Here is a 55,240-nt window from a genome sequence, read left to right as displayed (position 1 = left end):
GCCGGCCCCCGCGCCGGGACATTGGGCGTCATCTGCGGGGTCCCGCTATAGGGTCTGGCGCTTTCCGCGTCGATGGTAGGGCCGCCTGCCGCGGGTCGGTACTCGCGGTAGCTGCCGATGAGCGTGAGTTCGGCACTCGGGCTGAGCGTGGCACTGGCGCCCTTGAAGCTTTCCGAAAAGAGCAGCAGCACGTAGCCGGCGAGCGCATCGAGCTTGGCGCGGTCGGTGGCGAGCGCATTTTCCTCGACCGCGTAGCCTTCGGTGAGGTAGGCAGTCAGCCCCATACCGGTCAGATCGCTGACTGGGAAGATCTCGACGCTGGTGGTGTCGAGATGGGGACTGTTCAGCAACTGGCGTGCAAGGTCCGGCTTTGGCATGGACGCCAGCTGATCCTTGATCTCATCGGGCGGCGCGTTGATCGCGAAGACGCGGATCACCCCGCGCTCGTTCGGAGGGATCTCGATGGTGGTACTCATGCGGGTTCGGCCCGCGTCAGCTTGAGGTTCTGGGCGAGCAGGTCCATCGCCGCCATACGCACGGCGACGCCCATCTCGACCTGGTCCTGAATGACGCTGCGGTTGATGTCATCGGCGAGCGTGCCGTCGATTTCCACGCCGCGATTCATAGGCCCGGGATGCATCACGATGGCATCGGGCTTGGCATGGGATAACTTCTCGGCATCTAAGCCAAACCGGTGGTAGTACTCGCGTTCGCTGGGGATAAACCCGCCGTCCATGCGTTCCTTTTGCAAGCGGAGCATCATCACCACGTCGACGTCTTTGAGCCCCTCGGCCATGTTCTCGAAGACCTCCACGCCGAATTCGGCGATGCCCGAGGGCAGGAGTGTCGGCGGGCCGATGAGGCGCAGGCGGTTCTCCATCTTGCCCAGTAGAAGGATGTTCGAGCGCGCCACGCGGCTGTGCGCGATATCCCCGCAAATCGCGATCGACAGCCGGTGCAGCCGCCCCTTGGCGCGCCGGATCGTCAACGCATCGAGCAGGGCTTGGGTGGGGTGTTCGTGCCGCCCGTCGCCCGCGTTCAGCACCGCGCAGTTCACCTTCTGGGCCAGCAGATCGACGGCGCCCGACTGCGGGTGGCGCACGACCAACAGATCGGGGTGCATGGCGTTGAGCGTGAGCGCCGTGTCGATCAGCGTCTCACCCTTTTTCACCGAGCTCGCCTGCATCGCCATGTTCATCACATCCGCCCCGAGCCGCTTGCCCGCGATCTCGAAGCTCGCCTGCGTGCGGGTGGAGTTCTCGAAGAACATGTTGATCTGGGTGAGCCCGGCGAGCGCATGGCCATGCTTGTCGGGCTGGCGGTTGAGGGCTGCGTAGCGGTCCGCCAGATCCAGCACCGATGCGATCTCCTCCGGGCGCAGGGCTTCGATCCCAAGCAGGTGGCGGTGCGGAAAACTCATGGGCTGCAGCTCATCGTGATTTCCTGCGTTATAGGCAGCGCATGGCGGACGGGCAAGCGGGTCGGATAGCGGTTCATCTCGGCCAGGCAACGTCGTAGGCTGCGGCCATGGAATCATCCGAATTTCATCACGCACTGGCGCTTCTGGAGTGGCAGGTCGAGTTGGGCGCGACCGAGGCGATCTGTGACGCGCCGGTCAATTGCTACGAACTGCCCGAGCGGCTGACGGCGCCGAAGCCGGCCGCACCGGCGCAGCCGCCAGCGGCTCCTGCGGTTGCGACACCAGTCGATCCCGTTGTGGAGGCCGAGGAGCTGGCCGCAGCTGCTGCGGATCTGGACGAGTTGCAGACGGCGCTGGCCGGTTTCGAGCATTGCGGGTTGAAACGCGGAGCGCGGACTCTGGTGTTCTCAGACGGCATCCCCGGTGCGCCCGTGATGATCGTCGGCGAGGCGCCCGGCCGCGACGAGGACCGTGAGGGGCGGCCGTTTGTGGGGCGTGCGGGTCAGCTTCTTGACCGGATGCTGGCGGCCATCGACATGGGCCGCGCCGATCAGGCCGCACCGGTCTACATCACCAACGTGCTGCCCTGGCGCCCGCCGCAGAATCGCGACCCGCAGCCCGAGGAGATCGCCATGATGCGGCCCTTCCTGCAGCGGCACATCGCGCTGGCACAGCCAAAGGTTCTCGTAATCATGGGCAACATCAGCGCGCAGGCGCTCCTGGGCAAGCGCGGCATCACGCGGCTGCGCGGGATATGGACGGACGCCTGCGGCCTGCCGGCGCTGCCGATGTTCCACCCGGCCTACCTGCTGCGCCAGCCGGCGGCCAAGCGCGAGGCATGGGCCGATCTCCTGAGCCTGAAGGCGCGGCTGTCCGATGGTTGATCCGATTGTCCTTGCAGCCTTCATCCCGGCCGCGCTTGCGCTGAACCTCACGCCGGGGGCGGACATGATGTTCTGCCTTGGGCAGGGCCTGCGGGCTGGCCCCAAGGCGGCCTGGCTGGCAAGCGCGGGGATCGCCACCGGCGGGATGATCCATGTGGCGATGGCGGGGCTGGGTCTGAGCGCGCTGGTGGCCTCGGTGCCCTGGGCCTTCGATGTGATCCGATGGATCGGAGTGGGCTATCTGCTCTGGCTCGCCTGGCAGGCACTGCGCGCCGCCCCGCCAGCCGATGCGCCGCCGAAAGGAGCGGCGCGAGATGCATTCCGGTCCGGTCTTCTGGTCAACCTGACGAACCCGAAGGTGATCCTCTTCGTGCTGGCCTTCGTGCCGCAGTTCGTGCGGCCCGAGGCGGGATCGGTGCTCGGACAATTCCTGGTGTTCGGGGCTGTGATTGGTATCGGTGGCTTCGTGATCAACGGGCTCGTCGGCGTCTTTGCGGGCTCCGCAGGCCAGCGGCTGGCCCGGGGCAGCCGGATACTGGACTATCTCACTGCAGGCATCTTCGCTGCCTTGGCCGCACGCCTCGCCGTCTTGGAGAAAGCCTGACATGAGCCGCATTGACGAGAGTATCGAGTTCATCCCTGTGCGCATCGCCGTTTTGACGGTCTCGGACAGCCGCAGCCTCGCCGAAGACCGCTCGGGTGATGTGCTGGTGCAGCGGCTGCTCGAGGCCGGGCACGAGCTGGCCGACCGGCGTATCCTGCCGGACGAGCGGACGCAGATTGCGGCGCAGCTGCGCGCCTGGTGCAAGGATTCAGGCGTTGACGTGGTGCTCTCGACCGGCGGCACGGGGCTGACCGGGCGCGACGTGACGGTCGAGGCGCATCGGGACGTCTACGAAAAGGAGATCGATGCCTTCGGGACCGTCTTCACCATGGTTTCGATGCAGAAGATCGGCACCAGTGCGGTTCAAAGCCGGGCAACGGGCGGGGTCGCCAATGGCACGTACCTCTTTGCGTTGCCGGGCAGCCCGGGTGCCTGCAAGGACGCGTGGGATGAGATTCTCGCCCGGCAGCTCGATTATCGGCACCGTCCGTGCAACTTTGTGGAGATTTTTCCGCGTCTGGATGAACATCGGCGACGGAAATAGCAAATTCGTCCGTAACGTTGCGGCGGATCGGTGTATTTCTCGGCGATCTTGGGGTATAAACGCCCAGGGGTTAAGGTATTAGGATTACGGCGGTATGCGGTTTCTGCGCCAGAGTATGATCGGGGTCTTCCTCGCGGCGGTCAGCCTGGGTTTGCTGGTTTATGCGGCCTATGTCGTGCAGAGCGCAGTGCAGGCGCGGCTGAGCGACGACGCACCGGCGCCACCCCCGCGCGAGCGGGTCTTTGCGGTCCATCTTGAGCGGGCCGAGGCCCGGACCATCACGCCGGTTATGGAGACCTTTGGCGAGATTTCATCACGCCGGACGCTGGAGTTGCGCGCGGCCGTCGCCGGGCGGGTGACGGCTCTGCACGAGAACTTCGAAGATGCCGGCCGTGTAACCCAGGGGGAGGTGCTGGTCCGGATTGATCCGTCCGAAATGCAGGCGGCGGTCGACCGGCTGTCTGCGGATCTGGCGGACGCTGAAGCAGAGATTCGCGATGCGCGACGTGCGCGGGACCTCGCCGGAGCCGAGCAGACAGCGGCCGAACACCAGGTGAGTCTGCGCGAGAAAGCCTACAATCGGCAGCTCGATCTGGCGGGGCGCGGGGTCGGATCGACGGCTGCCGTCGAAACCGCCGAGCTTCAGGCCGCGGCGGCCCGGGCCACCGTCTTGGCGCGGCGCCAGGACGTGGCCCGTGCGGAAGCACGGGTGGATCAGGCCGCAACGCGCCTACTGCGGCAACGGATTGCGCTCACCGAAGCCCGACGCACGCTCGCCGATACCGCCATCGAAGCACCCTTCAGCGGCACGTTGAGCGACACAAGCGTCGTCGAGGGGCGTCTGGTCTCGGCCAACGAGCGACTGGCCGATCTGATCGACCCCAACGATCTCGAAGTCTCCTTCCAGGTGTCCACAGCGCAATATGCGCGGCTGTTGAACCCCGAGGGCGGTCTGATCGACACACGCGTGCTGGCGCGCCTGGATGTGGCCGGCGTGGATGCACAGGCCACTGGCAGCCTCTCACGTGTCAGCGCCGGCGCCGGTGACGGGCAGACCGGACGCCGCGTCTTTGCGCGCCTCACCCATGCGTCCGGGTTCCGTCCGGGCGATTTTGTCACCCTGGAGATCGAGGAGCAGCCGCTACCGGATGTGATCAGCCTGCCGGCTTCTGCGTTGGGGTCTGACTCCACGGTGCTGGTTAACGGCGAGGATAACCGTCTGGAAGTGCTGGCGGTCACGCTCCTTCGGCGCCAGGGCGATCAGGTTCTGGTCCGCGGGGAGGGGCTTGAGGGGCGCGATGTCGTCACCACTCGGACCCCGCTCCTTGGACCAGGGGTCTCCATCCGGGTCTTGCGCCAGGAGGCAGTGGTTTCCGCTGGCGTGCCGGACATGTTGGAGCTCAGCGAAGAGCGGCGGGCGCGGCTCGTGGCTTTTGTGAAAGGCACGGAGCATATGCCGGCCGAAACCAAGGAACGTGTCCTGGCGCAGCTTGCTGAACGCGAGGTGCCTGCGCAGATGGTGGCGCGGATCGAAAGCCGCATGGGCGGCTAGATGCAATCGGGTCCGATATCTGACGCCGCAGGCGGCATCCTGTCCTATTTCACGCGGCACCGTACGGTGGCCAACCTCGTCTTCGTGGCGATGGTCGTCGCCGGTCTGTTCGCGTTTCCAAACATCAGGTCGCAGTTCTTCCCCGATGCAACCTTCGATCAGGTGACCGTGACCGTGACCTGGGATCAGGCCAGCGCCGACGATGTGGACAGCGCAATCATCCAGGTGCTGGAACCGGTGCTGATGCAGGTGGAGGGCGTCACCAAGAGCTGGGCGGTGGCGCGCCCCGACACCGGAACCGTGAGGCTCGAGTTCGAGCCGAACTGGGACATGTCGCGCGCCGCGACCGAGGTGCAGGACGCCGTCGATACCGTGACGGAGCTTCCCGAGGACGTCGAGGAGCCGCGCGTCCGCCGCGCGGCCCGGCGCGACCGGGTCACGGATGTGATCATCGCCGGGCCGGTCTCGCCCGAACAACTGGGGCTCTATGGCGACGAATTCGTCAAACGGCTGTTTGCGGCGGGCGTCACGCGCACGACCTTCCGCGGCTACGCCGCCCCGCAGATCACTGTCGAGGTGCCCTCGATCAAGCTGATATCCAACGATGTCACCATGGCCGAGATCGCCGAGGCCATCGCAGCGGAGGTCGACACCGACCCGGCAGGCAACGTCGCCGGCGCCAATACGCGGGTGCGGACCGGGACCGAAAAGCGCGTGCCCGAGAAGATTGCCGAGATCGTCCTGCGCTCCAACCCCGATGGATCAAAGCTGCGCGTCGGCGACATCGCGCAGGTCACCCAGGAAGGCCCGGATCGGGAGCGCGCCTATTTCGTAGGACCACACCCGGCGATTTCGATCCGCGTCGACCGGGCCGATGGTGGCGATTCCATCGGCGTGCAGCGCACGGTCGAACGGGTTGCTGCCGAGATGCGCGCGACCCTGCAGGACGGGATGAGCATCGAGCTGATCCGGACCCGCGCAGAGGCGATCACCTCACGGCTGAATACGCTGCTCAGCAACGGGCTGACCGGGTTGGGGCTGGTGGTGTGCCTGCTGTTTCTCTTCCTGAACGCGCGCACGGCCTTCTGGGTGGCCGCGGGCATTCCTGCCGCAATGCTGGCGGCCATTGGCCTGATGTATGCCGCCGGGCTGACGCTGAACATGATCTCGCTTTTCGGGCTGATCATCACGCTGGGGATCGTCGTCGATGACGCCATTGTGGTGGCCGAACACGCCGATCACCGCGCACGCCATTTCGGCGAGCCCCCCTTCGTGGCGGCCGAGCGCGCGGCGCGCCGCATGGCGCTGCCGGTCTTTGCGGCCACGATCACCACGGTGATCGCCTTCATGGGGCTGTTCCTGGTTGGCGGGTGGTTCGGTACGATCGTCAAGGACATCCCCTTCACCGTGATCGCGGTGCTGCTGGCGTCATTGGTGGAGTGCTTCCTCGTGCTGCCCAATCACATGGCCCATGCCCTGGCTGCCCAGGCCAAGGAGCGCTGGTATGACTGGCCCAGCCGACAGGTGAACCGCGGCTTTGTCTGGGTGCGGCACAGGCTCTTCAAGCCGATGATCGCAGGCGTCATCACCGCGCGCTATGCGGTGCTGTCGGGCCTCATTCTCATCCTGGCCCTCCAGGTCTCGTACTTCATCAGCGGCGAGGCACAGTGGCGCTTCTGGAACGCACCCGAACGCAGCTCGGTCACGGGCAACTTTGCCATGGCCGAAGGGGCACAGCGCGAGGATGCCCAGGCCATGATGCTGGAGCTGCAGCGGGCCACGGAGGCGCTGGCCGCCGACTATGAGGCGCGCTACGGCGTCAACCCGGTGCTGCATGCCATTGCCGAGGTCGGTGGCACGGCGGGGCGTGGGCTCTCCGGCAGTGAATTCAAGGATCCAGACCTGCTCGGATCCATTTCGATCACGCTGATCAGTCCAGATGATCGTCCCTATTCCAGCTTCGCCTTCACGGCCGATCTGCGTGACCTGGTGACGCAGCATCCGTTGACCGAGGTCCTGTCGTTCCACGGGCAGCGCGACGGGCAGGGCGGCGATGCGCTGAGCGTCGAGTTCTCGGGTCAGGACAGTGATACGCTGAAGGCGGCCAGTCTGGATCTGCAGGCAGCCCTGCTGCGCTATCCCGAGGTGCTCGCGGTTGAAGACAATCTCACCTATGACCGCGAGGAGCTGATCCTCGATCTGACACCCCGTGGTCAGGCGCTGGGATTCACCATAGACGGGCTTGGCCGGGTGCTGCGCCACCGCCTCGGCGGAATCGAGGCGGCGACCTTCCCGGATGGTCCGCGCAGTGCGACCATCGAGGTCCAGTTGCCCAAGGACGAGCTGACCGCCGATTTCCTCGACCGCACCCAAATGCGCACTCCGGATGGGGTCTACGTGCCGCTGTCCGATATCGTCACGGTGCAGAGCCGGATCGGCTTTCGCACCATCAGTCGGGTGAACGGGGTGCGGGTGATCTGGGTGAGGGGGGACATCTCCGCCGATGACCCGCAACGCGCGGCCGAGATCGAACGGGCGCTCGAACAAGACATTCTGCCCAGCATCGAGAGCGAGCATCAGGTGGACTGGAGGCTTTCGGGTCTTGCCGAAGAGGAAGACCGCTTCCTGAGCGAGGCGCTGAACGGTCTGATCCTGTGCCTCTTCGGCATCTACCTTGTGCTGGCCTGGGTCTTCGGCAGCTGGACGCGACCGCTGCTTGTGATGTCGGTCGTGCCTTTTGGTCTCGTGGGCGTCATCTACGGTCATATGGCCTGGGACATGCCGCTCAACATCTTCACGGTGGTCGGGCTGTTGGGCATGACGGGCATCATCATCAACGATTCCATCGTGCTGATCACGACGATTGACGAATACGCAGAGGAACGCGGCTTGATCCCGTCGATCATCGACGGCGCGGCAGACCGGCTCAGGCCGGTCATGCTGACAACGATGACCACCGTGCTGGGCATGTTGCCGATGCTGCAGGAGACCAGCCGTCAGGCCGCTTTCCTGAAACCGACGGTGATCACGCTGGTCTATGGATTGGGCTTCGGCATGGTCATCGTGCTGCTTCTGGTGCCCGCGCTGATCGCGATCAAGCACGACCTCTCGCGCCAGATCAAGGCGATGCGGCGCGGGCTGGTGGCCCCGGTCGCTGTGGTGCGCGCGGGCTTCACCGGGCTCTGGGGGCTGATCGCGCTCTGGGGCGGGGCGACATTGGGGTGGACACTCCTTCAGGGCGGCCTGTCTCCCGTCGTGCTCGGTTTCTTTCCGGAACTGGCGCGCTGGCCGGCGATGAGTGCCGCACTTCTGACCTTCATCGGCGGCGCTGCCGTGCTGGTCTTGGCCGGCTATGTGGTGGCCGCCATCGTATTGCTGCTTAGTCGGAAGCGAGGCGCGGCCTAGAGCAGAACCCCTTCAATCTCAATCAAGATCCAAGACCCCTCACCCCGCAAGGTGCTGGTCGAGCCGCGGATTTCGACATGCTTTGGTGGCACTCAGACCGACGTCGCTCTAACCGGCGCTGCAGCCCCGGACATCGACCGCGTGGTTGCTGCCCAGCACCGTGAGCCGGATGGCCGAACGATCCAGCGCAATCGGCCCACCGTTCACATGGATCATTTCGGAGACGGCGATCACCTCGTCGCCGCTGCGGCGCGTATCGGATTCGCTGACCCAGATATCCGGAAGTCCGGACTCGATCACCATCACCTCGGTGCCGCCGGTATGAGGCACGCCCACGCGCGCCTCGATGCGCAACCCTTCCGCCGTCGGCTCGATGGTGCAGCGCGCGGAGGTCACGCCTGCCTCGGCTGCCGAATAGGGCCCGTCGGCCAGCGCCGCGGCAATCGCTGGGGTCGGGCGCGTCTCGTCGGTCGCGATCACCTCGTCGAACTCGAGCCGGTGCGGAATGCAGATATCCGCACAGATGCCGATATCCATGCTCAACCGTACGTGCACGGGCGACCCTGCTTCTTTCGGCGTGATCGACAGCGGGATCACCAGCCTCTCCGAATATCCGATCGAACGCATGCCGTTTTCGTCAAAGACGTCCGGCCTCGGCCAGGAGATCGCGACGGAGTGCAGATTGCGCGAACCGCGCCAGTCGAAGCTCGGCGGGATGCCAGCATCGCCCGGCGCGCGCCAATAGGTCTTCCAGCCCGCTTCAAGATCCATGTGAACCGCGGCCATGCGACTGCCATCGGCCTGGACCCAGCCATGCAGGACCTGCGCGGTTACCGGCATCGCAAAGCGATCCTGCGCGGCAGCCGGCAGGGCAGCGAGGGCGGTGAGGGCGAAGGCGAGGCGCAGGTGTCTCATGATGTGGATATGCGCGAGCGAGAGTGAAATGCCAAGTCACGATACGGTTAGCCATGTTTCGCCATCTGTCCGGCTATTGCCCTTGCACCCGTCTCGGCCGCAGGTCATGCTGAGGGCATGGGCGAACCCGTTCACGAGACAGACACGCTTGATCTGACCGGCGCGCTTCTGATCGCGATGCCGTCCATGGGTGATCCGCGCTTCGAGCGTTCGGTGATACTGATGTGCGCTTATTCCGAGAAAGGAGCGATGGGGTTGATCCTGAACAAACCCAGCAGCGACGTGCGGATGAGCGACGTGCTGGATCAGCTGGAGATTGCCCCCTCGGAGGATGCGGCCCGGATGCCGGTCTATTTCGGCGGGCCGGTCGAGACCGGCCGAGGCTTCGTGCTGCATTCCGATGACTACGAGTCGAGCCTGCACACCCTGCGTGTTCAGGGTGGGTTCGGTATGACCGCGACGCTCGACATTCTCGAGGAGATTGCCCGCGACCGGGGCCCGGACCATGCGCTGATGATGCTGGGCTATGCGGGCTGGGGGCCCGGGCAGCTGGAGAGCGAGATTGCGCGCAACGGCTGGCTGACGGCAGGCGCGACGCAGCGGCTGGTCTTCGACGTCGCGGCTGAGGACAAATGGTCCGAGGCGCTGCTCAGCCTCGGGATCGACCCGCTCGGGCTGTCGTCCTCGGCGGGCCGGGCCTGACGGCGCCTTTCCGGACGGATCCCAAAGCAATTCTCCTTGAACCTGCATCCCCTATCGCGGCCTGACTTCGATGAAATCAACGCAATAGGTGACACATCCCGTCTCTGGTCAAAGGCGAAACGCTCTAGGCGCGCGGTGCAGCGGCGCGCGCCAGCCGGTCGTTGATGGCGCGGCCCAGCCCGTGATCGGGGATCGGAGCCACGGCGATGGGCTGCCCCTTGGCATCCAACCGGTGCAGCATCTCGAAGAGATTGGCCGCCGCCTCGTGCAGATCGCCGCGCGCCGAGAGGTTCAGGTCTGCTGCCATGGGGCCAAAACCGAGCAGCAGCTCGTCCGGACCGGCCTCCGTCACGTTCGTGCGCAGGGCGGCCTTTGGTGCGTAGTGCGAGGCCAACTGGCCGGGCGCGGTGATCGCCACGGGCGTCGTCGCATGCGGAAGTGGCGCGCCGAGGGCCGCCTCGAGGGCCTCCAGCGGCAAGCCGCCCGCGCGCAGAAGTGCGGGCACGCCATCGAGCCCGATGATCGTGCTTTCGAGCCCTACTGCACAGGGCCCATCGTCAAGCACCGCCGCAACCGTCTCGCCAAGGCCCGCGACCACATGCTGCGCCGTTGTTGGACTGATGCGGCCCGAGGGGTTGGCCGAGGGGGCGGCGACCGGCCCTGCGAAGGCACGCAGCAAGCGCTGTGCCGACGGCTGCGCCGGCACCCGCAGCGCCACCGTGGGTAGCCCCGCCGTGACCAGACCGGAGAGACCGTGATCCTTCCGAAGCGGCAGGACGAGTGTGAGCGGGCCGGGCCAGAAGGCCTGGGCCAGCCGATCTGCGGTGTCGGACCACTGCACGTAAGACTGTGCGGCTTTGGTCGAGGGCAGATGCACGATCAGCGGATTGAAGCTGGGACGGCCCTTGGCAGCGTAGATCGCGGCCACCGCTTCGCCGTTCCGCGCGTCTGCCCCGAGGCCGTAGACCGTTTCGGTCGGGAAGGCCACCAGCGCACCACGGGCGAGCAGTGCTGCCGCCTGGTCGATGCCCGTCGCATCGGGGCGCAGGAGAAGGGGAGGGGCTGAGGTCATCGGGCTCCGTGACGCCGCGTTTCGGTTGCCGCAGGCGGCATTGCGGCCCATGAATGGTAGCGCAAACCCTTATAGAGTCCCTTGCCTGTTGCCAAGACAGGCCGCTGCCAGCACCGGACCGGAGACGACACATGCCCTATCGCGCACCCGTGGATGACTATGCTTTTCTCTTCGACCATGTGGTGGGCTTTGACGAGGTGCAGGCGACCGAGCGGTTCGCCGAAGCGAGTGCGGATGTCACGCAAGCGATCCTGACCGAAGCGGCAAAGCTGTGCGACGAGGTGCTGGCCCCGTTGCAGCGCCCGGGCGATCTGTATCCGGCGCGGCTGGAAAACGGTGTGGTGCGCACCTCGCCCGGCTTTGCCGAGGGCTATCAGGCCATCGCCGAGGGCGGCTGGGTCGGTATGGCCGCCGACCCGGAGTACGGCGGGATGGGCCTGCCGATGACGCTGACCACGGCTGTGAACGAAATGATGAGTGCCGCCTGCCTGTCACTGCAGCTCGCGCCGCTGATGACCCAAGGCCAGATCGAGGCGCTGGAGCACCATGCCTCGGACGAGATCAAGGCGCTTTACCTGCCCAAACTCATCTCCGGCGAATGGACCGGGACCATGAACCTGACCGAGCCGCAGGCGGGCTCGGATGTGGGCGCGCTCAGCACCAAGGCCGAGGACAATGGCGACGGCACCCACAGCATCACCGGGCAGAAGATCTACATCTCCTGGGGCGACAACGACTTCACCGAAAACGTCTGCCACCTGGTGCTGGCGCGGCTGCCGGGCGCCCCGGCGGGCACCAAGGGCATCTCGCTGTTCCTCGTGCCGCGCAACCTGCCCGATGAGGATGGGAACGCGGGCGTGGCCAACAGCCTCAAGGTCGTGAGCCTCGAGCACAAGATGGGCCTGCACGGCTCGCCCACCTGCGTGATGCAATACGACGGTGCCACCGGCTGGCTTGTGGGCCCCGAGGGTGGCGGCATGGCGGCGATGTTCACGATGATGAACAACGCGCGCCTCGGCGTCGGTGGGCAGGGCGTAGGCGCGGCGGAAGGTGCCTATCAACACGCGCTGGCCTATGCGCTCGACCGCAAGCAGGGCCGCACCGAGGGTGAAACGGCGGCGATCATCGACCATGCCGACGTGCGGCGCATGCTCATGACCATGCGTGCCGACACCTTTGCGGCGCGCGGCATCGCGCTGCTCTGCGCCGCGGCCATCGACATGTCGACCGCGACGGGCGAGGATAGGTGGAAATCCCGGGCAGCCTTGCTCACACCGGTCGCCAAGGCGTTCGGCACCGACATCGGCAATGAGGTCGCTGCCATGGGCATCCAGGTGCACGGCGGCATGGGCTTTGTCGAGGAGACGGGGGCCGCGCAATACGCCCGCGACGTGCGTGTGACGACGATCTACGAGGGCACCAACGGGATCCAGGCAATGGATCTGGTGGCGCGCAAGATGATGGATGGCGGCGAGGCGGCCTATCAGCTCATGGACGAGATCGAGGCGGCGGCGGAGGCGGCGCGGGATGTGCTGCCGGAGCTGGCCGAGCCGGTCTGGCAGGCCAGCGAATCCCTGCGCGAGACGACCGAGTGGATGATCAGACAGGACCACCGTGTCCGCTTTGCGGGCGCCGTGCCCTACCTGCGCGCCTTTGCACGGGTGCTGGGCGGGCATATCCATCTCGCCTCGGCCCTGCAGGACCCGAAGGGCCCGCGCGCCAAGGTGGCGACATTCTATATCCAGCGCCTCCTACCCGATCACAACAGCCTGCTTGCGCAGGCGCAGGCAGGCGATTACGACGTCTATGCCCTGACACCGGAAGAGTTCGCCGCCTGATGAAAGATCAGCCCCACGAAGGTCTGCGCTATCCGTGGGAGGCGCCGCCCGCCGAGGGGGAGGCTGTGGAGGTGGCGACCGGCGTGCTGTGGATGCGCTTGCCGCTGCCAATGAAGCTCGACCATGTGAATGTCTATGCGCTGGACGACGGCGACGGCTGGACGGTGATCGACACCGGGTTTTCCTCGAAGCGCGGCACGGCTCTGTGGCAAGGCCAGATGGCCGGGCCGCTCAAGGGCAAACCGATCACCCGCGTGGTGGTCACGCACCATCACCCCGATCACATCGGGATGGCGGGGTGGTTCCAGAGCGCGCAGGGCGCCGAGCTCGTCACCACGCGCACCGCCTGGCTGACCGCGCGGATGTTGACCCTGGACGAGCAAGCGGTGCCAGCGCCCGAGACACTGGCGTTCTACCGCAGCGCCGGTATGGCCCCGGAGATCTACGCCCAACGGGCGCGCGAACGGCCCTTCAATTTTGCCGATGTCGTCGCCCCCCTGCCGCTGGGCTATACCCGCATCCGCCAGGGCGACACGCTCACCATGGGCGGGCGCACCTGGGATGTGCACATCGGCAACGGGCACGCCCCCGAGCACGCCACCTTCTGGAGCCGGGACGATGCGCTGGTGCTGGCGGGCGATCAGATCCTGCCGTCGATCAGTCCCAATATCGGTGTCTACGCGACCGAGCCCATGGCCGACCCGGTCTCGGACTGGCTGGAGGCGTGCAACCGATTGGCGGAGCTGGCACGGCCCGAGCATCTGGTGCTGGGCGGGCACAAGCTGCCCTTCACCGGGTTGCCCACGCGGATGCGGCAGCTGATCGAGAACCATCACGGGGCGCTGGACCGGCTGCTGGCGTTCATCGAGACGCCGAAGACGGCGGCCGAGTGTTTCGCGCCGCTCTTCAAGCGCAAGATCGGGGCGGGGGAGTATGGGCTGGCGCTGGTCGAATCCGTGGCACACCTCAGCCACCTCTATCAGCAGGGGCTTGCCACGCGGAACAGGCGCGCCGATGATGCCTGGGAGTATCAGCGCAAAGGGTGAGCCATGGGCGAGAAGATCGAGACCTCCGCCGAAGCCGTCGAAGCGGACGCGCTACCGCGGCGCCATGAGGTGCATTGCGATCCGGAGACGCCCGCGCCCGCGATGGATGTGCCAAAAGCAATCACGCGCACACCCGCGGCGCAGAAGTCGCCCGCGCAATGGGCCTATGAGCGGATTATCCTGTACCTCAAGAATTTCGAGGAGCAGCTCGACAACACCCAGGAGGTGGCCATGGGGTTCACAGGCGGCGATGCCGGCGTGCTGCGTATCGAAGGGATGGGCTACTTCGATCCCGATATCGTCACCTTCTACGGCTCGGACGGCGCAGGCGGGCGCACGCAGCTTGTGCAGCACGTCAGTCAGCTCAACGTGATGCTGCGCGCGCTGCCGAAACCTGCGGAAAAGACCGAAGCCCGCCGCATCGGCTTTCGCCTCGCGCAGGACATCGAAGACAACAGTTAGAGCGCATTTCGTCGCAACCCTGGGTGCGGAGAGGTGACATCGCATCCCGAATCCAGTAGGGCTGAATGCAACGACAACGGAAGGGCTGCGGCAATGGCAGAACACAAACACGGTGAGATGGATGTCGAAGTGCAGGAGAAGACCTTCGAGGGCTTCATGCAGTTCACCACCCGGACCGTCATCGTCATCCTGGCGATCATCATCCTGATGGCGATCTTCATCACCTGATCCCGGACCCTGTCGGAGCAGCCTGCGATGCGAATGCTTGCGATGCTGGCCGTCCTGGCCGTGCTGTCGGCCTGTGCCGTGTCATCGCCGTTCGAGGCGTCACCCGAAGAGATCGCGGCAAAGGCCTATGTGCCGGACGGCCCGCCCAAGCTGACGATCTTCACCATGGTCAACAACACGACCGGGGCAGGCGGGCACACGGCCCTGATGGTTTCGGGCTCGCAGCAGGTGATTTTCGACCCCGCGGGTTCCTTTCAGCATGATCTGGTCGCCGAGCGCGGCGATGTGCTCTACGGGATGTCCCCGGCCTGGGTGCAGGCCTACAAGAGTGCGCATGCGCGCAACTCGCATCACGTGGTCACGCAGGAAATCGTCGTGACGCCGGAGCAAGCGGAGATCGCCCTTCAACTGGTGCGCCAGAACGGCGCGGTGGCAGGCGCCTTCTGCACACGCTCGACCACCGACATCCTGCGGAAGGTGCCGGGGTTCGAGAGCATTGAGGCCACCTTCTACCCCGTGAAGCTGATGGATCAGATTGCCGCGCGCCCCGGTGTGGTCACGGACCGCTATTACGAGGATGACGAAGGCAATGTGCGTGACGGGATCACCCCCGTCGAAGGCTAAGGCAATGCGCCTTGAACTTGCACAACCTATCCTGCCTGATTTCAATGAAATCAACGCAATAGGTGTTAGACCCTGTCTCAGGGTATAGGCGAAACGCTCTAGGCTGATTGCGTCAGACCGCCGTCAGCCACAACAGCCCGAAGAGTGTTGCTGCCCCGGCAAAGATCGCAGCCAGCGTATTCTTGGTGATCAGCCCGACTGCGAGCGTCACCGCTGCGGCGGACATGCGCGGCAGATCCGGCGCGCCATCCGTGGCTGCGGGCCAGACCACCTGGGGCGCCACCAGCGCCGGCAGCATCGCAACCGCGGTGTAACGCAAATGGCGCAACAGCCAGCCGGGCATCGGGCGGTCTCCGACCAGGCCCAGAAAGGTAAATCGCAAGGCGTAGCTGCCGACGCCCAGCCCGACGATCACGATCCAGAGGGTGAGCGGCTCAATCATCGCGCAACCGCCTCCGGTCGAGCCAAAGCTCGGCCTGCGCGCCGGCCATCATGCCGAAGGTCCCGGCGATGATCAGCCCCAGCGAATAGGGGATGGCGGCCGTCAGCAGGCTGGTCACGATCGCCACCAGTGCCGCAACCACATGGGCTGCCGTGCGCAGCATCGGGGCGACCAGCGCCAGAAAGGTGATCGGCAGCGCGAAATCGAGCGCCCATCCGGGCGGGATCTGCGTGCCCATGAGCGCACCGACCACCGAGCTGACATACCACAGCGGCACAATCGGGCTCAGCACGCCTGCGAAATAGGCCATGCGTTGCGGCACGGTCATCTGCGGCTCTTTCTCGAACTGTGCAACCGAACAGGCATAGGACTGGTCGACCGTGAAATAGGCGGCAATCGCGCGCTGCCAGAAGGGGGCGGCGCCGATCCACGGGGTCAGCGAGGCCGAGTACATCGCGACCCGCAGATTGACCGCCAGCGCCGAGATCAGGACAACCAGCGTCGGTGCCTCTTCCTGCATCAGCTGCAGCGCGGTGAACTGAGCAGCCCCCGCGAAGACCACGGCGGAAAAGGTCAGGGTCTCGAAGACGTTGAGCCCCGCTTCGGTCGCCAGAACCCCGAAGAGCATGGCGAAGGGCACGATCACCAGGATGAAGGGCGCGCCATCGGCAAAGCCCTTCCAATAGGGGGTCACCCTTCGATGTGTTTTCGCTGTGGTGGAGCGCATGTTATGCTTCTAATGTGTCGCCCAAGGCGTAGCTCAGCCCGACGGAGGATGCAATTGGCCAAGTTGGAGGACACCGGCGACTACCTGATCGCGCCGATGCCGGATGCACCTCGGCTGACCCGCGCGGTGATGGGCACAGATCATACCGGCGCCCCGGTGCGGACCAATGTGGTCGAAGAACGGCCTCTGACGATCTTTCTGAACGGTCAGGAAATCGTGACGGCTATGACCATCGGCGACTATCCCGACTATCTCGCACTTGGATTTCTACGCAATCAGGGCATGTTGCGCGCAGATGACGAGATCACCCGTGTCGACTACGACGAAGAGCTGGAAACGGTGGTGGTACGCACCGCGCGCCAGACCGACTTCGAGGAGAAGATGCGCAAGAAGACCCGCACCAGCGGCTGCGCGGTCGGCACCGTGTTCGGAGACATGATGGCAGGGCTCGACGGGGTCGTGCTGCCGCAGACCGAAGTGCGCACCTCCTGGCTCTACGCGTTGAGCGCCCGGATCAACCGCACACCGTCGCTCTACCTCGAAGCCGGTGCGATTCATGGGACGGTGCTCTGCCGCGAGGACAGGCCGCTGGTCTATATGGAGGACGTGGGGCGTCACAACGCGGTAGACAAGATCGCCGGCTGGATGCTGGCCGAAGGCGTCGGCGCGGCGGACAAGATCCTCTACACCACCGGGCGGTTGACCTCCGAGATGGTGATCAAGACCGCGATGATGGGCATCCCCGTTCTGGCGTCCCGGTCCGGGTTCACGGCCTGGGGGGTGGAGATTGCGCAGCAGGTTGGGCTCACGCTGATCGGGCGCATGAAGGGGAAGCGGTTCCTCTGCCTCTCGGGCGAGGCACGGCTGCGCCGCGATGCAGACCCCGCAGCGGTCCCGGACGAGCCGCGCCGCGCAGGGCGGAAGGCCGCCGAATGAAGCAACCCCTCGGCGTGATCCTCGCGGGTGGGCAGGCCACGCGGATGGGCGGGGGCGACAAGGGGCTGCTGACGCTGGGCGGGCAGACCTTGCTCGACCGGGTGATCGAGCGCCTGTCGCCGCAGGTCGCGGCACTGGCGCTGAACGCCAATGGCGATCCGTCGCGTTTCGCGTCCTTTGGCCTGCCGGTGCTCGCCGACAGCGTGGCTGGCTTCGCGGGGCCCTTGGCGGGGGTGCTGGCCGGGCTCGACTGGGCGGCCGAGCAGGGGGCGGAGACGATTGTCACCGCCGCTGCCGATACACCGTTTTTCCCCGCCGATCTGGTGCCGCAGCTGCTGTTGGCCGGCGAGGGGATGGCCCACCCACTCGTGCTGGCGGCTACGCCTGACGAAAAACGCGGGCAGATCCGCCACCCGACCTTCGGCCTCTGGCCGGTCAGCCTGCGCGACGATCTGCGGGATGCTCTGGAGGGCGGGCTGCGGAAAGTGGTGCTCTGGAGCGACCGGCATGAGGGGCGCACCGCGTCCTTCCCGGTGGCGACATTCGATCCCTTCTTCAACGTCAACACGCCAGAGGATCTTGCCCGCGCCGAGGCGTTGTTATGAAACTCTATGGCATCGTCGGGTGGAAGAACGCCGGCAAGACCGGCCTGATGGAGCGCTTGGTGACCGAAATCACCGGGCGCGGGCTATCGGTCTCGACCGTCAAACACGCCCATCACGTGTTCGATGTGGATCAACCCGGCAAGGACAGCTATCGCCACCGGCAGGCGGGTGCGACCGAGGTGCTGCTGGCCTCGCGCAAGCGCTTTGCTCTGATGCACGAGTTGCGCGAATCCGAAGAGCCGTCGTTGGCTGAACTCCTGACCAAGCTCAGCCGGGTCGATCTGGTGCTGGTGGAGGGCTACAAGCGCGATGCGCACCCGAAGATCGAAGCGTTTCGCGCCGTGACCGGCAACACACTGATTGCGCCGGATGACCCGACCGTCCGCGCCGTTGCCAGCGACAGCCCCGTCGAAATCGACCGGCCTGTCTTCGACCTGGATGACACGGTCGCCATCGCGGATTTCATTCTTTCCGAGGTTGGGCTGTGAGGCCGTTCGATACGTTCGTGGTGGTGGATTGGTCTGCCAAGAAAGAACCTTCGCCCAAACGGCCCTCGCCGGACGCGATTTGGGTGGGTGTCGCCCGGTTGGGGTCCGAAGATGTTGCATGCGACTATCATCGCACGCGCCACGAAGCGATGCAGTCGCTGATAGCACTCGTGTCTGATGAACGGGGTGCAGGGCGGCGAGTGCTTCTGGGCTTCGATTTTCCTTTCGGCTATCCACGTGGATTCGCCCGGATAGTGACGGGAGGCGACGATCCGCTGGCCATATGGGCGGCGCTGGCCGAGCGAATCAAAGATCATCCGAACAACGCCAACAACCGTTTCGACGTTGCGGAAGACCTGAACCGTCTCTGCCCGGGCATTGGCCCGTTCTGGGGCTGTCCGCCCGGGCGCGCGACGCCAGACTTGCCAGCACGGGGTACGCTGCGCAGGGACCACGGTTTGCCCGAACGACGTGGTGTCGAACAGTCTTTGCCCACTACCCAACCATGCTGGAAGCTTTTCACCACGGGATCGGTCGGGTCTCAAGCTCTGCTCGGTTTGCCGCGCCTGCAGATCCTGCGGCAGCGCTTCGGCGACGAGGTCGCCGTTGCCCCCTTTCAATCGCACGACAGGCCTATCGTGCTCGCCGAGGTTTGGCCTTCGCTTCTGCGGGTGGCCATAGCGGACTTGCGCCAACCCCATGAAATCCTCGACCGGGCGCAGGTACGCGTTCTAGCCGGGGCAATGTCGCGCCTCCCGCCGGAAACCCTCAACGCAATGCTGCGCGCAGGGGACAAGGAAGAGGGGACGATCCTCGGTGTCAGTGATGCGGAAGCGCTGCATGCCGCGGCGATGGGCGGGCCTGCGCGACTGTCCCCGCCCCCTCTGAGTAGCGATTGCTTCGCCCTCCCCCGTGGTGTCGACTGGACGCCGGTCGATGAAACGCTGGCGCTGTTGCGCGAACGATTGTCTCCGGTTACTGGGGTGACGCGCTGCGCCGTGATTGAGGCCGCTGGCCGCGTGTTGGCGCAGGATGTGATCGCTTTGCGCTCCAATCCGCCGCTGCCGAACACGGCGGTGGATGGCTATGGCTTTGCAGGCGGCAAGGGCGAGGGCGTGCATCGCATGCCGCTGACGGCCGGGCGCGCTGCTGCTGGCGACCGACCCGGTGCCGTGGCGCCGGGAAGGGCGGTGCGCATCCTCACCGGAGCGGCCTTGCCAGAGGGAGTGGATACGGTCGTCCTGCAAGAGGACGTCACGCTTCAAGGCGACCAGATCGCCTTTCGGGGACCAATCAAGCCCGGTGCGAACACCCGCGCCGCCGGCGAGGACGTCGCCAAAGGCGCGGTTGCGCTGAAACGGGGCACACGTGTGGGACCAGCCGAGGCCGCGCTGCTGGCGGCTGTCGGCGTTCGAGAGGTCGCGCTGCATGCCGCACTGCGGGTCGCGGTGATCTCGACCGGGGCAGAGCTTGTCGAGGCTGCCGCTGCCGCTGGCCCGGGGCAGATCTTCGATGCCAACCGCCCGATGCTGCTCGAGATCGTCCGGCGGCTTGGCCATGTGCCCGTAGACATGGGTATCGTGCCGGACGACCGGGTGGTGCTCTCCGCGCGCCTCGACCGTGCGGCGGTCGAGGCCGATCTGATCCTGACCAGCGGTGGTGCGTCGGCGGGCGATGAGGACCACGTCTCGGCCCTTCTGAAACAGGCGGGTGCCATGACGCTCTGGCGCATTGCGGTCAAGCCCGGGCGCCCGCTCGCGCTGGGGTTCTGGTCCGGCGTTCCGGTGTTCGGGCTCCCGGGCAATCCGGTGGCCGCGATGACCTGCGCGCTGATCTTTGCGCGCCCGGCGATGGCGCGCCTGGCCGGAGAGCCCTGGCCCGAGCCGCAGGGCTTCGACGTGCCCGCGGGCTTCACAAAGACGAAGAAACCGGGTCGGTCGGAGTTCCTGCGCGCGCGGATCAACGCAGGGCGGGTCGAGGTCTTCCCCTCGGAAGGTTCAGGGCGCGTGTCTGGCCTGAGCTGGGCCGACGGTCTGGTGGAGCTGCCGCATGGGGCGGCCGATATCAGCCCCGGTACGCCCGTGCGCTACATCCCGTTCGGCAGTTTCGGCCTGTAAACTCGAAGGGTGCGGCGCGCCTAGAGTAATTCGCCTTGAACCCGCATCCCCTGTTGCTGCCTGGTTGCAATGAAATCAATGCGATAGGTGACATATCCTATCTTAGGTCAAAGGCGAAACGCTCTAATCGAAGGTGCCGGCCACGCGCCCCAGAAGCATGAAGGCACGTGCGGTGCGCGTCTCGGCCAGCGCAGATATCTCGCTGTCGGTGGCCGTTGCCTCGAAGGCGGCAAAGGTCTTGTCGAAGCGGCGCAGGAAGTGATGCGCGGCATCCCGGAAGATCGGGTCCTGCTTCATGCGCCCGGCCGTCAGCGCCAGAGATGAGCGGTCGCGGACGCCGCCAAGTGCGGCGATGGGCCGACCTCGCGCGCCCTGGCCGAATTGGCGCCAGATCTCGGGCCGCGCCCGATCCGGGCGCAAATCGTCCATGTAAATGCCGTCCTGGCTGAGCAGGGTGAGCACGTCCTGGGCGGCCTGGATGAGTTGTGCCGCGGTGCGGTCCTTCAGGGCGCGCCGCAGGGCGGCAAATCCCACCTCATCCTCGGCGGTCTCAGGGAAGTTCAGGGCACGGATGAAATCTTCGGTTGCCAGCGGCGGGGCCATATCGGCCGCTTGTGTTCCGAGCGCCAGCGCCGGCTGGGCATCGGCTGCCGTATCCGATGCCGTTTCTGCAGGCGGTGTCACGACGCGGTCCTGTTCGCGGCGGGAGGTGAAGGTCGCAAGCGCGCTCTCGGTCTTGCGGGCCGCTTCGGCAATCTCGTCGAGCTTGCGCGCCACCGAGCCGGGCTCGGGCCCGATCACGCCGCTCTGGGTCTGGGCGATATAGGTGTGGCGGATGGCGTCGATCGCGGTCTGCAGGCGCTGGCTCTCTTCGCGCAGGACCCGGCTGGAGCGGGCGGTGGTGGCCGCCACCCAGATCATACCGACCGGCAGGAAGATTGCGAGCAGGATCATCACGAACCGCAGCCCGGCGAGGCCCTCGCCGTCCGTCGGCACCAACAGAAAAAACAGCGCCGCTGCCAGCAGCCACAGACCCGAGAGCGCGAGTGCGATCACCTCGATGCTCGTGATCCCATCGGTGCCGGGGCGGTCGTAGATGCCCAGGGGTGTGGGGCGCGTGCCTGGCTCCGCGGTCTGTTTTGTCTCTATCGTGTCCGTCATCGCACCGTTCCCGTCAGGCGTAGACGATTTTGAGCACCTCGTAGGATTTCTCACCGCCCGGCGTGCGCACTTCTACGCTGTCGCCTTCGTCCTTGCCAATCAGAGCGCGGGCAATCGGCGACTTTATGTTCAGCAGGCCGGCTTCGATGTTGGCCTCGTGCTCGCCCACGATCTGCCAGGTCTTCTCCTCGTCGGTGTCCTCGTCGACCAGCGTCACCGTGGCGCCGAACTTGATCGTGCCGGACATCTTGGAGGGGTCGATCACCTCCGCGAGGCCCAGCACGCCCTCCAGCTCCTTTATCCGGCCCTCGATGAAGGACTGCTTCTCGCGGGCAGAGTGATACTCGGCGTTTTCCGACAGATCACCGTGTTCACGCGCTTCGGCGATGGCGGCGATGATAGCTGGGCGTTCCACGGATTTCAGCTGCTTCAGCTCCGCTTCCAGATCGGCGTGACCCTTGCGGGTCATGGGTATCTTGTCCATCTGTCTCGTCCACGAAATGACGCGGCCCGCCGGGGATGCCCGGGGGCCGCTGGTGAAGGTTGGCAGATAGCTGACCCAAATACGGAGGAAAATGCAAGAGGATCCTGTGGCTGTGCCAACCGCCTTCAGTCGTATTGCACCACCTCGTATTCAATGTTGTCGTGATCATGAAAGTAGAACCGGCGCCCGGGCTCATAGTCGCCGTGGTTGCCGGGGGTGAAGCCCGCGGCCTTCACCGCGTCTTCCATCGCGTCGATGTCATCGACCACCACCGCGATATGGTTGAGCCCGCCACGCGTGACGTAACTGCTGGGCCCGTGTGTCGTGTCGGTCCCGGGGGTGTAAAGCGCAAGGTATTGTGTGTCGGTGCCGACGTGGATCGAGTGTCCGCCGTCCTTGGCCGCGCCCTGCCAGCGGATGTGCCAGCCGAAGAGGTCCTGCATCCAGGCGGCGGTCGCGGCGCCGTCGGAGACGGTGTAATTCGCGTGTTCAAGCTGTGTGGTCATCGTCTGTTCTCCTTCGAAAGCCCTTGATGAGTCGGATCGTAATTTCTAAACCTAACTTGAGGTCAAGGAGCTTTTTTTTTCATGGCGATCAACGAAGGTTTGTCGATTGGCGCGCTAGCGGCCCGCACGGGTCTCGCCGTCTCGGCGATCCGTTACTACGAGGCGCAGGGGCTGATCCGGCCCTGGCGTAACGCGGGCGGTCAGCGGCGGTTCGACCGCGCGGACCTGCGGCGGCTCAGCTTCGTGATGATCGCGCAGCAGTTCGGGTTCACCCTGCCGCAGATTCGCGCCGAGCTCGACAGGCTGCCCGGGCAGCGCACGCCCACCAAGGCCGATTGGACGCGGATCAGCGCGGGATTCCGCGCGCGGCTGGACGAAAAGATCGAGACGCTGACCCGTCTGCGCGACAATCTCGACGGCTGCATCGGGTGCGGCTGCCTCTCTCTGCCCAACTGTGCGCTCTACAATCCAACCGACCGTGCAGGCGAAAAAGGGGCAGGGCCGCGCTATCTTATGGGCGACCGCCCCGAGACATGACCGAAATCACGTGAATTTTTCTTGATTTTTTTCACGAAGACTGACTATGACGTTTCGTTGCGATTGCATTGACCGGGGACGTGGTTTAGCCAATCGCGAACGATTGTTGCGCGGGTGGGGCCGCGCCCCGATGGAGTGTGAGGGAGCCGGAGATGTCCGAGACGGAACGCGAAGCAATGGAATACGATGTGGTGATCGTTGGCGCGGGGCCCGCGGGCCTTTCGGCGGCGATCCGCCTGAAACAGCTCGATGCCGACTGCAACGTGGTTGTACTGGAGAAAGGCTCCGAAGTCGGCGCGCATATCCTCTCGGGCGCGGTGCTGGATCCGGTGGGCCTCGATACGCTGATCCCGGATTGGAAGGCCAAGGGCGCACCGCTGAACGTGCCGGTGGTCGAGGACAACTTCTACATGCTGGGCGAAGCGGGCCAGCTACGGATCCCGAACTTCCCGATGCCGCCGCTGATGAACAACCACGGCAACTACATCGTCTCCATGGGCAATGTCTGCCGCTGGATGGCGGAGCAGGCAGAGGAGTTGGGGGTCGAGATCTTCCCCGGCATGTCCTGCTCGGAGCTGGTGTTTGACGAAGGCGGTGGGATCAAGGGTGTCGTTGCAGGCGAGTTCGGCAAGAACCCCGATGGCAGCAAGGGCGACGGCTACGAGCCGGGTATGGAGCTGCACGGGAAGTATGTGTTTCTGAGCGAAGGTGTGCGCGGCTCGCTCTCCAAGCAGGTGATCGCCAAGTACAACCTCTCCGACGGGCACGAGCCGCAGAAATACGGGCTCGGTATGAAGGAGATCTGGGAGATCGACCCGGCCAAGCACCGCGAAGGCTCCGTCACGCACACAATGGGCTGGCCGCTGGGCAAGAACGCAGGCGGCGGCTCCTTCATCTATCACCTTGAGAACAATCAGGTTTACGTCGGTTTCGTGGTTCACCTGAACTACCGCAATCCGCACCTCTTTCCTTACATGGAATTCCAGCGGTTCAAGCATCATCCGATGGTGGCCGAGCTTCTGAAGGGCGGCAAACGCGTGGCTTACGGCGCACGTGCGATCTCGGAAGGCGGCTACCAGTCGATGCCCAAGATGGTCGCACCCGGCGTGGCGCTGCTGGGTTGCTCCGTCGGCATGGTCAACGTGCCGCGGATCAAGGGCAATCACAACGCGATGCTCTCTGGTATCGCGGCGGCCGAGGCGGCCATCGCCGCCATCGCCGAAGGTCGCAGCGGCGATGAACTCACCGCTTACGAGACCGAAGTGCGCGCGGGCAAGATCGGCAAGGACCTGAAAAAAGTCCGCAACGTCAAGCCTTTGTGGTCGAAGTATGGTCTGACGGCCAGCCTTGTGATGGGCGGGCTCGACATGTGGACGAACACCTTGGGTTTCTCGCTCTTTGGCACCATCGGTCACGGCAAGTCCGACGCCGAAGCAACCGAAGAAGCCTCCAAGCACCCCGTCATCGACTACCCGAAACCCGATGGCAAACTGTCCTTTGACCGGCTGACCAATGTCGCCTTCTCTTTCACCAACCACGAGGAGAGCCAGCCCGCGCATCTGACGCTCAAGGATGCGGAGGTGCCGGTGAAGGTGAACCTGCCCAAATACGCAGGCCCCTCGGCCCGCTATTGTCCTGCGGGGGTCTACGAGTTTGTCGAGGAAGCAGACAAGGATCCGCGGTTTGTGATCAACTTCCAGAACTGCGTGCACTGCAAGACCTGCGACATCAAGGATCCGGCGCAAAACATCGTCTGGACAACCCCCCAGGGTGGTGACGGGCCAAATTATCCCAACATGTAGCAGGCTGGCAGCGACAGCCGCTGCGGCCCGGGCCGATCACCAAACGCGCAGGCTCAGTGGAATGCAGCCGCTGAGCCCACGGTGGCATTGCGCTTGGGCCCGAACGTGCTAGCCTGTTGCAAAAGAGATGTCTCGCGAGGGAGCAGCCCCAGTGTTTCGATTGATGACCGCCTCCGCAACCGCGCTTGTTCTGTCCATGACGACGGCCCTGCCGCTTGCGGCCCAGTCCATTGCGGGTCCCTATCTCGCAGCCCGCTCCGCGGCGATGCAGAGCGATTTCGAACAGGCGTCCACCTATTTCATCCAGGCGCTTGCACGGGATCCGCGTAATCCTGCGTTGATGGAGAGCGTCGTCGCCTCGCAGCTGGCGCTTGGTCGGGTCGAACGCGCTGTGCCGGTTGCAGAAGCGCTCGTCGCGATCGACCAGAACAGCCAGATCGCCGATCTCGTGCTGACCACCGACATGATCCTGAACGAAGACTACGACGCGCTGGTGGCGCGCACGCCAGCGGGGCAGGGCGTCGGCCCGCTGGTCGATGGTTTGATCAAGGCATGGGCCCTGCTCGGCGCGGGCCGGGCCAACGATGCGCTCGCCGCGTTTGATGAGGTGGCGGAGGAGCCGGGCCTTCAGGGCTTTGCGCTTTATCACAAGGCGATGGCTCTGGCTTCGGTGGGCGACTTCGAAGGCGCAGAAGAGATCTTCAGCGCCGATACGACCGGCACCGTCGTGCAGACCCGGCGTGCAGTGCTGGCCCGAGCCGAGATCCTGTCGCAGCTGGAGCGGGACGAGGACGCGCTGCAACTGCTTGAGCGCATGTTCAGCGGCGCGACCGACCCCGAGATCGAGCAGGTGATCGAAGCGCTGAACGGCGAGACGCCGATGCCCTTCCGCCACATCACCTCGGCGCGCGACGGCTTTGCCGAGGTGTTCTATTCGGTGGCCGCGGCGCTGCGCAATGAGGCGGGCCCGGAATACACCATCCTCTATGCGCAGGTCGCTCTGACCCTGCGTCCGGATCACGTGGACGGCCTGCTTCTGACCGCCGATCTCTTCGACACGCTGGAGCAGTACGACCAGGCCATCGCGGTCTACCGCCAGGTGCCGCAGGCCGACCCAGCCTACCATGTGGCGGAACTGGGGCGGGCCGAAGCGATGCGCCGCAGCGGCAAGCCCGACGCGGCGATCGAAGTGCTCGAACAGCTCACCCGCAGCCACGGGCACCTTGCCACCGTGCATTCGTCGCTGGGCGATGCGCTGCGCCAGGAAGACCGCTTTGCCGAAGCCGTGGTTGCCTACAACCGGGCCGCAGCCCTCGTGGAGGACCACGGCGGGCCGAGCTGGTTCCTCTACTACGCGCGGGCGATCTCGCATGAGCGGCAGGGCAATTGGGAGGAGGCCGAGGCTGACTTCCGCGCCGCGTTGGAGATCAACCCCGGCCAGCCGCAGGTGCTGAATTATCTCGGCTACTCTCTGGTGGAAAAACAGATCAAGCTTGAAGAGGCGCTCGAGATGATCGAGCGCGCCGTAGCGGCCAGCCCCGACAGCGGCTATATCATCGACTCGCTTGGCTGGGCGCTCTACCGGCTTGGCCGCTACGAAGAAGCAGTGCCGCATATGGAACGCGCAGTGGAGCTGATGGCGGTCGATCCCGTGGTCAACGACCACCTGGGCGATGTCTACTGGGCGGTCGGGCGCAAGCGCGAGGCGGAATTCCAGTGGCAACGGGCACTCTCCTTCGTCGACAAGAACGACCCGATGAGCGAGGCCAAGCCGGAGCGCATTCGCCGCAAGCTTGAGGTCGGGCTCGACGCTGTGTTGGCAGAAGAAGGTGCGGAGCCCTTGCATCTTGCCCGAGAAAACTGACCCGACTTTGCCGGACGGGACGATCCGTTGCTTTGCCCCGGCCAAGATCAACCTCACGCTGCATGTCACCGGCCAAAGGAATGACGGGTATCACCTGCTCGACAGTTTGGTGGTCTTTGCTGCTGTGGGCGACCGGCTCTGGCTGACACCAGGGAGCGACCTGATGCTGGAGATCGCGGGCCCCTTCGCGCCCGGCGTGCCGTCTGATGCGCGCAATCTCGTCTGGCAGGCCGCGGAACTGGCGGGCTGGTGCGGTCATATCCGACTGGAGAAGCACCTGCCGCATGGCGGCGGCATTGGCGGCGGGTCGGCAGATGCGGGGGCTGTTCTGAGGGCGCTTGGCGTCCAGGACGGTGCGGTGTCACTTGGGGCGGATGTGCCGGTCTGCCAGTTTGGCCGGGCCGCCCGGATGCTCGGGATCGGCGATCAGATCGCACCTGCAGCGGATGTGATGTCGTTCTTTGCCGTGCTTGTGAATCCCGGCGTTCATATTGCGACCCCGACCGTGTTTCAGAACCTGGTGGTGAAGGACAATCCGCCGATGCCGGACTTGCCCGCCGCAGGCTCCGGTGACCGCATCTGGATCGACTGGCTGGCGGCGCAGCGCAATGACCTGGAGGGGGCGGCGCGACAGCTGGCGCCTGCCATTGGTGACGTCTGTTCAGCCCTTGCCGAGACGGATGAGGTTCTTCTGGTCCGGATGTCCGGCTCAGGCTCGACCTGTTTTGGCCTCTACCCGTCCATGTCCGATGCGCAGACCGCTGCAAAAGCTCTTGCCACGCGGCACCCGGACTGGTGGTGCGTGCCCACCGTGCTCAATTGATCCGCTCGACCACATAGTCGGCGAGATCCTCGAGCATGTCCTTGATCGCATGGGCGGGCAGGGGGGCGAGCGCCGCCCGCGCCTTGGCCGCCCAATCCCGGGCCGCCGCCGCCGTATCCGTCAGCGCATCGTATTTCCGCAGCAAGGCCTGCGCGGCTTCAAGATCATCGTCGGTCTGCTTACCCTTCTCGATGGTGCGCTCCCAGAACGCGCGCTCTTCCGCGTCTGCCTGCGCCACCGCCTTCAGCAGCGGCAGGGTCAGCTTGCGTTCGCGGAAGTCGTCTCCGAGGTTCTTGCCGATGGCATTCGGATCGCCTTGGAAATCCAGCAAATCGTCGACGATCTGGAAGGCGATCCCCAGCGCATCCCCGTAATCGAAAAGAGCCCGCACATGGGCATCGGGCGCGCCTGCGATCACGCCGCCGACCTCCGTCGCCGCCGAGAACAGAGCCGCCGTCTTGCCGCGGATCACCTGCATGTAAATCTCTTCGGTGGTGCGCAGATCCTGGCTCGCCGTCAGTTGCAGGACTTCGCCCTCCGCGATAGTGGCGGAGGCGTTCGACAGGATGTCGAGAACCTGCAAGGACCCGGTCTCGACCATCAACTGGAAGCTGCGCGAGAAGAGATAGTCGCCCACGAGAACGGAGGATTTGTTGTCCCACAAAAGGTTCGCCGTTGGACGGCCGCGCCGCTGTCCGCTTTCATCGACCACGTCGTCATGCAGCAGCGTCGCCGTGTGGATGAATTCCACGGTTGCGGCGAGGTTGATATGAAAGCGGCCCTCATAGCCGCAGAGATGCGCCGCCGCGAGGGTCAGCATCGGGCGCAGCCGTTTGCCCCCCGCTTCGACCAGATGCGCCGTCACCTCCGGGATGCGCGGGGCGTGCTCGGACGCCATGCGGGTGCGGATCAGCGCGTTCACCGCCTCCAGATCAGCCGCCAGATAGGCCGCCATCCGGTCGTGCGGCTTTTGCGAATTCTCGGTATTCGGCATCAACTTCCCGTTTGCAGGCTCGACATCGCTGCCGGCTTGCCCTTACATCCCTGATATGAAGGAACTTTTGCGCAGCACAGACCCCACCGTCATCGCCTTTGCCACGGCCCTTCTCCAAGGCGAGGATATAGACTGCTTTGAGGTGGACGTAAACATGAGCGTGCTCGAAGGCGGCATCGGAATCTTCCCGCGCAGATTGATGGTGCGGACCGAAGATCACGAGATCGCGGCGCGCGTGATGCTGGACAATGACATCCCGCTGGGGACATGACCGACAACCTCACCAGGGATGCGTTTCTGGGCGGGCGGGTGCAGCTTTATCAGCCGCGGGTGGGCTATCGGGCGGGTGTCGATCCGGTGCTTCTGGCAGCGAGTGTCGCTGCCACGCCCGGCCAGTCGGTGCTGGATCTGGGCTGCGGGGTCGGAGCGGCGATTTTGTGCCTGTCCGCCCGCGTCCCCGGCCTGTCCCTGACCGGGGTCGAAGTGCAGGAAGACTACGCGATGCTGGCCCGGCGCAACGCTGGTGACAGGGTCGAGGTGATTACGGCGGATATCAGCGATCTGCCTTTGGATTTGCGCCAGCGCCAGTTCGACCACGTGCTGACCAATCCGCCCTACTTCAATCGGGCTGCGAGCCGCGCGGCATTTGACGCCGGCCGGGAGGCCGCGCATGGCGAGAGCGCGCCTTTGGCCGAATGGGTGCGTGTTGCGGCCAAGCGTCTGAAACCAAAAGGATATGCGCATATCATCCACCGTGCCGAACGGCTGCCCGAGATCCTCGGTGCCTGGCCCGGTGGCATGGGCAGTATCGAAGTGCTGCCGCTCTCGGCGCGCGCCGGGCGGATGGCCGAGCGCGTGATCGTGCGTGCGCGCAAGAACGGACGCGGGGCATTCAAGCTGCACGCGCCCCTCGTTTTGCACCTCGGCGCCTGCCACACACGCGATGCCGAGGACTACTGCCCGCAGGTCAAAGCAGTGTTGCGGGATGGCGCCGCGCTAGAATTCTAGTCGTCGTTAACACAATTTTAACGGGTATCGCGCTCATGCTGCTTGTGCGGCGTGACTAGAATCACCATCTGTGATTCACTCGACGTCGTACCGTTGCAACAGGAGGAATGAATGAGCGTCACTGCACATGTCGACCAGCTGAAAAAGAAGCATCAGTCCCTGAGCGAAGCCGTCGAAGAGGCGCAGCGATCGCCCGGGATGGACGATCTTGCAATCGCCGACCTGAAAAAGCAGAAACTCCGCCTCAAGGAAGAAATCACGCGTTTGTCGAGTTAGCGCTCGATCCAAAACTGGCGTAGGCGGCCACTGCCGCCCCGCCCGTGATCAGCAGTGCCGCGAGACCCAAGGTTGCCGAAACCGGCGCGGCACCCGCAATAACGAGAATGCCCGTCGACAGAAGCGGTGCTGCATAGGATGCAGCACCCAGCAGCTGAATGTCGCCGCGCTTCACACCGATATCCCAGACGAAAAACGCAAGGCCAACCGGTCCGAGGCCAAGCAGGACGGTGGCCGCCCAGGCTGTCGCACTGGTCGGCAGCACCGTCTGCTCAAAGGCAAGGTGCAGGGGCAGAGACAAGGCGGCCGCACCCAGGCAGAAGAGAGTGACGGATTGTGTCGGGGCGTCCCCGACAACCCGGGACAGGACCGAGTATCCCGACCAGGTCAGCGCACAGATGAGCGCCAGTGCATAGCCGGGCAGATGCCGTGCCTCGAACCCCTGGCCTGCGCCCGAGATGATCAGTGCGGCCCCCGCAAAACCCGCAATCGCGCCGATCACGTGCCCACGCCGCAGCCTCTCCCCGGGCAGCAGGCCCGAGAACAGCACGATAAGCAGCGGCCAGAGATAGGCGATCAGCCCCGCTTCCGCGGCAGGGGCGAGCCGCAGCGCTGAAAAATAGAGCGCGTGATAGCCAAAAAGGCCAAGCGTTCCAAAGACGTAAACCCGCCGAGGCACGCGCCGCAACACGCCGAGTCCACCCGAAAGAAACGTCCAGATCAGCCCGCAAGTGCCGCCGATGGCAAAACAGATCGTGTTCAGCAACAGAGGCGGGACGGGCGCAGAGCGCACGGTGAGAAGCGCCAGCAGTGCCCAGAGGAGCACCGCAACGAACCCCACCCCCGTGGCCTGTACGCGGCTCATGCTATCCGCGCGCCGGGTTCGACAAGCTGCAAACCCTCAGTGATATGCGTTGTTTTGTCGATCTCACTCAGCATCCAGTCACGAAAGGCTTTGACATGCGGGCGGGTCTCGCTGCCGTCTGGGCAGAGAAAGCGGAACTTCGCCCCGGTGGAGAGGGCGACACCATAGGGCGTGACGAGACGGCCCTCGTCGATGTCCTTGACCACCAATGCGCGCCGCCCCAGCACCACCCCAACGCCCGCGAGCGCGGCATCGACAGCGTGATCGGCCTGGCTGAAGCGGGGGCCATGGGTCGGGTCGAAATCGATCCCCACGGCGGCGAACCACTCCGCCCAGCCGCACGGCGGGTCCAGAAACCTGATCGAATCGTCGAAGATGAGCGGGGCCTCGATCAGGCTTTGGGGGTCGGGGAAGCGCTCGGCCAATGTCGGGGTCATCACCGGAGCCACCCATTCCTCCGCCAGCGGAAGACAGTAGAGCCCGTCGCCGCCATCCTTGCCGAAGCGGATCGCGACATCGATCGCATCCCGCCCGAAATCCATGATCCGCAACGATGCCGAGAATCGCAGCTCGATCTCGGGGTGTGCCTGCGCAAATTCGTATAGACGCGGTGCGAGCCATTTTGCGGTAAAGGCGGGGCCTGCGGTCACCGTGAGTGACTGATCGTCTTGCAGACGCTGCGTGCCCCGCCAGGCGTTCGCCAGCGTCTGAAAGCCCTCTGCCACTCCCGGGGCGAGGGTCTTGCCCGCTTCTGTCAGTTCGACAGCGCGGTTCAGTCGCCGGAAAAGCGGTGCGCCCAGATGTTCTTCGAGCGACTTGATCTGAAAACTGAGCGCAGCGGGTGTGACGGCAAGCTCGTCGGCGGCCTTGGCAAAAGACATATGCCGTGCGGCGGCCTCGAAGGCACGCAGAGCTGTGAGGGGAGGTAATCTGTTAACCATAGTCACTTAAATACAGCTTAACTGAGGGCGTGGAAAGTCTCGTTTGTCAGCTTTGTTAGCGAATGTCATAACGGTATCAGATCAAATGAGCTTTCGCAGGTAAGGAGCCCGCCATGTTCGAAGCAACGACCCGTCGCGACACACGCAACGCCATGCAACGCGCGCATGAAGAGCGTGCACAGGCCATGAAAAACGCCTGGCATTGGTTGTTTTCCACTTCCCGCTGATCGGCTGCAGCGATCTTACGGGATAAAGGAAGGGCCGGTCACCGCGACCGGCCCTTCTTCTGTCCGATGGCCCGGGCGCTCATACGAAGAACTGCGCCCCGTTTGCTGAAATGGTGGAGCCGTTGATGAACCCGGAGTCATCCGAGGCGAGGAAGACGACGCAGCGGGCGATCTCTTCCGGCTCACCCAGCCGGCCGGCGGGGATCTGAGCGATGATCGACTCGCGCACTTTCTCCGGAACGGCCATCACCATGTCGGTTGCGATGTAACCGGGGCAAATCGCGTTTGCTGTGATGCCTGCGCGCGCGCCCTCTTGCGCCAGAGACTTCACAATGCCCAGATCGCCCGCCTTGGTCGCAGCATAGTTCACTTGGGCGAACTGCCCCTTCTGGCCGTTGATCGAGCTGATCACGATCACCCGCCCGAACTTGCGCTCGCGCATGCCCGGCCAAATCGGGTGTACGGTGTTGAAGACCCCGGTCAGGTTGGTGTCGATCACCTCTTGCCATTGCTCGGGTGTCATTCTGTGGAAGGGCGCATCGCGGGTGATCCCGGCGTTGGCCACAACGATCTCAATAGGCCCCAGATCCGCCTCGACCCCTGCGATCCCCTCTTTGCAAGCGTCATAGTCTGCGACGTTCCACTTGTATGTTTTGATACCCGTCTCGTCGGTGAACTTCGCAGCGGCTTCGTCGTTGCCGGCATAGGTGGCGGCCACGGTATAGCCGGCATCTTTCAGAGCGTTGGAAATCGAGGCACCGATACCTCGGCTGCCTCCGGTGACTAGGGCGACACGGGACATAGGGGATCCTCCATAGTTTTTCTGATAATCTTGTTACGCACTGAAAATGAGATGCGCAACATTGTTGCGCGCTCATTTTCAGGATTTGGGCAGCGCATGGGTCAGCCGGCGCCGCCCTGCCGCAGATCAGGGACGCTCAAGGCACATGGCCACGCCCATGCCGCCGCCAATGCAAAGCGTCGCGAGACCCTTTTTCGCGTCGCGCCGCTTCATCTCGAAGAGCAGCGTGTTCAGGATGCGCGCGCCTGACGCGCCGATCGGGTGGCCGATGGCGATCGCGCCACCGTTCACGTTCACGATCTCGGGGTTCCAGCCCATGTCCTTGTTCACCGCGCAGGCCTGGGCCGCGAAGGCTTCATTCGCCTCTACCAGGTCAAGGTCTTCAGCTTTCCAGCCAGCCTTCTCCAACGCCTTGCGGCTGGCGTAGATCGGGCCGGCGCCCATGATCGACGGATCGAGGCCCACCGTTGCATAGCTGGCGATCCGCGCCAGCGGCTCGATGCCGCGTTTTTCTGCTTCATCGGCTGACATCATCAAAGCGGCCGCCGCGCCATCATTCAGGCCCGAGGCATTCGCCGCAGTGACAGAGCCATCCTTTGCGAAGGCGGGGCGCAGCTTTTGCATGGCTTCGATGGTCGCGCCGTGGCGAATGTATTCGTCCTGCTCGACCACGGTGTCGCCTTTGCGGCCCTTCACAGTGAAGGCCACGATCTCGTCTGCAAACTTCCCCGCCTTCTGCGCGGCTTCGGCCTTGTTCTGGGACGCAACAGCGAACTCATCCTGTTGCTCACGGTTGATCTGCCATTTTTCGGCCACGTTTTCGGCGGTTTGCCCCATGTGGTACCCATTGAAAGCGTCCCACAGGCCGTCGCGGATCATCGTGTCGATGTACTTGATGTCACCCATCTTGTGCCCGGCGCGCAGCGGTGCCGCGTGGGGCGACAGGGTCATGTTCTCCTGCCCGCCGGCTGCGACGATATCCGCATCCCCCAATTGGATATGTTGTGCGGCCAGCGCAACCGAGCGTAGGCCCGAGCCGCAGACCTGGTTGATCGTCCAGGCCGCGCTGTCCTGGGGCAGCCCCGCATTGATATGCGCCTGACGTGCAGGGTTCTGGCCCTGCGCTGCCGTCAGCACCTGGCCGAGGATCGTTTCGGACACTTCCGACGGGTCGACACCTGCGCGCGCCACCACTTCCTTCAGGACGGCTGCGCCGAGATCATGGGCGGGCGTGGTTGCGAAGGCGCCGCCGAAACTGCCAACGGCGGTTCGGGCTGCGGATGCGATAACGACATTCGTCATGTGGTGTGTCCTTTACCAGTTCTGGCAAAGGGGTGTTCTCACCGGGCCCCGGTCCGAAGGGCCCCAACCCCCTCACCTCTCATGGTTCGGTGCATACCGCATTCGCATCAGCGCGGCAACCAGATGGCCGGTCCGGTCCGTGGTCCCGGTCAGATGGCTTTTTGCGTATCCGCGGGCCGCAGCCAGTGTGGCCGCGTCGAGGCGGCGGAGAAGTAGAAACCTTGCAGGCAGTCCACCCCGAGATTGATCAGGGTTGCGGCATCCTCCTTGGTCTCGACGAACTCCGCGACGGTGAGCATGTCGAAATGCTTCGCGATCGAAACGAGCGCCGCCGTCAGCGCCTGGTTGTCCGGATCATTTGCGATGCCTTGAACGAATTGGCCGTCGATCTTGAGAATGTCGAAGTAGAAATCCTTGAAGTACCGCAGGGCGGTGTAGCCTGCCCCGAAATCATCCATGGCAAAGCAGATCCCCTCGATCTGCAAACGGTCCATGAAGTCGACCACAAGCTCGGGGACGAGCATGGCCGAGCTCTCGGTGATTTCCAGGATCAAGCGCTCGGCAATCAGAGGGTTCCGGGTCAGCCAGCGGTCCAGCGTCCGGTTCCACTGCCGATAGCCGATCGAGCGGGCCGACATGTTGATGGACAGCCGCAAGCTGGGGTTGTCATTCAGCGCGCGCAGGCCGAGCCCGAGTGCCAGCGTGTCCAACTGGCGCCCCAGCTCCGTGTTCTCGATCGTATCCATGAAGTCGATGGCGGGGATGACCCGGCCGGTCGAGTCGAGCACGCGGATCAGACCCTCATAGAATGCGATCTTGTCCGGAGCCCGCGCCTGCATCACCGGCTGAAACGCCAGCAAAACCTGCTTGTGCCTGATCGCCTCCTCGACCATCCCGATCGTATTCCGGTCGCGCTGAGAGAGCGCAAACTGAAGCGGGTTTTCCGCGCCCGGGGGAACATCTGCCAATCGTCTTCTTCTCGATCCGGACATGGGACCCTCGCACTGTTTCGACCGGGTCACTTTGTGGGCAAAATTGCTAAAATCGCGTAAATATTCTCATTTTGTTCTAATTTAGATTAGATTTAACCCTTTGAAAAATATGGTGAACAATTGGCAAACATGAAGACGGATCGTTTGCCGCCCGCGCGCGCAAAGCTGGTGCCAAGGCGCCCGCAAGCCGAAGGGGCGTTGACTCTGCCTTGGGGCTCAGTATAAGCGCGGCTTCATTGGTGTTGGCGGCCCCCGCAAGGGGATGCCTGTCGGGCTTTAAGCCAGAGGACAACGCCCTTCATGCCCGTGCATCGGGCCCATATCGAAGGAGATCAGCTGTGACCAAACGCACCGCTGCCAAGTACAAGATCGACCGCCGCATGGGTGAAAACATCTGGGGTCGTCCGAAGTCCCCCGTGAACCGCCGCGAATACGGCCCCGGCCAGCACGGCCAGCGCCGCAAGGGCAAGCTTTCGGATTTCGGCATCCAGTTGCGCGCCAAGCAGAAGCTGAAAGGCTACTACGGCGATCTGACAGAGAAGCAATTCCGCCGCATCTACGCTGAAGCCGAGCGTGTGAAGGGCGACACCGGTGAAAACCTGATCGGCCTGCTCGAGCGTCGGCTCGACGCCGTAGTCTACCGCGCGAAATTCGTGCCGACCGTCTTCGCGGCGCGTCAGTTCGTGAACCACAAGCACGTGCGGGTGAACGGCAAGATTGTGAATATCCCCTCCTACCGCGTGAAAGAGGGCGATGTGATCGAAGTGCGTGACCGCTCCAAGCAGATGGCGGCACTCATTGAGGCAACACAGCTGCCCGAGCGTGACGTGCCGGACTACATCGAAGCCGATCACTCGAAGATGGCCGCGACCTTCGTGCGCACGCCGACGCTGGGCGACGTGCCCTATCCGGTGATGATGGAGCCGAACCTGGTCGTCGAATTCTACGCGAAGAACTAAAGCGCTTCGTCGCGCTGACCTTGAAGACCGCGCCGGATCTTACGGCGCGGTTTTTTCGTTCACACCGCACGCGCCACGAGCGCAAAGCTGGTGCGCGACGGTGGGCCCGAGGGGAAGCGGTGTCGCGCCTCCACCTCGAAACCGGCCGCCTGCAACAGGCCGGTGATTTCGTCGGGCCGGAAGGTCCGGTGACGCCATTGCAGCCAGATGATCACATTGCACCAATGCGGTTTGGAGACCACCAGAAAGAGCCGCGCCCCCGGGCGCGCCAGACGTCGCATGGCCGAAAGCGCTGTGCAGGGCGCATCGAAATGCTCGATCACATGAGCTGCGAGAATGATATCGAAGTGGTCCGACGCCGCCGTCTCAAGGCCGGTATGACGGGGCTCCGCCACGACCCCGCGGCGGAGCAATGCACCATGTGCGACTTCGAGCATGGCCGCTGACGGATCCAGCAGCACCATCCGCGCGGGCGCCTCGTGAAGGGCCGCCCAAGCCTCTGCAAAAGCGCCTGTGCCGGTCCCCACATCTACGACCGACGCACCCGCCGCAGGCACCTCCGCCCGGTCCGCCAGAAACCCCAGATAGCCGTCGAAGTAACCCAGAGCCCGCATCTTGTCGGACCACTTCGGGGCAGCTGCGGTATAGCGTGCGGCGAGGTCGGATGCGCTCTGCGTCATGAGCCAAGCGTTGCATGGGGCTGCCGGGCGCGCAAGCCGAGGCGCACGTCGAAGATCGCCGAAGCGATGTCAAGTGACGCAACGTTGGAAACAGTCTGTTCGGCGGAAACCCGCTTGACCCGGCGATCCGCGCAATATATCCGGTTTGAGGAAAAATAGCATAAAATTTTGCGGAGTGAGTAATGAGTATCTGGAAATTGGCGGGCGCTGCGGCCCTGACACTGGCCTGCGCCTTTGGCGCAAATGCCGCAACCATCACTGTCACCACATTTGATGCCGGCAACTATAACAGCAGCCTCGGCGCCGCGGGCACAACGGGGGAAGACTTCGAAGCGCTTGGTGGCAGCATGGGTGAAGGCGAGGTGGGTGCTTCGCTGTCCACCGCCGTCGGCACGTTCGAGTCGCTGGGCGGTACCGGCACCGGCGGTTCCGTGATCGGCACCGGGACCGAGCTGGCGCTGCGTGACGGCACGCTCTTCGGTCGGACCAACACAGTCCCACAAGGCGGGTCGTGGTTCCTTGACAGCAACGACACCTGGGGCATGAAGTGGATGGTCGACACCGGCAGCCTCTTCAGCAAGGTCTCCTTTGTTCTGAACGATGGCAGCGATGTGGGCGCGTTCCTGCGCATCATCGCTGGCGGCCAGACGAAAGAGCTGCGCACTGGCGGCAAGCTGCCCAACGGCAATGCACGGGTGGTGGAGATCGACTTCGGTCAGAAGATCAGCTCGGCGGAAATCATCCTCGGGAACTTCACCACCTCCGGGGGTCAGCAGTACCGGCTGAATGACGGCTTCTCGGTGGACGGTATTGAAGTCTCGGCTGTGCCGCTGCCGGCCTCCGTGCTGCTGCTGGGTGCTGCGATCGGTGGTCTTGGTTGGGCCGGGCGGCGCCGGTCAAAAGCCGCCTGATCCTCCCATCATATCGTTCTGAAAGGGCTCGGGTCACCGGGCCCTTTTTGTGCGACGCGCCGGGATTGCGGGTGGAGGGTGCGGCGAGAGGCGAGTTGGTGGTGGCAGAGCGCGCAGCACCCCGCTAATGTCCGCCGGACAGGAGACCACCCGATGATGACAGATATGCGCGCCCAGCCCGGTATCATGGACATCGCCCTCTACCAGGGCGGTGCCTCCCGGATTGAAGGGCAGGCAGACCCGCTCAAGCTGAGCTCGAACGAGAACCCTCTTGGCGCAAGCCCCAAGGTGGCCGAGGCGGTGGCCGCGGCCGCCCTCTCGCTGCACCGCTATCCGCCGACCGATCATGCAGCCCTGCGCACTGCGATTGCCGAGGTGCACGGGCTTGATGCCGATCGGATCATCTGCGGTGTCGGCTCGGACGAGATCCTGACACTGCTCGCCATGGCCTTTGCCGGTCCGGGTGACGAGGTGCTTTACACCGAGCACGGATTTGGGCTCTATCGGATCTTTGCGCTCTCGGCGGGTGCGACCCCGGTGGTGGCGCCGGAGCGCGAGCGCCGCATCGATGTCGATCTGTTGCTGCGCCATGTCACCCCGGCCACCCGGCTGATCTATATTGCCAATCCGGCCAATCCCACCGGTACGGCGCTGGACATGGCCGAGCTGACCCGGCTCGCGGATGCGCTGCCAGAGCAGTGCCTGCTGGTGCTCGATGGCGCCTATGCAGAGTTTTTCGCCGGCTATGATGGCGGCGCCGCCCTGGTGACCGCGCGGGCCAACGTCGCGATGACCCGCACCTTCTCCAAGCTCTACGGGCTTGGCGGGTTGCGCGTCGGATGGGGATACGCGAGCCAGCATGTGATCGATGTGCTGAACCGCATCCGCGGCCCCTTCAACATGTCCAGCGTGGCGCTCGCTGGTGCGGAGGCCGCGATGCGCGACCGCGGCTTTGTCGAGATCTGCCTGCGCGAGAATGCCGAACAGCGCGCGCGGCTGATCGGAGGCCTGCGGCAGCTGGGCATCGCCTGCGACGACAGCGAGGCCAATTTCGTACTCGCGTGCTTCGCCGATGAGGGTGAGGCGCTGGCGGCGGATGCGCATCTGAAGTCCGCAGGCATCCTCGTGCGCCTCGTGAAAGGCTACGGCTTCCCCGAGGCTTTGCGGATCACCGTGGGCCGTGCGGAAGATGTTACGCGCGTGCTCGACGCGCTCGCCAGTTTTCGGCAGGCCGCATGAGTATCATTTACAACCGCGTCGCCCTGATCGGGCTAGGGCTGATCGCCTCGTCGATGTTCTGGGCGATGAAACGCCGCGGGCTGGCGGGCGAGGTCACGGGGTTTGCGCGCTCCGAGGCTACGCGAGCGACGGCGCGCCGCATTGGGCTCTGCGATCGTGTCTGCGACAGCCTCACCGAAGCTGTGGCGGATGCGGACCTCGTGGTGCTGGCCGTGCCCGTGGGCGTCATGGGCGCCGTGGCGGCCGAGATCGCGCCCGCGCTCAAGCCGGGTACCACCGTGACGGATGTCGGATCGGTCAAACGCGACGTGATCGAGAGCGTCGGTCCGCATCTGCCCGAAGATGTCCATTTCGTGCCGGGCCATCCGCTTGCGGGCACCGAGCATTCGGGGCCGGAGTCGGGTTTTGCCGAGCTCTTTGACAATCGCTGGTGCCTGCTTGTCCCGCCGGAAGGCACCGACCCTGCTGCCGTCGCCCGGCTGCGTCGCTTCTGGCAGGGCCTTGGCAGCAATGTCGAGGAGATGGAGGCCGAGCACCACGATCTGGTGCTTGCAGTGACCAGCCACGCGCCGCACCTGATCGCCTACACGATGGTCGGCGTTGCCGATGACTTGCGCCGGGTGACCGACAGCGAGGTGATCAAGTACTCGGCAGCCGGCTTCCGCGACTTCACCCGCATTGCCGCGAGCGATCCGACGATGTGGCGCGACGTGTTCCTCACCAACAAGGATGCGACGCTGGAGATCCTCGGCCGCTTCACCGAAGAGCTCTTTGCGCTGCAAAGGGCCATTCGCACCGGCGACGGCGATCACCTGCACGACTATTTCACCCGCACCCGCGCGATCCGGCGCGGCATCATCGAGGCGGGGCAGGACACGGACGCGCCGGACTTCGGGCGCGCCAAAACCTCGTCGTGACCCGCCGGGTTCTGAGCGCGCTCCTGCTTCTTCTGGCAGGAACGGTGGCGGCTGAGGTGCCCCAGAGCTCCAAGCGCCCGGTGGACCGGCCTGCCGCTCTTACGCTCGAGGGCTCCGGCGCGATCTCCACCGCCGCACCACGCGCGGCGACGCTGCGCGGCACGGCACCGGCGGTCTCGCTCCGGCCCCGGATGCGCACGCGCGAGGTCCGCCGGCTGATCCGCAGGCACCAGAAGCTGCGCGCGGCGGGCGCCATCTGCGGCGATCCCGCGATCCAGGGCGAGGTGGTCGGCGCCGTGCCCGGGCGCATCGCGGGCTGCGGCGTGGCCCAGGCGGTGCGGGTGCGCGCGGTGTCGGATATCGCACTCAGCCAGCGTGCCGTTATGGACTGCGGCACCGCACAGGCGCTGAAAACCTGGGTGGACGGCTCGGTGAAGCCCACATTGCGCAAGATGGGCGGTGGCGTCGCGAGCCTGAAGGTCGCGGCGCACTACGTCTGCCGCACCCGAAACCACAAAGCAGGTGCACGCATCTCCGAACACGGCAAGGGCCGCGCCATCGATATCTCCGGCTTCGTTTTGCGCGACGGGTCCACGATCTCGGTGCTGACGGGCTGGACGGCGCGCGACACCAGCCGCGCTCTGCGCCGGATGCACCGCGACGCCTGCGGCCCCTTCGGAACCGTGCTCGGCCCCGACGCCGACAGTTTCCACCGCGATCACTTTCACTTTGATACTGCGCGCTACCGCAACGGAACCTACTGCCGCTAGCGCAAGATAATCCGCGGTGCGGATCCGAGCGGCACGAAGCCCAGCAATACGAGCCCGTCGCGCAAGGTGAGTGTGGCGTCGATGGCCTGCGGATCGCCCGAGGCCGCAGCCAGCGCTTGCAGCACGCTCTGCGCCTGCGGGACCAGTGCAGCGGGCAAGAGGCCGGCGCGCTCCGCCAGCGTCAGAATCTGCTGCCAGTTTCGCGCCTGGAGCGACAGGGTCCCTTCCGGCACACCCTCGGCATCGATCGTCAGATCCGCAGCCGCCCGCAACTCCAAGGTGCCCCAGACCGCTTCGGCCAGCGCAATCTCGATCCGCCTGGGTTGCGGGCGCGACACCTCGACGGCGCGGCGGTCCCAGACCCGATCGAACTCGGCCCGCATCTGCAGAGTAAAACTGTCGAAACTTACCGGCCAGCTCTCGGGCACCCGCAACGCCGCGCGCGGCACCGAACCCGGCTGAAAGGCCGCGGCACCTGCGCTCAGCACATAGCGCCGCGGCTCTGTCGGGTCCTGTTCCATGATGATGCTGAGGTCTTCGGCCAAGAGAACCTGACCATTCGGCCCGCCGAGGGACCACGGGCCCGATGCGAGCTCCAGCCGCTCCAGCTCGAGCGCCGCGCCGGGGCGCAGCTGCATGTCTGCCCTCGCGCCCTGCATGAGCAGCGTTGCCCGCCCCTCGGGGCTGGCCAGCGTAATCGCGTCTTCGGGCAGGAGCACGGTCACGTCCCCTGGCCACCACGCCGGGGCCGAGACCGAAAGCGCGCTTGCGGTCAGTGCCACACCGGTCTGTGGATCGGCCAGTGCCGGCAGCAGCACCTCCGCGTCGAACCGCAGAGGAAAACCGCCAAGATCGAGGCGGGCATACTCGGCCTGCCAGCCTTCGGCGCGGCGATCTGCAACCCAACGCTCGACTGCCCGCTCAGCGGCTGCCGCCGCCCAGAGCCACCAGCCGCCCCAGGCCAGCGCCAGTAGCACCCCTGCCCACATGATCCGAGGCATCGCCGACCTCTTTGCCTTTTGCCCTGAATTGAGGTTTACGCAACTGAGGCAAGGAGAACCAGTCATATGACCATGTGGGTGTTCGGCTACGGCAGCCTATTGTGGAAGCCCGGCTTCGAGGTCTCGGAGCAGGTGGTGGCGACCCTGCCGGGCTATGCGCGCTCGTTCTGCATGTGGTCGATCCACCACCGCGGGACCGAAGAGGATCCGGGCCTCGTGCTGGCGCTCGATGAAGACCCCCGGCATGCCTGCGAAGGCGTCGCTTTGGCGGTGAAACCGGGCACCGAGGAGGCTACGCTCGCCTACCTGCGCGAACGCGAGCTGATTTCCTCGGCCTATCTGGAGCGCATGCTGGATGTCGATCTGGTGGACGGGCGGCGGGTTCAGGCTCTGGCCTATGTGATCAACCGCGCCAACCGGCAGTATTGCGGGGGCCTGCCGCTGGAACAGCAAGCGCAGATCATCGCCAAGGCCAAGGGCGGGATGGGCCCGAATACGGAATACCTTTACAACACCGCGCGGCATCTCGCCGAGATCGGCCTGCACGATCCCGATCTGGAGTGGCTGAGCCAGCGGGTCCGCCACCTTACCGCATAAATCCTTGGCGCGAGGTGCAGTTTTCGGGTTAAACTGCCGTCCAAGCAGAAGAATAACGCGCGGGGAGCAGTGCGCATGGCATTGCCAGTTCGACAGGCAAGACCGGTCTTTTCTCAGCCGGTGCGGCAGATTTCGCTGATGCTCATCGTGCTGGCGCTGTCGGGCTTCGGCAGTTTTCTCGCGCTGCCGCGGGTGCTTCCGATTTTCGAGGCGAACCCCTACCTGAACGGGTTCATTCTCTTCGTCTTCGCCATCGGCGTGCTGGCCTGTTTCTACCAGGTCTTCCAACTGATCGGTTCGGTGCGCTGGATCGAGCGTTTTGCCTCGGACCAGCTGGACAGATCCACGCAGGCACCGCTCCTTCTGGCGCCACTCGCCACTCTACTGCGGTCGCGCGGCGCGCGGATGCAAGTCAGCGCGACCTCCACGCGCTCGATCCTCGACTCCGTCGCGACCCGCATCGATGAGGCGCGCGAGATCACGCGCTACATCGTCAACACGCTGATTTTCCTTGGCCTTTTGGGCACCTTCTACGGGCTTGCCACGACCGTGCCGGCGGTGGTCGACACCATCCGCAACCTCGTGCCGGAAGACGGCGAAGGCGGGGTTGAAGTCTTCAACCGGCTCATGACCGGGCTTGAGGCGCAGCTCGGCGGCATGGGTGTCGCCTTTGCGTCCTCGCTTCTTGGCCTTGCGGGCTCTCTGATCGTGGGGCTGCTGGAGCTTTTTGCCGGTCATGGCCAGAACCGCTTCTACCGCGAACTTGAGGAATGGCTCAGCACCATCACGCGTGTGGGATTGACCGCAGATGATGAGGCAGCAGGCGATCAGGGCGCGCTGGCCGCTGTGGTCGAGCATATGGTCGAACAGATGGAACGCCTGCAGGAGATGTTCCAGAATTCAGATGTGAGCAGGTCCGAGATCAACGAGAACCTCAGCACCCTTGCGGGGTCCATCGAGCGGATGACGCAGAAGATGGACGGCATGGACCCGGCCAGTGCCGCGCTCGAGCGGGTTGCCGCCGGGCAGGAGCGGCTGATCTCCGCTCTCGAACACCAGGGGCACAGCGACGGGATTGACGCGGAAAGCCGCATGCGCCTGCGCTCGATCGACGTGCAGATGTTGCGCATCCTCGAGGAGATTTCCGCCGGGCGGCAGGAAAGCATGGCTGAGCTGCGTGTGGATCTCTCCCGGCTGACGGAGGCGCTCCGGACCGCGCCGCCGCGTGCCACCACCCGTCTGACATCTGAGGACGGCTGAGCATGGCGCTGTCCCGACGCACCGGCACCCGGTTCCAGGCCTCGATCTGGCCCGGGTTTGTCGATGCGATGACGGGCCTTTTGCTGGTCTTGATGTTTGTGCTGACGATTTTCATGATCGTGCAGTTTGTGCTGACCGAACGGATCACCGGCCAGGAGACCGAGCTGGATCAGCTTGCCGGTGAAGTGGCGATCCTTGCGCAGGCTTTGGGGTTGGAGCGGCAGACGACATCGGAGCTGCAAGGCCAGTTGGGCGAGCTTCAGACCACGCTTTCCGATGCGGAGGAACGCATTGCGACGCTGACCGCGACCCGGGATACACAAGCGGCGGCGCTGGAGGCGGCCACCTCGCAGATTACGCAATTCGAGGCGCAGGTGGCTGCGCTCATCGCGCAGCGGGACAGCGCGCGCGATCGGGTGGGGACACTGGTCGCCGAACGGGATACGGCGCGGGATCAGGCGGCGCAGCTGGAGGCCGCCCAGGCGGAGTTGCTGAGCGAGCAGGAGGCGTTGAACCTGGCCCTTGCAGCCGCCCGAGGTGAGATCGACGCTCAGGCGGAAGCGGCCCGGCTTGCCGCGGCCCGGCGCGAGGCACTCGACGCGCTGGTGGCCGATCTGCGGGCACGCAACGCCGAGGCGCAGGGGCAGGTAGAGGCGCTGGCCTCCGATCTCGATGCCGCGCGCACCGCCCTCAGCGATGAGGAAGCGGCGCGCCTGGCCGAGGCCGCTGCCGCCGAGGCGTTGCGCGCTCGTCTCGAGAATGCGGATGCAGAGCTGACGGCGATGACCTTGGCGCTCGAGGCGCAGCGCCGCGAGGCCGAGGAAACGCTGACGCTTCTGGCCGCGGCCCGGGCCGCCGAGCAGGATCTCGACGCGGAGTTGGCCGCAGCCCTTCTTCAGGTCAGTGATCTGGCTCAGTCGCTTGAGGCGGCCAGTGGTGAAGCTGATGCGCTGCGTCTGGCCGAAGAGGCGCTGCGGGCCGAGTTGGCGGCGGCATCGGAGCGCTCTGCGACCGAACAGGAGGCTCTGCGCGCGCAGCTGGCCGAGGCGCTGGCGGCCAAGCTGGCCGCTGAAACGCTTGCCGGGGACAGCAGCACCGAAGCCGAGCGGCAGGCGGCGCTCCTGGCGCAGGCGCGGCAGGCGCTTGCGGAAGAAGAGGACATCAGTGCCGAGGCGCAACGTCAGGCCGAGTTGCTGAACCAGCAGGTGGCGGCGCTGCGTGGGCAACTCGGTGACCTGCAGGCGCTGCTGGATGATGCGACGGAGCGGGACGCCGCCTCGCAGATCCGCCTGCAATCTCTGGGGTCCGACCTCAACACTGCGCTCGCGCGGCTCGCTGCCGAAGAGCGCCGCCGTGCGGCTTTGGAGGAGGCGGAGCGCAAGCGTCTTGAGGAGGAAGCGGCGCAGCTGGCGGCGCAAACCAAGGATCTGGAGCAGTATCGCTCGGAGTTCTTCGGGCGCCTGCGCGATGTGCTCGGGCGTCAGGAAGGGGTGCGGATAGAAGGCGACCGGTTTGTGTTCTCTTCTGAGGTTCTGTTTGCTCCGGCGAGCGCGGAGCTCTCGCCCGAGGGGCAGGCTGAGGTGACGAAGGTGGCCGAGATCATCTCAAGCGTGGCCGATGACATTCCGCCAGAGATCAACTGGGTGCTGCGTGTCGATGGACATACCGACAACGTGCCCCTCTCGGGCAGCGGTCGCTATGCCGACAACTGGGAGCTGAGCCAGGGCCGGGCGTTGTCGGTCGTGAAGTACATGGTCGATGCATTGGGTCTTCCGCCGGATCGCCTAGCCGCGAACGGGTTTGGCCAGTACCAGCCCGTGGCCCTGGGCGACAGCGAAGCGGCGCGCGCGCAGAACCGGCGCATCGAGTTGAAGTTCACCGAACGGTAGGGGCAGGGCGCACGCACGCCGATGTCCTCCGAGGAGGACATCGGCGTGCGTGTGCGCGGCCCCGGCGGCGACCGGAGTGGACAAGCTGGAAGGCTGGAACAGTTCGGGAGAGGTCGTCGACCGCAAAAAAACAAAACCCCCGCGGACTGACGGTCCGCGGGGGCGATTGATGTCGGATTTTGAGGCCCGCTACTCCGCCGTGAGCAGCGGTGGGCGGTTGCCCGAAAGGCGGGGTTTGTCGGGGCCCTCGATCTTCAGATCGATCTCACCGCCTTTCACGCCCACTTTCACGATGCCACCTTTGGCAAGCTTGCCGAAGAGCAGATCTTCCGCCAGCGGCTTCTTGATGTGCTCCTGAATCACGCGGCCCAGAGGGCGGGCTCCCATCTTGCTGTCATAACCCTTGTCGGCCAGCCACTCGGCGGCGGGTTTGGTCAACTCGATGGTCACGTTACGGTCCATGAGCTGCGCCTCAAGCTGCAGCACGAACTTCTCGACCACACGCAGGATGACCTCTTTGGGCAGCGGCGCGAAGCTGATCACCGCATCCAAACGGTTGCGGAACTCCGGTGTGAAGGTCCGCTCGATGGCCGCCGTATCCTCGCCTTCCCGGCGGTCACGACCGAAGCCTATGGCCTCTTTCGCCTGCTCCGCGGCGCCGGCGTTTGAAGTCATGATCAGAACGACGTTGCGGAAATCGACAGTGCGCCCGTTGTGGTCGGTCAGCTTGCCGTGGTCCATCACCTGCAACAGGATGTTGTAGACGTCCGGGTGCGCCTTCTCGATCTCGTCGAGCAGCAGCACGCAGTGCGGGTGCTGATCCACGCCATCGGTGAGCATGCCGCCCTGGTCGAAGCCGACGTAACCCGGAGGTGCGCCGATCAGACGGCTGACTGCGTGCTTCTCCATGTATTCAGACATATCAAAGCGCAGAAGCTCCACACCCAGCGTATCCGCCAGTTGCTTTGCCACTTCCGTCTTGCCCACCCCGGTGGGTCCGGCAAAGAGATAGTTGCCAATCGGTTTCTCCGGCTCGCGCAGACCGGCCCGGGCCAGCTTGATCGCGGAGGACAATGCCTCGATGGCGTTGTCCTGGCCGAAGACAACGCGTTTCAGCGAGCCTTCGAGGTCCTTCAGCACTTCGGCATCGTCCTTGGAGACGTTCTTTGGCGGAATACGCGCGATCTTGGCCACCACATTCTCGATCTCCTTGGTGCCGATGGTCTTGCGGCGCTTCGCGGCCACGACGAGATGCTGTGCCGCGCCCGCCTCGTCGATCACGTCGATGGCGCTGTCCGGCAGCTTGCGGTCGTTGATGTAGCGCGAGGCCAGTTCGACCGATGCCTTGATCGCATCAGCGGTATATTTCACCGAGTGATGATCCTCGAAGTAGGGTTTCAAACCGCGCAGGATCTTCACGGCATCCTCGACCGACGGCTCGTTCACGTCGATCTTCTGGAACCGGCGGCTCAACGCGCGGTCTTTCTCGAAGTGCTGGCGGAATTCCTTGTAGGTGGTGGAGCCCATGGTGCGCAGCTTGCCGCCAGCAAGAGCGGGTTTCAGCAGGTTCGACGCATCCATCGCACCACCCGACGTGGCACCGGCGCCGATCACGGTGTGAATCTCATCGATGAACAGAACCGCGTCCTCGTGCTGTTCCAGCTCCGCCACGACGGCTTTCAAGCGCTCCTCAAAGTCACCGCGGTAGCGCGTGCCCGCGAGCAAGGCGCCCATGTCGAGCGAGTAGATCGTGGTGTTTTCCAGAACTTCCGGAGTCTCTCCGGCCACGATTTTGCGGGCCAGACCCTCGGCAATCGCGGTTTTGCCCACGCCGGGGTCACCCACCAGCAGCGGGTTGTTCTTGCGCCGGCGGCAGAGCACCTGGATGCAGCGCTCGACCTCGGCATCGCGTCCGATCAGCGGGTCGATCCCGCCTTCGCGCGACTTGGCGTTGAGATCCACGCAGTATTTCTCGAGCGCACTCTCTTTCTTTTCACCTTCGGTCACGCCCTGCGCTTCCTCTTCGTGCTCCGGCGCGCCTGACACGGGGCGCTGTTCACCATAGGCAGGGTCCTTTGCGACCCCGTGGGCAATGAAATTCACCGCGTCATAGCGCGTCATGTCCTGTTCTTGCAGGAAGTAGGCCGCGTTGCTCTCGCGTTCGGCGAAGATCGCCACCAGGACGTTCGCGCCTGTGACCTCCGTACGGCCGGAAGATTGCACGTGGATCGCAGCCCGCTGAATGACCCGTTGGAAGGCCGCCGTGGGCACCGCTTCGGAGCCGTCCACGTCGGTCACGAGGTTGCTGAGGTCCTCATCGACGAACTCCACCAGCGTGGCCCGCAGATCGTCGATGTCGACGCTACAGGCCTTCATAACCCGTGTCGCATCCGGCTCGTCGATCAGCGCCAGCAGCAGATGCTCCAACGTTGCGAATTCGTGGCGGCGGGCATTCGCCAGCGCCAGCGCGGAATGGATTGCCTGTTCCAAGGTGGTCGAAAATGAAGGCACGAGGAGTGCTCCTTCTGATCGGGGTCGGTTTGGGATCTGATTGATGCCGATCCGTAAGCCGACCATGGCCTCATAGTATTAGAGTTTGGTTGATCGCGGGCCCGCTTCAAGTTTTTTCTGCACTTTTGCGGTCACAAATTGTGTGAAGCCGACATGAAAGACTGCGATTTCGGCGTTAGAAGGCGTCCTTGCGGGCGCGGATTTCTGCAAAGACCTGAACATCGCTGGCGTCTGTCATGCCCAGCCGCGCGCGGATATTCGGGTCGGAGGCGCGCAGAAACGGATTTGTGGCCATTTCGAGCGCCAAGGTGGATGGAACGGTGGCCTCGCCTGCCGCTCGGGCGGCATCGATGGCCATGCTTCGCGATATAAGGTCGGAATTATCGGGGTCAATGGTTAAGGCGAACTTAGCATTGGACGCGGTGTATTCATGGCCCGAGCACACGGTTGTCTCGGACGGCAGAGCCATCAAGCGTTGAAGCGAGGCCCACATCTGCTCTGCCGTACCCTCGAAGAGCCGTCCGCACCCCAGCGCCATGAGGCTGTCGGCCGTGAACACAACCCCCGCGGCGGCCACGTGATAGGCGATATGGCCAGTCGTATGACCAGGCACGTCGATCACACGGACCGTGTGCCCGGCGAACTCGAACGTCTCTTCTCCCGCATGGGCATGGTCCAGCGGCGGCAGCCGATGCGCATCCGCCGCGCCACCGCGGACCACCGCGCCGTGGGCCGTTAGAACCTCGGGCAACCCCTGCACGTGATCTGCATGATGGTGCGTGATCCAGACTTCGGTGATCGCCCAGTCGCGGGCGTCCGCAACCGCAAGGATCGGCGCCGCTTCCGGGATATCGACCAGCGCCGTGGCCCCGCTTTCGTCATCATGCAGCAGGAAGGCGTAATTGTCCGACAGGCACGGGATGGTGACGAGTTCAAGGGCCATGGTCATTCTCCGAGAGGTTTGCGAGACTGCATTCAGAGTGACGCAAGACGAGACGGGCCGCAATGCATCTGGACGTGCAGGATCTGCGCAACTTCTATTACCGCTCGCAGCTTGGACGCGCGGCGCAGGCGAGCCTGCGTGGTCGCATCCTCGAGCTTTGGCCCGAGGCGAAAGGGCAGACGGTGGTGGGCTACGGCTTTGCCGCGCCGCTGCTGCGGCCCTACCTGAAAGAGGCGCGCCGGGTCATCGCGCTCATGCCCGGGCCGCAGGGGGTGATGCCTTGGCCTGCAAACATGCCGAATGTTTCGGTGCTGACCGAAGAGACCTGCTGGCCGCTGGAAACCGGCCATGTGGACAAGCTGGTGATGCTGCATGGGTTGGAAACCTCCGAGCGCGCGTCCGATCTGCTGGAAGAGTGCTGGCGCGTGCTGGGTCCCGGAGGACGGGCCCTTTTCATTGTTCCGAACCGTGCAGGTCTCTGGGCGCGGCGCGACCGCACGCCCTTCGGCTTCGGGCGGCCCTACTCGTCGGGGCAGCTTGAGACGCAGCTGCGCAAGCACCAGTTCCTGCCCGAACGCCATCTTGGTGCGCTCTACCAGGTGCCCTCGACCAAGCGGATCTGGATGAAAGCCGGCCCCGCTTTCGAAAAATTCGGACGCCGGGTGCCCACGATGATGGCAGGCGGAGCCTTTATGGTCGAGGCAACCAAGCTGGTCTACCCGCCCAAAGGCAAGGTCGAGCCCGCACGCGCGCTGCGCCCCAGCGCGGTGCTCGAACCCACGGCCAAGCCGGTTTAGCCGTTGAACCATGGGGGCGGACCCTCGATTTGCGCCGAGGTGCACAAAAACCCGGCGCGGGAATCGCCAAATTCCTTAATAATCGCGCCGTTGCGCAAAGTTTCTGAGACGCCAAACGGTCGCACTTGCGCCAAGCGTCTGAAAATAGGGGAAAAGAGGTTTGAACGCTCTACAGTATCTCATGTTGCGGGGTGGGGGTCTCTCTGCTACATCACCGCTGATTTTGACGTCTTGAGTAAATTCAAGTCGCGCCAACACCCTCGGTGACGCGATTTTTTCGCGTATCCGGGGCAAGAACATCGGAAGGGTGGACGTGTCAGAACCAGCTTCGATTTCCACGAGTATTGCCGCGCGCTACGCCACCGCGGTCTACGAGATCGCCAAGGATGGCAACGCCGTGGACACTCTCGAAACCGACCTCGATGCCCTAAAGACAGCGCTGAGCGAGAGTGCAGATTTCCGGGCGCTGATCCATTCCCCCATTTACTCGCGTGAAGAACAAGGTGCGGCGATCAGCGCCATCGCCGCAAAGATGAGCCTCTCGGACACGATGGCCAACACGCTCGCCCTGATGGCACAGAAACGCCGTCTCTTCGTTCTGCCGCAACTTGTGGCCACCCTGCGCGACATCATTGCCGCCGAGAAGGGTGAAGTCACCGCCGAGGTCATCTCGGCCAAGGAACTGACGAAAGCGCAGGCCGAGAAACTCGCCAAGACGCTGAAAGCTTCCACCGGCAAAACCGTGACACTCGATGCAACCGTCGACGAAAGCCTCATCGGCGGTCTGATCGTCAAAGTTGGTTCGCGCATGGTCGACACCTCGATCCGCGCGAAGCTGAATTCCCTCCAGAATGCAATGAAAGAGGTCGGATAAATGGGTATCCAAGCAGCAGAGATTTCTGCGATCCTGAAAGACCAGATCAAGAACTTCGGTCAGGAAGCCGAAGTGGGCCGCGTGCTTTCCGTCGGCGACGGGATCGCCCGCGTGTACGGTCTGGACAACGTGCAGGCCGGTGAAATGGTCGAGTTTCCCGGTGGCATTCAGGGCATGGCACTGAACCTCGAATCCGACAACGTGGGTGTCGTGATCTTCGGCTCCGACCGCGACATCAAGGAAGGCGATACCGTCAAGCGCACCAACTCCATCGTGTCGGTGCCGACCGGTGACGAGCTTTTGGGTCGCGTTGTGGACGGCCTCGGCAACCCGATCGACGGCAAGGGCCCGATCAACGCCAAGACCTCCTCCCAGGCGGATGTCAAGGCGCCGGGCATCATCCCGCGCAAATCCGTGCATGAGCCCATGGCGACCGGCCTCAAGGCCGTCGACTCGATGATCCCGATTGGCCGCGGTCAGCGTGAGCTGATCATCGGCGACCGTCAGACGGGCAAGACCGCCGTTGCCCTCGACGCGATCCTGAACCAGAAATCCTATAACGACGCGGCTGGCGATGATGAGAGCAAGAAGCTCTACTGCATCTATGTCGCCGTCGGCCAGAAGCGCTCCACCGTGGCGCAGTTGGTCAAGAAGCTCGAAGAGACGGGTGCTATCGACTATTCCATCGTCGTCGCCGCGACGGCGTCCGAGCCTGCGCCGATGCAGTTCCTCGCACCCTATTCCGCCACCGCGATGGCCGAGCACTTCCGCGACAACGGCCGCCACGCGCTGATCATCTACGATGACCTCTCCAAACAGGCCGTGTCTTATCGTCAGATGTCGCTGCTGCTGCGCCGTCCGCCCGGACGCGAAGCCTACCCCGGTGACGTCTTCTACCTGCACTCCCGCCTTCTGGAACGCTCCGCGAAACTGGGCGATGACGCGGGCAACGGCTCGCTCACGGCGCTGCCGATCATCGAAACCCAAGGCGGCGACGTGTCGGCCTTTATTCCGACAAACGTGATCTCAATCACCGACGGCCAGATCTTTCTCGAAACCGAGCTCTTCTACCAGGGCATCCGCCCTGCCGTGAACACCGGTCTGTCGGTCTCCCGCGTGGGCTCCTCGGCCCAGACCAAGGCGATGTCCTCGGTCGCGGGCCCGGTGAAATTGTCGCTGGCGCAGTACCGCGAAATGGCGGCCTTCGCGCAGTTCGGCTCCGACCTCGACGCCTCGACCCAGCAACTGCTGGCCCGGGGCGCGCGCCTCACCGAACTGATGAAACAGCCGCAGTATTCGCCGCTGACCAACGCCGAGATTGTCTGCGTGATCTTCGCAGGCACCAATGGCTTCCTCGACAAGATCGACGTGAGCGAAGTGGGCCGCTTCGAGAAGGGCCTCTTGGGTCACATGCACTCCAAGCACAGCGACATTCTCGACTGGATCACCAACGAAGATCCCAAGATCAAGGACGACGCGGCAGACCGGCTCAAGGCTGCGATCAGTGAATTCGCCGCTGATTTCGCCTAGGAGAAGATGCCTGACCTCTTTGTTTGCAACCGATGTGGGAAAGAAGCTGTCGAAATTCGAGAATGCAGCGCGGGATCACAATGCGGTTTCAGAACAGGGAAATGGCGGACAGTGCATGTCTGTGTCGAAGAATACGGAAGGAAAGCAAGATGGGAAAAGTCTGGAAGGTACTTGGGTATTCTTCTCTTCGCCGGCTCCCTTTTTATTGCGTTCGCGTACACATGGTTGGAAAGGTAGGACATTGTGCCTAGTCTGAAGGACCTAAAAAACAGGATCGAGTCGGTCAAATCGACCCGCAAGATCACCAAGGCGATGCAGATGGTGGCCGCCGCGAAGCTGCGCCGCGCGCAGGAAGCGGCGGAACAGGCCCGCCCCTACACCGAACGCTTCAACGCGGTGATGGCGCGGCTGGCGGCGTCCGTCGGCGACAGCGACACGGCACCCAAGCTGCTGTCGGGCACCGGCAGCGACAAGGTGCAACTGCTGATCGTGATGACGTCCGAGCGCGGCCTCTGCGGCGGCTTCAACTCCAACATCGCCAAGCTCGCCAAGAGCCACGCCACCAAGCTGCAAGCCGAGGGCAAGGAGGTGAAAATCCTCACCGTTGGCAAGAAGGGGCGCGACCAGCTCAAGCGCGACTTCGGCAAGCTTTTCATCGACCATGTGGACCTTACCGAAGTGAAGCGCGTGGGTTATGCGGATGCGCAGGCCATCGCGAAGGATGTGCTCGCGCGCTTCGACGCAGGCGAATTCGACGTCGCCACGCTCTTCTACTCGAAGTTCGTGAACGTGGTCAGTCAGATCCCCACCGCGCAACAGATCATCCCCGCCAAGTTCGAGGAAGAGGAAGGCGACGACACCTCGACCCTCTTCGACTACGAGCCATCTGAGGAGGCGATCCTCGCCGATCTGCTGCCCCGCGGTGTGGCGACACAGATCTTCGCAGGTCTCTTGGAAAACGGCGCCTCCGAGCAGGGCGCGCGGATGTCTGCGATGGACAACGCGACCCGCAACGCAGGCGAGATGATCGACAAGCTGACCATCGAGTTCAACCGCTCGCGTCAGGCTGTGATCACCAACGAGCTGATCGAAATCATTTCCGGCGCGGAAGCGCTTTAAAGACAACCGGAGAAACGACATGGCAAATGCAGTCGGCAAAGTCACCCAGGTCATCGGCGCGGTCGTTGACGTTCAATTCGAGGATCACCTGCCGGAGATCCTCAACGCGCTGGAAACAGACAACAACGGCAACCGCCTCGTGCTCGAGGTCGCACAGCACCTTGGTGAGAACACTGTGCGCACCATCGCGATGGACAGCTCCGAAGGCCTCGTGCGCGGTCAGAAAGTGACCGACACCGGCGGCCCCATCTCGATCCCGGTGGGCAACGCCACGCTGGGTCGTATTCTGAACGTGGTGGGCGAGCCCGTGGACGAAAAGGGCCCGGTGGTTTCGGATGAAACCCGCGCGATCCACCAGCCCGCGCCTGAATTCGCCGCACAGGCCACCGAATCCGAGGTGCTGGAGACCGGCATCAAGGTGATCGACCTGCTGGCACCTTATGCGAAGGGCGGCAAGATCGGCCTCTTCGGCGGTGCTGGCGTTGGCAAGACCGTTCTCATCATGGAATTGATCAACAACATTGCCAAGGTGCACTCGGGATATTCGGTGTTCGCCGGCGTGGGCGAGCGGACGCGTGAGGGCAACGACCTCTACCACGAGATGATCGAATCCAACGTGATCAAGCCCGACAACCTTGAGGACAGCCAGGTGGCGCTGGTCTACGGTCAGATGAACGAGCCTCCCGGCGCGCGCGCGCGTGTGGCCCTGACCGGCCTCACACTGGCCGAGCAGTTCCGCGACCAGTCCGGGACGGATGTTCTCTTCTTCGTCGACAACATCTTCCGCTTCACGCAGGCGGGCTCCGAAGTGTCGGCGCTTTTGGGTCGTATTCCTTCGGCTGTGGGCTACCAGCCGACGCTGGCCACCGACATGGGCCAGATGCAGGAGCGCATCACCTCGACCAAGGCAGGCTCCATCACCTCGATCCAGGCGGTCTACGTGCCTGCGGACGACCTCACCGACCCTGCGCCCGCGACCACCTTTGCGCACCTCGACGCCACAACCGTGCTGTCGCGCGCCATCTCCGAGCTCGGCATCTACCCGGCGGTGGACCCGCTCGACTCCACCTCGCGTCTGATGGACCCGGGCATCGTGGGGGAAGAGCACTACAAGGTCGCTCGAGACGTTCAAGGTATTCTCCAGCGCTACAAGTCGCTACAGGACATTATCGCGATCCTCGGCATGGACGAGCTTTCCGAAGAGGACAAGCTCACCGTGGCCCGCGCCCGCAAGATCCAGCGCTTCCTCAGCCAGCCCTTCGACGTGGCCAAGGTCTTCACCGGCTCGGATGGGGTGCAGGTGCCTCTGACCGAGACCATCGAGAGCTTCAAGGCGGTTGTGGCGGGTGAATACGACCACCTGCCCGAAGGCGCCTTCTACATGGTCGGCGGCATCGAGGAAGTGAAAGCCAAAGCCGAGAAAATGGCGGCCGACGCCGCCTGAGGAGGCCCCTGATGGCAGACACAACCCAATTCGACCTGGTCTCGCCCGAGCGGCGGCTGGCCTCGGCCGCCGTCACCTCGGTGCAGATCCCGGGCGCTGACGGCGACATGACGGCGATGGCGGGCCACGCGCCCACTATCACCACCCTGCGCCCCGGTGTGCTGAGTGCTGAAGGTCCCGATGGCACCAGCGACTACGTGGTGACCGGCGGCTTCGCCGAGATCACCGCGTCCGGTGTCACGGTGCTGGCCGAGCGCGCCATGCCGAAATCCGAGGTCACCGCTGACGATATGAAGGCACTGATCAAGGAGGCCGAGGAGGCGCTCGCGCAGGCCAAAGAAACCTTCAAAAACGAGCCCGGCCCCGTCGATGACGCGGCCAAGCTTCTTGCCGATATGGTGGCCGTGGGCGATCACATCCGCGTCTGATCCGACCAGAACATAATCACGAAAGCCCCGCACAGTCGGGGCTTTTTGTTTGAGCGGTCCCGTTGTCCGCCCCGGCTGTGCCTTTCCTGCCTGATCTCCGCCTTGTTGTCTGGCACGCCGTGCGGTTCGGGGGTTGTTTCATTTCTATCCAGTCCGCTGTTGGCGTTAAGCGATCG

The 55,240-nt window shown here is 64.5% G+C and carries 55 protein-coding genes (1 of these 55 cut by a window edge); 36 read left to right on the top strand and 19 right to left on the bottom strand.

Annotated elements, in window-relative coordinates; all coding sequences use genetic code 11:
- Positions 1 to 476 carry the 5' portion of a hypothetical protein gene (locus MUB52_RS04465; protein WP_263842993.1) on the bottom strand. 70 nt of this gene lie to the left of the window's left edge, so only the first 476 of its 546 coding nucleotides appear in the window; the start codon lies at positions 474 to 476; the stop codon falls past the left edge of the window.
- The gene (locus MUB52_RS04460) at positions 473 to 1,420 is read right to left on the bottom strand and encodes an aspartate carbamoyltransferase catalytic subunit (protein ID WP_263842992.1); all 948 of its coding nucleotides are present in this window, start codon (positions 1,418 to 1,420) and stop codon (positions 473 to 475) included. The genes MUB52_RS04465 and MUB52_RS04460 overlap by 4 nt, the downstream gene beginning before the upstream one ends.
- A 107-nt stretch (positions 1,421 to 1,527) precedes the next feature.
- Here MUB52_RS04460 and MUB52_RS04455 point away from each other — a divergent pair, with 107 nt between their 5' ends.
- The 5 genes from MUB52_RS04455 to MUB52_RS04435 all read left to right on the top strand — a co-directional run bounded on the left by MUB52_RS04455 (position 1,528) and on the right by MUB52_RS04435 (position 8,409).
- Complete coding sequence (locus tag MUB52_RS04455; protein WP_263842991.1) at positions 1,528 to 2,304, top strand: uracil-DNA glycosylase; 777 nt, start codon at positions 1,528 to 1,530, stop codon at positions 2,302 to 2,304.
- Entirely contained in the window at positions 2,297 to 2,908 is a 612-nt protein-coding gene (locus MUB52_RS04450; protein WP_263842990.1) for a LysE family translocator, read from the top strand. Before MUB52_RS04455 ends, MUB52_RS04450 begins: the two co-directional genes overlap by 8 nt.
- Position 2,909: 1 nt before the next feature.
- Entirely contained in the window at positions 2,910 to 3,452 is a 543-nt protein-coding gene (gene moaB / locus MUB52_RS04445) for a molybdenum cofactor biosynthesis protein B (RefSeq protein WP_263842989.1), read from the top strand.
- Between the two features lie 94 nt (positions 3,453 to 3,546).
- Positions 3,547 to 5,004 (top strand): efflux RND transporter periplasmic adaptor subunit, encoded by a 1,458-nt coding sequence (locus MUB52_RS04440; RefSeq protein WP_263842988.1) that lies wholly within the window; start codon positions 3,547 to 3,549, stop codon positions 5,002 to 5,004.
- A complete protein-coding gene (locus tag MUB52_RS04435; RefSeq protein WP_263842987.1) occupies positions 5,005 to 8,409 on the top strand; it encodes an efflux RND transporter permease subunit in 3,405 nt (1,134 codons plus the stop codon). It begins immediately after the preceding gene.
- A gap of 108 nt (positions 8,410 to 8,517) precedes the next feature.
- Here the strand turns inward: MUB52_RS04435 and MUB52_RS04430 are convergent, their stop codons facing one another.
- The gene (locus MUB52_RS04430; RefSeq protein WP_263842986.1) at positions 8,518 to 9,324 is read right to left on the bottom strand and encodes a protein-disulfide reductase DsbD domain-containing protein; all 807 of its coding nucleotides are present in this window, start codon (positions 9,322 to 9,324) and stop codon (positions 8,518 to 8,520) included.
- 117 nt (positions 9,325 to 9,441) lie between these two features.
- Between MUB52_RS04430 and MUB52_RS04425 the strand changes: the two genes are divergently transcribed.
- Positions 9,442 to 10,026, top strand: coding sequence for a YqgE/AlgH family protein (locus MUB52_RS04425; RefSeq protein ID WP_263842985.1), 585 nt, complete (start codon positions 9,442 to 9,444; stop codon positions 10,024 to 10,026).
- 124 nt (positions 10,027 to 10,150) lie between these two features.
- On the opposite strand, the gene MUB52_RS04420 is transcribed toward MUB52_RS04425, so the two are convergent.
- Positions 10,151 to 11,098, bottom strand: coding sequence for an L-threonylcarbamoyladenylate synthase (locus MUB52_RS04420; protein WP_263842984.1), 948 nt, complete (start codon positions 11,096 to 11,098; stop codon positions 10,151 to 10,153).
- A 131-nt stretch (positions 11,099 to 11,229) separates the two neighbouring features.
- Here MUB52_RS04420 and MUB52_RS04415 point away from each other — a divergent pair, with 131 nt between their 5' ends.
- The 5 genes from MUB52_RS04415 to MUB52_RS04395 all read left to right on the top strand — a co-directional run bounded on the left by MUB52_RS04415 (position 11,230) and on the right by MUB52_RS04395 (position 15,296).
- Positions 11,230 to 12,936: an acyl-CoA dehydrogenase gene (locus MUB52_RS04415; RefSeq protein WP_263842983.1), complete on the top strand. Its 1,707-nt coding sequence runs from the start codon at positions 11,230 to 11,232 to the stop codon at positions 12,934 to 12,936.
- A complete protein-coding gene (locus MUB52_RS04410; RefSeq protein WP_263842982.1) occupies positions 12,936 to 13,982 on the top strand; it encodes an MBL fold metallo-hydrolase in 1,047 nt (348 codons plus the stop codon). The genes MUB52_RS04415 and MUB52_RS04410 overlap by 1 nt, the downstream gene beginning before the upstream one ends.
- A gap of 3 nt (positions 13,983 to 13,985) precedes the next feature.
- Entirely contained in the window at positions 13,986 to 14,444 is a 459-nt protein-coding gene (locus tag MUB52_RS04405) for a DUF6173 family protein (RefSeq protein ID WP_263842981.1), read from the top strand.
- A gap of 93 nt (positions 14,445 to 14,537) precedes the next feature.
- A complete protein-coding gene (locus MUB52_RS04400; protein WP_263842980.1) occupies positions 14,538 to 14,672 on the top strand; it encodes an aa3-type cytochrome c oxidase subunit IV in 135 nt (44 codons plus the stop codon).
- Positions 14,673 to 14,699: 27 nt separating this feature from the next.
- Complete coding sequence (locus tag MUB52_RS04395) at positions 14,700 to 15,296, top strand: hypothetical protein (protein WP_263842979.1); 597 nt, start codon at positions 14,700 to 14,702, stop codon at positions 15,294 to 15,296.
- 112 nt (positions 15,297 to 15,408) lie between these two features.
- Here the strand turns inward: MUB52_RS04395 and MUB52_RS04390 are convergent, their stop codons facing one another.
- A complete protein-coding gene (locus MUB52_RS04390) occupies positions 15,409 to 15,738 on the bottom strand; it encodes an AzlD domain-containing protein (protein WP_263842978.1) in 330 nt (109 codons plus the stop codon).
- Positions 15,731 to 16,465: an AzlC family ABC transporter permease gene (locus MUB52_RS04385; RefSeq protein WP_263842977.1), complete on the bottom strand. Its 735-nt coding sequence runs from the start codon at positions 16,463 to 16,465 to the stop codon at positions 15,731 to 15,733. The genes MUB52_RS04390 and MUB52_RS04385 overlap by 8 nt, the downstream gene beginning before the upstream one ends.
- 48 nt (positions 16,466 to 16,513) lie before the next feature.
- Between MUB52_RS04385 and fdhD the strand changes: the two genes are divergently transcribed.
- Genes fdhD through MUB52_RS04365 form a run of 4 tightly spaced genes read left to right on the top strand, consistent with a single transcriptional unit; the run spans position 16,514 to position 20,611 of the window.
- Positions 16,514 to 17,401, top strand: a complete 888-nt coding sequence (gene fdhD / locus MUB52_RS04380) for a formate dehydrogenase accessory sulfurtransferase FdhD (RefSeq protein ID WP_263842976.1) — start codon at positions 16,514 to 16,516, stop codon at positions 17,399 to 17,401.
- Entirely contained in the window at positions 17,398 to 18,006 is a 609-nt protein-coding gene (gene mobA / locus MUB52_RS04375) for a molybdenum cofactor guanylyltransferase MobA (protein WP_263842975.1), read from the top strand. The genes fdhD and mobA overlap by 4 nt, the downstream gene beginning before the upstream one ends.
- Positions 18,003 to 18,494: a molybdopterin-guanine dinucleotide biosynthesis protein B gene (gene mobB / locus MUB52_RS04370; protein ID WP_263842974.1), complete on the top strand. Its 492-nt coding sequence runs from the start codon at positions 18,003 to 18,005 to the stop codon at positions 18,492 to 18,494. The genes mobA and mobB overlap by 4 nt, the downstream gene beginning before the upstream one ends.
- On the top strand, positions 18,491 to 20,611 hold the full coding sequence (locus MUB52_RS04365; protein ID WP_263842973.1) for a molybdopterin-binding protein: 2,121 nt from the start codon (positions 18,491 to 18,493) through the stop codon (positions 20,609 to 20,611). Before mobB ends, MUB52_RS04365 begins: the two co-directional genes overlap by 4 nt.
- A 123-nt stretch (positions 20,612 to 20,734) precedes the next feature.
- Here MUB52_RS04365 and MUB52_RS04360 read toward each other — a convergent pair whose 3' ends face one another.
- The 3 genes from MUB52_RS04360 to MUB52_RS04350 form a co-directional block, all read right to left on the bottom strand.
- Entirely contained in the window at positions 20,735 to 21,772 is a 1,038-nt protein-coding gene (locus MUB52_RS04360) for a hypothetical protein (RefSeq protein WP_263842972.1), read from the bottom strand.
- A gap of 13 nt (positions 21,773 to 21,785) precedes the next feature.
- Positions 21,786 to 22,256 (bottom strand): transcription elongation factor GreA, encoded by a 471-nt coding sequence (gene greA / locus MUB52_RS04355; RefSeq protein WP_263842971.1) that lies wholly within the window; start codon positions 22,254 to 22,256, stop codon positions 21,786 to 21,788.
- A 125-nt stretch (positions 22,257 to 22,381) separates the two neighbouring features.
- The gene (locus MUB52_RS04350; protein WP_263842970.1) at positions 22,382 to 22,762 is read right to left on the bottom strand and encodes a VOC family protein; all 381 of its coding nucleotides are present in this window, start codon (positions 22,760 to 22,762) and stop codon (positions 22,382 to 22,384) included.
- Between the two features lie 81 nt (positions 22,763 to 22,843).
- Between MUB52_RS04350 and soxR the strand changes: the two genes are divergently transcribed.
- The 4 genes from soxR (at position 22,844) to MUB52_RS04330 (ending at position 27,788) form a co-directional block, all read left to right on the top strand.
- Positions 22,844 to 23,299 (top strand): redox-sensitive transcriptional activator SoxR, encoded by a 456-nt coding sequence (soxR, locus tag MUB52_RS04345; RefSeq protein WP_263842969.1) that lies wholly within the window; start codon positions 22,844 to 22,846, stop codon positions 23,297 to 23,299.
- A 152-nt stretch (positions 23,300 to 23,451) separates the two neighbouring features.
- Positions 23,452 to 25,101 carry an electron transfer flavoprotein-ubiquinone oxidoreductase gene (locus MUB52_RS04340; RefSeq protein ID WP_263842968.1) on the top strand — a complete coding sequence of 550 codons (1,650 nt, stop codon included), beginning with the start codon at positions 23,452 to 23,454 and terminating at the stop codon, positions 25,099 to 25,101.
- 151 nt (positions 25,102 to 25,252) lie between these two features.
- The gene (locus MUB52_RS04335) at positions 25,253 to 26,965 is read left to right on the top strand and encodes a tetratricopeptide repeat protein (RefSeq protein WP_404818184.1); all 1,713 of its coding nucleotides are present in this window, start codon (positions 25,253 to 25,255) and stop codon (positions 26,963 to 26,965) included.
- Entirely contained in the window at positions 26,949 to 27,788 is an 840-nt protein-coding gene (locus MUB52_RS04330) for a 4-(cytidine 5'-diphospho)-2-C-methyl-D-erythritol kinase (protein ID WP_263842967.1), read from the top strand. The genes MUB52_RS04335 and MUB52_RS04330 overlap by 17 nt, the downstream gene beginning before the upstream one ends.
- Here the strand turns inward: MUB52_RS04330 and MUB52_RS04325 are convergent.
- Positions 27,781 to 28,782, bottom strand: coding sequence for a polyprenyl synthetase family protein (locus tag MUB52_RS04325; RefSeq protein ID WP_263842966.1), 1,002 nt, complete (start codon positions 28,780 to 28,782; stop codon positions 27,781 to 27,783). The two genes, MUB52_RS04330 and MUB52_RS04325, sit on opposite strands and share 8 nt — an antisense overlap.
- A 55-nt stretch (positions 28,783 to 28,837) precedes the next feature.
- Between MUB52_RS04325 and MUB52_RS04320 the strand changes: the two genes are divergently transcribed.
- From MUB52_RS04320 to MUB52_RS04310, 3 genes are all read left to right on the top strand, one after another.
- On the top strand, positions 28,838 to 29,053 hold the full coding sequence (locus MUB52_RS04320) for a putative signal transducing protein (protein WP_263842965.1): 216 nt from the start codon (positions 28,838 to 28,840) through the stop codon (positions 29,051 to 29,053).
- A complete protein-coding gene (locus tag MUB52_RS04315; RefSeq protein WP_263842964.1) occupies positions 29,050 to 29,790 on the top strand; it encodes a tRNA1(Val) (adenine(37)-N6)-methyltransferase in 741 nt (246 codons plus the stop codon). Before MUB52_RS04320 ends, MUB52_RS04315 begins: the two co-directional genes overlap by 4 nt.
- A gap of 111 nt (positions 29,791 to 29,901) precedes the next feature.
- Positions 29,902 to 30,066 carry a YdcH family protein gene (locus MUB52_RS04310; RefSeq protein ID WP_263842963.1) on the top strand — a complete coding sequence of 55 codons (165 nt, stop codon included), beginning with the start codon at positions 29,902 to 29,904 and terminating at the stop codon, positions 30,064 to 30,066.
- Here the strand turns inward: MUB52_RS04310 and yddG are convergent.
- The 5 genes from yddG to MUB52_RS04285 all read right to left on the bottom strand — a co-directional run bounded on the left by yddG (position 30,047) and on the right by MUB52_RS04285 (position 35,195).
- Positions 30,047 to 30,931 (bottom strand): aromatic amino acid exporter YddG, encoded by an 885-nt coding sequence (gene yddG / locus MUB52_RS04305; protein ID WP_263842962.1) that lies wholly within the window; start codon positions 30,929 to 30,931, stop codon positions 30,047 to 30,049. The genes MUB52_RS04310 and yddG overlap by 20 nt on opposite strands.
- The gene (locus MUB52_RS04300) at positions 30,928 to 31,872 is read right to left on the bottom strand and encodes a transcriptional regulator GcvA (RefSeq protein WP_263842961.1); all 945 of its coding nucleotides are present in this window, start codon (positions 31,870 to 31,872) and stop codon (positions 30,928 to 30,930) included. Before MUB52_RS04300 ends, yddG begins: the two co-directional genes overlap by 4 nt.
- Positions 31,873 to 32,178: 306 nt before the next feature.
- Complete coding sequence (gene phbB / locus MUB52_RS04295) at positions 32,179 to 32,901, bottom strand: acetoacetyl-CoA reductase (protein ID WP_263842960.1); 723 nt, start codon at positions 32,899 to 32,901, stop codon at positions 32,179 to 32,181.
- Positions 32,902 to 33,027: 126 nt separating this feature from the next.
- On the bottom strand, positions 33,028 to 34,203 hold the full coding sequence (locus tag MUB52_RS04290; protein WP_263842959.1) for an acetyl-CoA C-acetyltransferase: 1,176 nt from the start codon (positions 34,201 to 34,203) through the stop codon (positions 33,028 to 33,030).
- 149 nt (positions 34,204 to 34,352) lie between these two features.
- Positions 34,353 to 35,195 carry an EAL domain-containing protein gene (locus MUB52_RS04285; RefSeq protein ID WP_263842958.1) on the bottom strand — a complete coding sequence of 281 codons (843 nt, stop codon included), beginning with the start codon at positions 35,193 to 35,195 and terminating at the stop codon, positions 34,353 to 34,355.
- 338 nt (positions 35,196 to 35,533) lie between these two features.
- Between MUB52_RS04285 and rpsD the strand changes: the two genes are divergently transcribed.
- Positions 35,534 to 36,154 (top strand): 30S ribosomal protein S4, encoded by a 621-nt coding sequence (gene rpsD / locus MUB52_RS04280; protein ID WP_263842957.1) that lies wholly within the window; start codon positions 35,534 to 35,536, stop codon positions 36,152 to 36,154.
- Positions 36,155 to 36,213: 59 nt separating this feature from the next.
- Here rpsD and MUB52_RS04275 read toward each other — a convergent pair whose 3' ends face one another.
- Entirely contained in the window at positions 36,214 to 36,834 is a 621-nt protein-coding gene (locus MUB52_RS04275) for a class I SAM-dependent methyltransferase (RefSeq protein WP_263842956.1), read from the bottom strand.
- Between the two features lie 182 nt (positions 36,835 to 37,016).
- On the opposite strand from MUB52_RS04275, the gene MUB52_RS04270 reads away from it, so the two are divergent.
- From MUB52_RS04270 to MUB52_RS04255, 4 genes are all read left to right on the top strand, one after another.
- Complete coding sequence (locus MUB52_RS04270; RefSeq protein ID WP_263842955.1) at positions 37,017 to 37,745, top strand: VPLPA-CTERM sorting domain-containing protein; 729 nt, start codon at positions 37,017 to 37,019, stop codon at positions 37,743 to 37,745.
- A gap of 156 nt (positions 37,746 to 37,901) precedes the next feature.
- On the top strand, positions 37,902 to 38,984 hold the full coding sequence (gene hisC / locus MUB52_RS04265; RefSeq protein WP_404818186.1) for a histidinol-phosphate transaminase: 1,083 nt from the start codon (positions 37,902 to 37,904) through the stop codon (positions 38,982 to 38,984).
- Entirely contained in the window at positions 38,981 to 39,901 is a 921-nt protein-coding gene (locus MUB52_RS04260; RefSeq protein ID WP_263842953.1) for a prephenate/arogenate dehydrogenase family protein, read from the top strand. The genes hisC and MUB52_RS04260 overlap by 4 nt, the downstream gene beginning before the upstream one ends.
- A complete protein-coding gene (locus tag MUB52_RS04255) occupies positions 39,898 to 40,671 on the top strand; it encodes an extensin-like domain-containing protein (RefSeq protein ID WP_263842952.1) in 774 nt (257 codons plus the stop codon). The genes MUB52_RS04260 and MUB52_RS04255 overlap by 4 nt, the downstream gene beginning before the upstream one ends.
- Here MUB52_RS04255 and MUB52_RS04250 read toward each other — a convergent pair.
- Positions 40,668 to 41,672: a DUF2125 domain-containing protein gene (locus tag MUB52_RS04250; protein WP_263842951.1), complete on the bottom strand. Its 1,005-nt coding sequence runs from the start codon at positions 41,670 to 41,672 to the stop codon at positions 40,668 to 40,670. The two genes, MUB52_RS04255 and MUB52_RS04250, sit on opposite strands and share 4 nt — an antisense overlap.
- Before the next feature lie 66 nt (positions 41,673 to 41,738).
- Between MUB52_RS04250 and MUB52_RS04245 the strand changes: the two genes are divergently transcribed.
- The 3 genes from MUB52_RS04245 to MUB52_RS04235 all read left to right on the top strand — a co-directional run bounded on the left by MUB52_RS04245 (position 41,739) and on the right by MUB52_RS04235 (position 45,418).
- Entirely contained in the window at positions 41,739 to 42,269 is a 531-nt protein-coding gene (locus MUB52_RS04245) for a gamma-glutamylcyclotransferase (protein ID WP_263842950.1), read from the top strand.
- Positions 42,270 to 42,344: 75 nt separating this feature from the next.
- Complete coding sequence (locus MUB52_RS04240) at positions 42,345 to 43,529, top strand: biopolymer transporter ExbB (protein WP_263842949.1); 1,185 nt, start codon at positions 42,345 to 42,347, stop codon at positions 43,527 to 43,529.
- 2 nt (positions 43,530 to 43,531) lie between these two features.
- Positions 43,532 to 45,418, top strand: a complete 1,887-nt coding sequence (locus tag MUB52_RS04235; RefSeq protein WP_263842948.1) for a peptidoglycan -binding protein — start codon at positions 43,532 to 43,534, stop codon at positions 45,416 to 45,418.
- 189 nt (positions 45,419 to 45,607) lie between these two features.
- Here MUB52_RS04235 and clpA read toward each other — a convergent pair whose 3' ends face one another.
- Positions 45,608 to 47,929 (bottom strand): ATP-dependent Clp protease ATP-binding subunit ClpA, encoded by a 2,322-nt coding sequence (gene clpA, locus MUB52_RS04230; protein ID WP_263842947.1) that lies wholly within the window; start codon positions 47,927 to 47,929, stop codon positions 45,608 to 45,610.
- Between the two features lie 175 nt (positions 47,930 to 48,104).
- Positions 48,105 to 48,872, bottom strand: a complete 768-nt coding sequence (gene gloB / locus MUB52_RS04225; RefSeq protein ID WP_263842946.1) for a hydroxyacylglutathione hydrolase — start codon at positions 48,870 to 48,872, stop codon at positions 48,105 to 48,107.
- Positions 48,873 to 48,934: 62 nt separating this feature from the next.
- On the opposite strand from gloB, the gene MUB52_RS04220 reads away from it, so the two are divergent.
- The 6 genes from MUB52_RS04220 to MUB52_RS04195 all read left to right on the top strand — a co-directional run bounded on the left by MUB52_RS04220 (position 48,935) and on the right by MUB52_RS04195 (position 55,064).
- Positions 48,935 to 49,669 (top strand): class I SAM-dependent methyltransferase, encoded by a 735-nt coding sequence (locus tag MUB52_RS04220; protein WP_263842945.1) that lies wholly within the window; start codon positions 48,935 to 48,937, stop codon positions 49,667 to 49,669.
- Positions 49,670 to 49,982: 313 nt separating this feature from the next.
- Positions 49,983 to 50,543, top strand: a complete 561-nt coding sequence (locus MUB52_RS04215; protein ID WP_263842944.1) for a F0F1 ATP synthase subunit delta — start codon at positions 49,983 to 49,985, stop codon at positions 50,541 to 50,543.
- The gene (gene atpA, locus MUB52_RS04210; protein ID WP_263842943.1) at positions 50,544 to 52,073 is read left to right on the top strand and encodes a F0F1 ATP synthase subunit alpha; all 1,530 of its coding nucleotides are present in this window, start codon (positions 50,544 to 50,546) and stop codon (positions 52,071 to 52,073) included.
- 243 nt (positions 52,074 to 52,316) lie between these two features.
- On the top strand, positions 52,317 to 53,192 hold the full coding sequence (locus MUB52_RS04205; protein WP_263842942.1) for a F0F1 ATP synthase subunit gamma: 876 nt from the start codon (positions 52,317 to 52,319) through the stop codon (positions 53,190 to 53,192).
- Between the two features lie 19 nt (positions 53,193 to 53,211).
- Positions 53,212 to 54,636, top strand: a complete 1,425-nt coding sequence (gene atpD / locus MUB52_RS04200) for a F0F1 ATP synthase subunit beta (protein ID WP_263842941.1) — start codon at positions 53,212 to 53,214, stop codon at positions 54,634 to 54,636.
- Positions 54,637 to 54,647: 11 nt separating this feature from the next.
- Positions 54,648 to 55,064: a F0F1 ATP synthase subunit epsilon gene (locus MUB52_RS04195; protein WP_263842940.1), complete on the top strand. Its 417-nt coding sequence runs from the start codon at positions 54,648 to 54,650 to the stop codon at positions 55,062 to 55,064.
- The last annotated feature ends 176 nt before the right edge of the window (positions 55,065 to 55,240 follow it).

Source organism: Roseobacter sinensis (genome assembly GCF_025755255.1).
GTDB lineage: Bacteria > Pseudomonadota > Alphaproteobacteria > Rhodobacterales > Rhodobacteraceae > Roseobacter > Roseobacter sinensis.
This window is presented reverse-complemented; position numbering and strand designations above follow the sequence as displayed.

Excerpts from the sequence above, each read along its gene's own strand:
- MUB52_RS04460 (WP_263842992.1), bottom strand. The coding sequence starts at position 1,420 with ATGAGTTTTCCGCACCGCCACCTGCTTGGGATCGAAGCCCTGCGCCCG.
- MUB52_RS04455 (WP_263842991.1), top strand. The coding sequence starts at position 1,528 with ATGGAATCATCCGAATTTCATCACGCACTGGCGCTTCTGGAGTGGCAG.
- MUB52_RS04450 (WP_263842990.1), top strand. The coding sequence starts at position 2,297 with ATGGTTGATCCGATTGTCCTTGCAGCCTTCATCCCGGCCGCGCTTGCG.
- moaB (WP_263842989.1), top strand. The coding sequence starts at position 2,910 with ATGAGCCGCATTGACGAGAGTATCGAGTTCATCCCTGTGCGCATCGCC.
- MUB52_RS04440 (WP_263842988.1), top strand. The coding sequence starts at position 3,547 with ATGCGGTTTCTGCGCCAGAGTATGATCGGGGTCTTCCTCGCGGCGGTC.
- MUB52_RS04435 (WP_263842987.1), top strand. The coding sequence starts at position 5,005 with ATGCAATCGGGTCCGATATCTGACGCCGCAGGCGGCATCCTGTCCTAT.
- MUB52_RS04430 (WP_263842986.1), bottom strand. The coding sequence starts at position 9,324 with ATGAGACACCTGCGCCTCGCCTTCGCCCTCACCGCCCTCGCTGCCCTG.
- MUB52_RS04425 (WP_263842985.1), top strand. The coding sequence starts at position 9,442 with ATGGGCGAACCCGTTCACGAGACAGACACGCTTGATCTGACCGGCGCG.
- MUB52_RS04420 (WP_263842984.1), bottom strand. The coding sequence starts at position 11,098 with ATGACCTCAGCCCCTCCCCTTCTCCTGCGCCCCGATGCGACGGGCATC.
- MUB52_RS04415 (WP_263842983.1), top strand. The coding sequence starts at position 11,230 with ATGCCCTATCGCGCACCCGTGGATGACTATGCTTTTCTCTTCGACCAT.
- MUB52_RS04410 (WP_263842982.1), top strand. The coding sequence starts at position 12,936 with ATGAAAGATCAGCCCCACGAAGGTCTGCGCTATCCGTGGGAGGCGCCG.
- MUB52_RS04405 (WP_263842981.1), top strand. The coding sequence starts at position 13,986 with ATGGGCGAGAAGATCGAGACCTCCGCCGAAGCCGTCGAAGCGGACGCG.
- MUB52_RS04400 (WP_263842980.1), top strand. The coding sequence starts at position 14,538 with ATGGCAGAACACAAACACGGTGAGATGGATGTCGAAGTGCAGGAGAAG.
- MUB52_RS04395 (WP_263842979.1), top strand. The coding sequence starts at position 14,700 with ATGCGAATGCTTGCGATGCTGGCCGTCCTGGCCGTGCTGTCGGCCTGT.
- MUB52_RS04390 (WP_263842978.1), bottom strand. The coding sequence starts at position 15,738 with ATGATTGAGCCGCTCACCCTCTGGATCGTGATCGTCGGGCTGGGCGTC.
- MUB52_RS04385 (WP_263842977.1), bottom strand. The coding sequence starts at position 16,465 with ATGCGCTCCACCACAGCGAAAACACATCGAAGGGTGACCCCCTATTGG.
- fdhD (WP_263842976.1), top strand. The coding sequence starts at position 16,514 with ATGCAATTGGCCAAGTTGGAGGACACCGGCGACTACCTGATCGCGCCG.
- mobA (WP_263842975.1), top strand. The coding sequence starts at position 17,398 with ATGAAGCAACCCCTCGGCGTGATCCTCGCGGGTGGGCAGGCCACGCGG.
- mobB (WP_263842974.1), top strand. The coding sequence starts at position 18,003 with ATGAAACTCTATGGCATCGTCGGGTGGAAGAACGCCGGCAAGACCGGC.
- MUB52_RS04360 (WP_263842972.1), bottom strand. The coding sequence starts at position 21,772 with ATGACGGACACGATAGAGACAAAACAGACCGCGGAGCCAGGCACGCGC.
- greA (WP_263842971.1), bottom strand. The coding sequence starts at position 22,256 with ATGGACAAGATACCCATGACCCGCAAGGGTCACGCCGATCTGGAAGCG.
- MUB52_RS04350 (WP_263842970.1), bottom strand. The coding sequence starts at position 22,762 with ATGACCACACAGCTTGAACACGCGAATTACACCGTCTCCGACGGCGCC.
- soxR (WP_263842969.1), top strand. The coding sequence starts at position 22,844 with ATGGCGATCAACGAAGGTTTGTCGATTGGCGCGCTAGCGGCCCGCACG.
- MUB52_RS04340 (WP_263842968.1), top strand. The coding sequence starts at position 23,452 with ATGTCCGAGACGGAACGCGAAGCAATGGAATACGATGTGGTGATCGTT.
- MUB52_RS04325 (WP_263842966.1), bottom strand. The coding sequence starts at position 28,782 with ATGCCGAATACCGAGAATTCGCAAAAGCCGCACGACCGGATGGCGGCC.
- MUB52_RS04320 (WP_263842965.1), top strand. The coding sequence starts at position 28,838 with ATGAAGGAACTTTTGCGCAGCACAGACCCCACCGTCATCGCCTTTGCC.
- MUB52_RS04315 (WP_263842964.1), top strand. The coding sequence starts at position 29,050 with ATGACCGACAACCTCACCAGGGATGCGTTTCTGGGCGGGCGGGTGCAG.
- MUB52_RS04310 (WP_263842963.1), top strand. The coding sequence starts at position 29,902 with ATGAGCGTCACTGCACATGTCGACCAGCTGAAAAAGAAGCATCAGTCC.
- yddG (WP_263842962.1), bottom strand. The coding sequence starts at position 30,931 with ATGAGCCGCGTACAGGCCACGGGGGTGGGGTTCGTTGCGGTGCTCCTC.
- MUB52_RS04300 (WP_263842961.1), bottom strand. The coding sequence starts at position 31,872 with ATGGTTAACAGATTACCTCCCCTCACAGCTCTGCGTGCCTTCGAGGCC.
- phbB (WP_263842960.1), bottom strand. The coding sequence starts at position 32,901 with ATGTCCCGTGTCGCCCTAGTCACCGGAGGCAGCCGAGGTATCGGTGCC.
- MUB52_RS04290 (WP_263842959.1), bottom strand. The coding sequence starts at position 34,203 with ATGACGAATGTCGTTATCGCATCCGCAGCCCGAACCGCCGTTGGCAGT.
- MUB52_RS04285 (WP_263842958.1), bottom strand. The coding sequence starts at position 35,195 with ATGTCCGGATCGAGAAGAAGACGATTGGCAGATGTTCCCCCGGGCGCG.
- MUB52_RS04275 (WP_263842956.1), bottom strand. The coding sequence starts at position 36,834 with ATGACGCAGAGCGCATCCGACCTCGCCGCACGCTATACCGCAGCTGCC.
- MUB52_RS04270 (WP_263842955.1), top strand. The coding sequence starts at position 37,017 with ATGAGTATCTGGAAATTGGCGGGCGCTGCGGCCCTGACACTGGCCTGC.
- hisC (WP_404818186.1), top strand. The coding sequence starts at position 37,902 with ATGACAGATATGCGCGCCCAGCCCGGTATCATGGACATCGCCCTCTAC.
- MUB52_RS04260 (WP_263842953.1), top strand. The coding sequence starts at position 38,981 with ATGAGTATCATTTACAACCGCGTCGCCCTGATCGGGCTAGGGCTGATC.
- MUB52_RS04250 (WP_263842951.1), bottom strand. The coding sequence starts at position 41,672 with ATGCCTCGGATCATGTGGGCAGGGGTGCTACTGGCGCTGGCCTGGGGC.
- MUB52_RS04245 (WP_263842950.1), top strand. The coding sequence starts at position 41,739 with ATGACCATGTGGGTGTTCGGCTACGGCAGCCTATTGTGGAAGCCCGGC.
- MUB52_RS04240 (WP_263842949.1), top strand. The coding sequence starts at position 42,345 with ATGGCATTGCCAGTTCGACAGGCAAGACCGGTCTTTTCTCAGCCGGTG.
- MUB52_RS04235 (WP_263842948.1), top strand. The coding sequence starts at position 43,532 with ATGGCGCTGTCCCGACGCACCGGCACCCGGTTCCAGGCCTCGATCTGG.
- gloB (WP_263842946.1), bottom strand. The coding sequence starts at position 48,872 with ATGGCCCTTGAACTCGTCACCATCCCGTGCCTGTCGGACAATTACGCC.
- MUB52_RS04220 (WP_263842945.1), top strand. The coding sequence starts at position 48,935 with ATGCATCTGGACGTGCAGGATCTGCGCAACTTCTATTACCGCTCGCAG.
- atpA (WP_263842943.1), top strand. The coding sequence starts at position 50,544 with ATGGGTATCCAAGCAGCAGAGATTTCTGCGATCCTGAAAGACCAGATC.
- atpD (WP_263842941.1), top strand. The coding sequence starts at position 53,212 with ATGGCAAATGCAGTCGGCAAAGTCACCCAGGTCATCGGCGCGGTCGTT.
- MUB52_RS04195 (WP_263842940.1), top strand. The coding sequence starts at position 54,648 with ATGGCAGACACAACCCAATTCGACCTGGTCTCGCCCGAGCGGCGGCTG.